The 57,671-nt window shown below is 36.0% G+C and carries 52 protein-coding genes, 1 pseudogene and 1 riboswitch (1 of these 54 running past the window's edge); of the genes and pseudogenes, 5 read left to right on the forward strand and 48 right to left on the reverse strand.

The window, feature by feature from the left end; genetic code table 11:
* On the reverse strand, positions 1–632 hold the 5' portion of the coding sequence (locus ACK3CR_RS02050) for a TatD family hydrolase (protein WP_488974655.1). It extends 136 nt beyond the left edge of the window; only the first 632 of its 768 coding nucleotides appear in the window; it begins with the start codon at positions 630–632; the stop codon falls past the left edge of the window.
* A 1,052-nt stretch (positions 633–1,684) separates the two neighbouring features.
* Between ACK3CR_RS02050 and ACK3CR_RS02055 the strand changes: the two genes are divergently transcribed.
* Entirely contained in the window at positions 1,685–2,530 is an 846-nt protein-coding gene (locus tag ACK3CR_RS02055; protein WP_488974656.1) for a DMT family transporter, read from the forward strand.
* 253 nt (positions 2,531–2,783) lie between these two features.
* On the opposite strand, the gene ACK3CR_RS02060 is transcribed toward ACK3CR_RS02055, so the two are convergent.
* The 8 genes from ACK3CR_RS02060 to ACK3CR_RS02095 all read right to left on the reverse strand — a co-directional run bounded on the left by ACK3CR_RS02060 (position 2,784) and on the right by ACK3CR_RS02095 (position 10,853).
* Positions 2,784–2,948 (reverse strand): hypothetical protein, encoded by a 165-nt coding sequence (locus tag ACK3CR_RS02060; RefSeq protein WP_488974657.1) that lies wholly within the window; start codon positions 2,946–2,948, stop codon positions 2,784–2,786.
* Between the two features lie 515 nt (positions 2,949–3,463).
* Entirely contained in the window at positions 3,464–4,684 is a 1,221-nt protein-coding gene (locus tag ACK3CR_RS02065; protein ID WP_488974658.1) for an aspartate aminotransferase family protein, read from the reverse strand.
* 147 nt (positions 4,685–4,831) lie between these two features.
* On the reverse strand, positions 4,832–5,746 hold the full coding sequence (locus ACK3CR_RS02070; RefSeq protein WP_488974659.1) for a D-alanine--D-alanine ligase: 915 nt from the start codon (positions 5,744–5,746) through the stop codon (positions 4,832–4,834).
* Positions 5,743–7,200, reverse strand: a complete 1,458-nt coding sequence (pdxR, locus tag ACK3CR_RS02075) for a MocR-like pyridoxine biosynthesis transcription factor PdxR (RefSeq protein WP_488974660.1) — start codon at positions 7,198–7,200, stop codon at positions 5,743–5,745. The genes ACK3CR_RS02070 and pdxR overlap by 4 nt, the downstream gene beginning before the upstream one ends.
* A gap of 419 nt (positions 7,201–7,619) precedes the next feature.
* Positions 7,620–7,997: an SLAP domain-containing protein gene (locus ACK3CR_RS02080; RefSeq protein WP_243509402.1), complete on the reverse strand. Its 378-nt coding sequence runs from the start codon at positions 7,995–7,997 to the stop codon at positions 7,620–7,622.
* Between the two features lie 414 nt (positions 7,998–8,411).
* Positions 8,412–9,209 (reverse strand): endonuclease/exonuclease/phosphatase family protein, encoded by a 798-nt coding sequence (locus ACK3CR_RS02085; RefSeq protein ID WP_243509398.1) that lies wholly within the window; start codon positions 9,207–9,209, stop codon positions 8,412–8,414.
* Positions 9,210–9,393: 184 nt separating this feature from the next.
* Positions 9,394–9,891 carry a PTS sugar transporter subunit IIA gene (locus ACK3CR_RS02090; protein WP_243509394.1) on the reverse strand — a complete coding sequence of 166 codons (498 nt, stop codon included), beginning with the start codon at positions 9,889–9,891 and terminating at the stop codon, positions 9,394–9,396.
* Between the two features lie 185 nt (positions 9,892–10,076).
* A complete protein-coding gene (locus ACK3CR_RS02095; protein WP_243509391.1) occupies positions 10,077–10,853 on the reverse strand; it encodes a MurR/RpiR family transcriptional regulator in 777 nt (258 codons plus the stop codon).
* Between the two features lie 750 nt (positions 10,854–11,603).
* On the opposite strand from ACK3CR_RS02095, the gene ACK3CR_RS02100 reads away from it, so the two are divergent.
* The gene (locus tag ACK3CR_RS02100; protein WP_488974661.1) at positions 11,604–13,205 is read left to right on the forward strand and encodes an alpha-glucoside-specific PTS transporter subunit IIBC; all 1,602 of its coding nucleotides are present in this window, start codon (positions 11,604–11,606) and stop codon (positions 13,203–13,205) included.
* A gap of 88 nt (positions 13,206–13,293) precedes the next feature.
* Here ACK3CR_RS02100 and ACK3CR_RS02105 read toward each other — a convergent pair whose 3' ends face one another.
* The 12 genes from ACK3CR_RS02105 to hpaI are packed head-to-tail and all read right to left on the reverse strand — an operon-like array spanning position 13,294 to position 25,152.
* On the reverse strand, positions 13,294–13,677 hold the full coding sequence (locus ACK3CR_RS02105) for a 5-carboxymethyl-2-hydroxymuconate Delta-isomerase (RefSeq protein WP_243509385.1): 384 nt from the start codon (positions 13,675–13,677) through the stop codon (positions 13,294–13,296).
* A gap of 27 nt (positions 13,678–13,704) precedes the next feature.
* On the reverse strand, positions 13,705–14,502 hold the full coding sequence (locus tag ACK3CR_RS02110; protein WP_328123673.1) for a fumarylacetoacetate hydrolase family protein: 798 nt from the start codon (positions 14,500–14,502) through the stop codon (positions 13,705–13,707).
* A complete protein-coding gene (locus tag ACK3CR_RS02115) occupies positions 14,499–15,284 on the reverse strand; it encodes a fumarylacetoacetate hydrolase family protein (RefSeq protein WP_488974662.1) in 786 nt (261 codons plus the stop codon). The genes ACK3CR_RS02110 and ACK3CR_RS02115 overlap by 4 nt, the downstream gene beginning before the upstream one ends.
* Before the next feature lie 38 nt (positions 15,285–15,322).
* Positions 15,323–16,870: a solute symporter family protein gene (locus tag ACK3CR_RS02120; RefSeq protein WP_488974663.1), complete on the reverse strand. Its 1,548-nt coding sequence runs from the start codon at positions 16,868–16,870 to the stop codon at positions 15,323–15,325.
* The gene (locus ACK3CR_RS02125) at positions 16,860–17,210 is read right to left on the reverse strand and encodes a DUF485 domain-containing protein (RefSeq protein ID WP_430238510.1); all 351 of its coding nucleotides are present in this window, start codon (positions 17,208–17,210) and stop codon (positions 16,860–16,862) included. The genes ACK3CR_RS02120 and ACK3CR_RS02125 overlap by 11 nt, the downstream gene beginning before the upstream one ends.
* A gap of 39 nt (positions 17,211–17,249) precedes the next feature.
* Positions 17,250–18,689 carry an aldehyde dehydrogenase family protein gene (locus tag ACK3CR_RS02130; protein WP_328123675.1) on the reverse strand — a complete coding sequence of 480 codons (1,440 nt, stop codon included), beginning with the start codon at positions 18,687–18,689 and terminating at the stop codon, positions 17,250–17,252.
* Between the two features lie 31 nt (positions 18,690–18,720).
* The gene (locus tag ACK3CR_RS02135; RefSeq protein ID WP_488974664.1) at positions 18,721–19,617 is read right to left on the reverse strand and encodes a cytidyltransferase; all 897 of its coding nucleotides are present in this window, start codon (positions 19,615–19,617) and stop codon (positions 18,721–18,723) included.
* A gap of 17 nt (positions 19,618–19,634) precedes the next feature.
* Positions 19,635–20,108 (reverse strand): flavin reductase family protein, encoded by a 474-nt coding sequence (locus tag ACK3CR_RS02140; protein ID WP_243509364.1) that lies wholly within the window; start codon positions 20,106–20,108, stop codon positions 19,635–19,637.
* Positions 20,109–20,123: 15 nt separating this feature from the next.
* Positions 20,124–21,107, reverse strand: coding sequence for a 3,4-dihydroxyphenylacetate 2,3-dioxygenase (hpaD, locus tag ACK3CR_RS02145; RefSeq protein WP_243509361.1), 984 nt, complete (start codon positions 21,105–21,107; stop codon positions 20,124–20,126).
* A 22-nt stretch (positions 21,108–21,129) separates the two neighbouring features.
* Positions 21,130–22,602: a 4-hydroxyphenylacetate 3-monooxygenase, oxygenase component gene (hpaB, locus tag ACK3CR_RS02150; protein ID WP_488974665.1), complete on the reverse strand. Its 1,473-nt coding sequence runs from the start codon at positions 22,600–22,602 to the stop codon at positions 21,130–21,132.
* A gap of 55 nt (positions 22,603–22,657) precedes the next feature.
* Positions 22,658–24,172 carry a 5-carboxymethyl-2-hydroxymuconate semialdehyde dehydrogenase gene (hpaE, locus tag ACK3CR_RS02155; protein WP_243509355.1) on the reverse strand — a complete coding sequence of 505 codons (1,515 nt, stop codon included), beginning with the start codon at positions 24,170–24,172 and terminating at the stop codon, positions 22,658–22,660.
* Positions 24,173–24,222: 50 nt separating this feature from the next.
* Positions 24,223–25,152: a 2,4-dihydroxyhept-2-ene-1,7-dioic acid aldolase gene (gene hpaI / locus ACK3CR_RS02160; RefSeq protein ID WP_488974666.1), complete on the reverse strand. Its 930-nt coding sequence runs from the start codon at positions 25,150–25,152 to the stop codon at positions 24,223–24,225.
* A gap of 198 nt (positions 25,153–25,350) precedes the next feature.
* On the opposite strand from hpaI, the gene ACK3CR_RS02165 reads away from it, so the two are divergent.
* Complete coding sequence (locus ACK3CR_RS02165; protein WP_328123676.1) at positions 25,351–26,220, forward strand: LysR family transcriptional regulator; 870 nt, start codon at positions 25,351–25,353, stop codon at positions 26,218–26,220.
* Positions 26,221–26,298: 78 nt separating this feature from the next.
* Here ACK3CR_RS02165 and ACK3CR_RS02170 read toward each other — a convergent pair whose 3' ends face one another.
* From ACK3CR_RS02170 to ACK3CR_RS02290, 25 genes and pseudogenes are all read right to left on the reverse strand, one after another.
* Complete coding sequence (locus ACK3CR_RS02170) at positions 26,299–27,432, reverse strand: class II histone deacetylase (protein ID WP_488974667.1); 1,134 nt, start codon at positions 27,430–27,432, stop codon at positions 26,299–26,301.
* Between the two features lie 192 nt (positions 27,433–27,624).
* Positions 27,625–29,004 carry an aminotransferase family protein gene (locus tag ACK3CR_RS02175; RefSeq protein WP_243509343.1) on the reverse strand — a complete coding sequence of 460 codons (1,380 nt, stop codon included), beginning with the start codon at positions 29,002–29,004 and terminating at the stop codon, positions 27,625–27,627.
* 44 nt (positions 29,005–29,048) lie between these two features.
* Positions 29,049–30,437, reverse strand: coding sequence for an APC family permease (locus tag ACK3CR_RS02180; protein ID WP_488974668.1), 1,389 nt, complete (start codon positions 30,435–30,437; stop codon positions 29,049–29,051).
* Between the two features lie 130 nt (positions 30,438–30,567).
* On the reverse strand, positions 30,568–32,037 hold the full coding sequence (locus tag ACK3CR_RS02185; RefSeq protein WP_488974669.1) for an aldehyde dehydrogenase family protein: 1,470 nt from the start codon (positions 32,035–32,037) through the stop codon (positions 30,568–30,570).
* 247 nt (positions 32,038–32,284) lie between these two features.
* Positions 32,285–33,091, reverse strand: a complete 807-nt coding sequence (locus ACK3CR_RS02190) for a helix-turn-helix domain-containing protein (RefSeq protein WP_488974670.1) — start codon at positions 33,089–33,091, stop codon at positions 32,285–32,287.
* A gap of 307 nt (positions 33,092–33,398) precedes the next feature.
* Positions 33,399–33,890, reverse strand: coding sequence for a helix-turn-helix domain-containing protein (locus tag ACK3CR_RS02195; RefSeq protein ID WP_488974671.1), 492 nt, complete (start codon positions 33,888–33,890; stop codon positions 33,399–33,401).
* A gap of 173 nt (positions 33,891–34,063) precedes the next feature.
* Complete coding sequence (locus ACK3CR_RS02200) at positions 34,064–34,234, reverse strand: hypothetical protein (RefSeq protein WP_488974672.1); 171 nt, start codon at positions 34,232–34,234, stop codon at positions 34,064–34,066.
* Positions 34,235–34,356: 122 nt separating this feature from the next.
* Positions 34,357–34,920 (reverse strand): GNAT family N-acetyltransferase, encoded by a 564-nt coding sequence (locus tag ACK3CR_RS02205; protein WP_430238496.1) that lies wholly within the window; start codon positions 34,918–34,920, stop codon positions 34,357–34,359.
* Between the two features lie 229 nt (positions 34,921–35,149).
* Positions 35,150–36,370 (reverse strand): NO-inducible flavohemoprotein, encoded by a 1,221-nt coding sequence (hmpA, locus tag ACK3CR_RS02210; protein ID WP_243509328.1) that lies wholly within the window; start codon positions 36,368–36,370, stop codon positions 35,150–35,152.
* Between the two features lie 381 nt (positions 36,371–36,751).
* The gene (locus tag ACK3CR_RS02215; RefSeq protein ID WP_243509325.1) at positions 36,752–37,495 is read right to left on the reverse strand and encodes an SDR family NAD(P)-dependent oxidoreductase; all 744 of its coding nucleotides are present in this window, start codon (positions 37,493–37,495) and stop codon (positions 36,752–36,754) included.
* 390 nt (positions 37,496–37,885) lie between these two features.
* The gene (locus ACK3CR_RS02220; protein WP_488974673.1) at positions 37,886–38,689 is read right to left on the reverse strand and encodes a nucleotidyltransferase; all 804 of its coding nucleotides are present in this window, start codon (positions 38,687–38,689) and stop codon (positions 37,886–37,888) included.
* A 166-nt stretch (positions 38,690–38,855) separates the two neighbouring features.
* Entirely contained in the window at positions 38,856–39,383 is a 528-nt protein-coding gene (locus tag ACK3CR_RS02225) for a GNAT family N-acetyltransferase (RefSeq protein WP_243509320.1), read from the reverse strand.
* Positions 39,384–39,389: 6 nt separating this feature from the next.
* Positions 39,390–41,291: an endonuclease MutS2 gene (locus ACK3CR_RS02230; RefSeq protein WP_243509318.1), complete on the reverse strand. Its 1,902-nt coding sequence runs from the start codon at positions 41,289–41,291 to the stop codon at positions 39,390–39,392.
* A gap of 468 nt (positions 41,292–41,759) precedes the next feature.
* On the reverse strand, positions 41,760–42,755 hold the full coding sequence (locus ACK3CR_RS02235; RefSeq protein ID WP_488974674.1) for a glycerophosphodiester phosphodiesterase family protein: 996 nt from the start codon (positions 42,753–42,755) through the stop codon (positions 41,760–41,762).
* Between the two features lie 186 nt (positions 42,756–42,941).
* Positions 42,942–43,448 carry a GrpB family protein gene (locus ACK3CR_RS02240; protein WP_488974675.1) on the reverse strand — a complete coding sequence of 169 codons (507 nt, stop codon included), beginning with the start codon at positions 43,446–43,448 and terminating at the stop codon, positions 42,942–42,944.
* Positions 43,449–43,749: 301 nt separating this feature from the next.
* Positions 43,750–44,517, reverse strand: coding sequence for a 3-oxoacyl-ACP reductase (locus ACK3CR_RS02245; RefSeq protein ID WP_243509311.1), 768 nt, complete (start codon positions 44,515–44,517; stop codon positions 43,750–43,752).
* Between the two features lie 14 nt (positions 44,518–44,531).
* Positions 44,532–45,995, reverse strand: coding sequence for an acyl-CoA reductase (locus tag ACK3CR_RS02250; RefSeq protein ID WP_488974676.1), 1,464 nt, complete (start codon positions 45,993–45,995; stop codon positions 44,532–44,534).
* Entirely contained in the window at positions 45,995–47,134 is a 1,140-nt protein-coding gene (locus tag ACK3CR_RS02255) for a LuxE/PaaK family acyltransferase (RefSeq protein ID WP_243509306.1), read from the reverse strand. The genes ACK3CR_RS02250 and ACK3CR_RS02255 overlap by 1 nt, the downstream gene beginning before the upstream one ends.
* Positions 47,131–48,456 (reverse strand): solute carrier family 23 protein, encoded by a 1,326-nt coding sequence (locus tag ACK3CR_RS02260; protein ID WP_488974677.1) that lies wholly within the window; start codon positions 48,454–48,456, stop codon positions 47,131–47,133. Before ACK3CR_RS02260 ends, ACK3CR_RS02255 begins: the two co-directional genes overlap by 4 nt.
* Before the next feature lie 235 nt (positions 48,457–48,691).
* Positions 48,692–48,800, reverse strand: a riboswitch (TPP riboswitch).
* 95 nt (positions 48,801–48,895) lie between these two features.
* Entirely contained in the window at positions 48,896–49,909 is a 1,014-nt protein-coding gene (gene allD / locus ACK3CR_RS02265; RefSeq protein WP_488974678.1) for an ureidoglycolate dehydrogenase, read from the reverse strand.
* Positions 49,910–50,306: 397 nt separating this feature from the next.
* Positions 50,307–50,657 carry a hypothetical protein gene (locus ACK3CR_RS02270; RefSeq protein ID WP_430238481.1) on the reverse strand — a complete coding sequence of 117 codons (351 nt, stop codon included), beginning with the start codon at positions 50,655–50,657 and terminating at the stop codon, positions 50,307–50,309.
* Positions 50,658–50,833: 176 nt separating this feature from the next.
* Positions 50,834–51,652 carry an alpha/beta fold hydrolase gene (locus ACK3CR_RS02275; protein ID WP_480380608.1) on the reverse strand — a complete coding sequence of 273 codons (819 nt, stop codon included), beginning with the start codon at positions 51,650–51,652 and terminating at the stop codon, positions 50,834–50,836.
* Between the two features lie 115 nt (positions 51,653–51,767).
* A pseudogene (locus ACK3CR_RS02280) lies at positions 51,768–52,145 on the reverse strand (branched-chain amino acid transport system II carrier protein); the annotation flags it as partial.
* Positions 52,112–52,573 (reverse strand): helix-turn-helix domain-containing protein, encoded by a 462-nt coding sequence (locus ACK3CR_RS02285; RefSeq protein WP_480380607.1) that lies wholly within the window; start codon positions 52,571–52,573, stop codon positions 52,112–52,114. The pseudogene ACK3CR_RS02280 and the gene ACK3CR_RS02285, both read right to left, overlap by 34 nt.
* Positions 52,574–52,717: 144 nt before the next feature.
* The gene (locus tag ACK3CR_RS02290) at positions 52,718–53,332 is read right to left on the reverse strand and encodes a TetR/AcrR family transcriptional regulator (RefSeq protein ID WP_243509288.1); all 615 of its coding nucleotides are present in this window, start codon (positions 53,330–53,332) and stop codon (positions 52,718–52,720) included.
* A 193-nt stretch (positions 53,333–53,525) separates the two neighbouring features.
* On the opposite strand from ACK3CR_RS02290, the gene ACK3CR_RS02295 reads away from it, so the two are divergent.
* Both ACK3CR_RS02295 and ACK3CR_RS02300 read left to right on the forward strand, forming a co-directional pair.
* Entirely contained in the window at positions 53,526–54,263 is a 738-nt protein-coding gene (locus tag ACK3CR_RS02295; protein WP_488974679.1) for an SDR family NAD(P)-dependent oxidoreductase, read from the forward strand.
* Between the two features lie 129 nt (positions 54,264–54,392).
* The gene (locus ACK3CR_RS02300; protein WP_243509281.1) at positions 54,393–55,163 is read left to right on the forward strand and encodes an SDR family NAD(P)-dependent oxidoreductase; all 771 of its coding nucleotides are present in this window, start codon (positions 54,393–54,395) and stop codon (positions 55,161–55,163) included.
* Positions 55,164–55,286: 123 nt separating this feature from the next.
* Here the strand turns inward: ACK3CR_RS02300 and ACK3CR_RS02305 are convergent, their stop codons facing one another.
* Positions 55,287–56,408, reverse strand: a complete 1,122-nt coding sequence (locus ACK3CR_RS02305) for a M42 family metallopeptidase (protein ID WP_243509279.1) — start codon at positions 56,406–56,408, stop codon at positions 55,287–55,289.
* Positions 56,409–56,429: 21 nt separating this feature from the next.
* Positions 56,430–57,644, reverse strand: coding sequence for a M20 family metallopeptidase (locus tag ACK3CR_RS02310; RefSeq protein WP_243520840.1), 1,215 nt, complete (start codon positions 57,642–57,644; stop codon positions 56,430–56,432).
* Positions 57,645–57,671: the final 27 nt, after the last annotated feature.

Genomic DNA, 57,671 nt, shown 5'->3' on the forward strand with positions numbered 1-57,671 from the left:
AAACGTTCTTCAAAAGGCCATGGACCGTCCGTCTCAAGAAGAAGCTGCGAAAGCGGCAGACGCTTCACTAACTCTTGATCTCGTTTCCGATAGCACACTTCAGGCGTTACCGAGACATAATAACCTGCATTTATAATGTGTTGTGTTGTCTGTTCATCGCCTTTAAACCAGTGAAAATGCGCTTTCTTAATCTTATGTGCTTGAAGATGGTGGTAAACAAGCGGAGCGCCCGTATGAACAGCATGCAAAAGAAGAGGAAGGTGATACATTTTAGCCGTTTGGACCATCTCTAAAAATAGCGCTTCGTATTGCTCTTTAACATACGGATGAAAGGCATCTTCACGGTATTGTGGCATCCCAACTTCACCTATAGCTGAGAAATGAGACGTTTCATGATTAATTAAATCATGCCACTCATGAAGATCACGAGAAGATGGAAGTGGATGCTCTGGATGAAAGCCAGCGGCTGCAATAATGAAGTTCGGATAGCGGCTTTTTAATTCTAATGTACGATAACTCGAAGCTAAATCTGTTGAAACAGCTACAACGCCCGTAATTCCATAATCTTGCCAGCGTTTAATTCGTTCTAGAATATTGGAATATTCAGTAAGGTGCAGGTGCGCATCAATCATCTAAAATCATCCTTTATGTAAGAGTTATCATTTATTATAAAGAAATCATATGCCTTCGAAAAGAATTCTTGTTTAGAAACGATAACACCGTATGCAATGATGATTCATCGAAAATATAAAGAATTCTTATTTATGATTGATTCTGTGCGTAAACTCACAATGAATGATATGAAAGTCAGTCATCTAAAATCGCATGAAATTCATAAGCATTTTATTTTCTTTCATCTCAAAACGTTAAGTTAACTTAGTATATGAGACTAAAAATCGCTCTTTTACTCAACTTCCTATAATATATATTATGTAAACTAGAAAATTGAAGAAAGAGAAGAGTCTTTATTTCTCCATCCCCTGTGCTCACGTTTCTCAGAGAAGTTTTTCTTTTGGGTTTTTAGATGTAAGCTCCAACTCTTTATGCTGACATCGTCATTTATTTTAAACTTTCACGCCGCTTTTAACAAATCTTAATTCATATTGACTCTTAAATCTTCATGTTTGGTTGCCATTAAATGTACAGAAAAACAGATGTTATAGTGACTATGAATGAATTAAGCGCGTTTCAATCATTTTTACATTTCATTCGAACTTTGTTGCTTGATAAGCTTCCGGAACGTTTATACTCCGCTGGTTCATTAAAATTCTAGGATTAGCTTAAAAATGATTAAATTGCAAATCTCATTTGTCTCAGAATATTAAATTTGCTTTGTATATATATAAGAATGAGCAAATTTAAGTATTAAGAAATCCCGCTTCTCTAAAAGAAGTTATCTGATGTTTGAATTCATAGGAACAAATTGACTTAGAGCTGCAAATGATTTTGGTGTTAGAAAAAGATGAAAAAGAGCGCCTCTTCCCCCTTTATCCGCTCGTTATGGAGCTTTTATGGAGAATGCGTACCATTCAAGAATTGCGTCTTTCTTTAAAATGCCACTAACTTTGTTCTAGATGTTAATCAACTAGATTCGATTATTTTCTATATAATTTAAATATTGAAAAATATATTACGTGAGGTATAATTTATTGATATGAAAATTACTTAAAGGGGATTAATTAAAATGTTATGGTTTCTAGCTGCTTTGGGAACGGCTCTATGCTTCGGGGTGAATAATACTTTATTTAAATGGGGTGCTCAACAGCATTTAAATAAAGTTTGCATTCAACTTTTCTTTTATTGGATGTCTTTTGTTCTTATCTTGTCATTTACGTTTATTGCAGGCAATTTCAAGTTTCATCTGTTACCTATTTTAACAGGTGCTCTAATCGGGATTTTAAATGCTAATGGGAATATCCAAATGTCAAAAGCATTTGAAAAAGGACCTGCTAGTATTACTTCTACCATTATTGCTATGAATACAGTAATTGTGGTCATAGCTACATCTATTTTATTTCCTCAATCCATACCTTTAACAAACTGGATTGGAATCTTCGTTATTATATTTGCTGCTATTATTATTCAGTACCAACCCAAAAAAGTCACTATGGTGGACTATAAAATATGGATTTTAAGTTGTTGTTTAGCTCTTATATCTATAGGTACGGTTGGCGTAATTATGAAATATGGTACATACGAGCACTATAGTTTTATGGAAATGCTTGTCTCAATGTATGGAGGCGGAGCTGTTTATTTAAGTTTCTTAGCTCGCAAAGAGTTAAAGAAATCACTTACCCATAAGATTGAAATGAAAATCGGGATATTAGTTGGTGTATTAAGTACTATCGGATATAGTTGTTATTTGTTTGCTTTGAAAGAAGGTCCATCTAGTGTAGTTTATCCGATCATTAGTTTAAATTGTGTTGTTGTATTAATTGGAAGCTTAATTATTTTTAAAGAAAAACTTAAAAGGTATCAATTAGTCGGGATTATTCTCACTCTATGCGGAGTTATATTAACAAAAATATAAGGGATTATATACTGAAAAGCCTCTATCTAATTAAGAGGCTCTCTTTATATCTATAAAGTTAACTGAAGCTCAGTGGATCTAAACTTTAATTAATAGAATTTTAAGGGTAAAAATATATTTTTACCCCCTCTTCTCTACTTTAAATTATCTTCACTTTATTTTCCATCATTTCTTTATAATAACCTTGATTAGTTCTGATTATTATTATGTACAGCAAAATAAAACTGAAATATATACTTATCGCTTTTCATTTTTAAGGAATACCATTCCCCTGAAGGCGCTCTACATATGTTGGATCTATAGGGTTATTTCCTCCCCACTGTACATATCCACTACCATGTTCTTGTGTATTAAAATATAGAAATACAGTTATTGTTAAGCTTGTGATACCTAGTAAAGGAATTACAAATTTCTTCATACCTTTCTCCTTTGTAAATATGATCATCAGTTATTAAACTATTCTTTCATAATATCGTATAAATTGCCAAGGTTTGTGTGCACAAAAGAAGATCCCGCTTATTCCACATCTAAAAGAGCAATCTCCGTTCTATGATAGCATGGAGATGGTAAGGATCAAACCTAAATTGAGCACCAGCATTGGTGACATACAAATACTCCTTTAATTATTACTAAGAATTTTGGCCTTATCATAAGATTATTACCCTATACCTTCTCCTGTTTGAACTATCTCTATAAAGTATCTATAAGCTAGTCATTGCCTTCAGATTCCTTGAACAGCAAAAAAACAATCCCTTTATTTACCGCTGAGTAAAAAATGAAGTTGGTTTTTGATTTTTACTTATTTTATTTAATTATATTTTTTAGAATAGTTAACTTTTAGAACACTGTATTATCAAAAAGTAGATTATAATACACTACGTTACTTAGCCTAAGACCTAATCAAAGCGGTATTTATTTTGAATTAACTATATATCACAATCCGCTTGTCAAGGCTACTGATTTTGGGATACAGGAAATAAACTGACTGATAAATTCATCAATTTCTGCTTTTGTAATGATATAAGGAGGAAGTAAACGAATAGTATCTCCGTTTGTAACGTCCACTAGCATCCCCTTATTCAGTAATTCTAGTTGCAATTTTGTTGCGTTTTTATGAGTGTTGTTAATACTAATCCCAAACATCATGCCACAATAGCGTACTTCCCTAATAAAAGAAGAATGTTCATCTTGGATTTTTTGAAGTTTTTCATTCAAATATAAGGACATTTCATAAGATTTTTGCATTAAACCATCATCAATTAATGTTTTTAATACCGCTAATCCTAAAGACGTACCAAGTGGAGAATGTGCGAATGTTGTTCCATGGTCACCTGGTGAGAATATATCATAAAGTCGTGATCCTACTATTATCCCGCCTAATGGTGTACCGCCACCCGCCGCTTTACCAAATTGAATAATATCAGGAGTAATATCAAAATGTTGATAAGCAAACAATTTTCCAGTTCTTCCTATACCACTTTGCACCTCGTCAACAATAAATAACATGTTATACTGTCTACAAAGCGCTTCGACCCCTTTTAAATACTCCTCTGACAAAGGATATATCCCACCACTTCCTAATACCGGCTCGAGCATAAGAGCAAGCGGCTTTTGTTTGAGTATCGTTCTTTCTAGTTCCTTTAAATTCTCTCGTTCTACTTCGTATACAGGAATCGTTGTATGCGGAAAATTCTGATATACATTTTCTTGTCTTGTAAAGTGAAGAGCACCTAATGTACGTCCATGAAAACTTTCTTTGAGTACAACCACTCCACCCTGTTGTTGATTTGTTAGATGTCTATACTTGTGGATTAGTTTTAAGGTTGCCTCGGTAGCTTCCGCGCCAGAGTTTGTGTAATAGACTTTCCCATCTTTTAAAGAATAATCAACTAATTTTTTAGCATATTCAATAGCAACTGGGTTTGAAAAATGAAAAGGAAGATGTAAACACTTTTCAACTTGTTCAAAGGTGGCTTTTATAATATTAGGATGATTGTAGCCTAATATATTCACTCCTACACCTGAGAATAAATCAAGATATTCTTTACCGTTGACATCATAAAGCTTACAACCTTTTCCCTTTTCTATAGCAATTGGCATACGGAGATACGTAGACATTAAATATTCTTTATCTAATTGAAACCAATTGGTCATAAATGATCCCCCTTAGGTGCCGTCATATTCATATAAATACACAATTTTAGGACAACTTTTTGGATTGACAGCACCCTCATCTTCTATAATTTTAGCTTATTAGTACTTTTAATCTTCTACGGAAACATGAGTGCATGTAATATGTTGTTAGAAACCTTCGCTTCTCCTAACTTGCAAGGAGGTGTCAATAATGATATCCAATAGCTTGTTATAGTGAATTCCTGCCGCATGAGCACTTTTAGGAAGTAAACTATTTTTGGTCATTCCAGGCAATGTATTTACTTCCATAACATATGGAATTCCATCTTTGATAATCATATCAACTCTAGCATAAACACTACATTTCAATGCTTTATAGCAAGCCATTGCAGCTTCAGCTACGCGATCATGGATTGTAGGTGGAAGTTCTATAACCTCCTCAATCGTAGCACTATCATGATACTTCGTATGATAATCAAAAAACTCAACTGTATGTTGAATTGAAATGATGGGTAAGAGCTTTCCGTCCAAAATAGAACATGTAATTTCTTCGCCTTTTATATATTTTTCAATTACTACTTCAAAATCCCATTTGAATACTTCTTCAAGAGAGGAAAGTAAAGAACTCTGATCGTTTACGATTTTTACTCCTATACTGGAACCGCCTAAATTTGGTTTTACCACTAATGGATATCCCATTTTATCTATTTCATCTAATTGAAGATTTTTTATATCGGAAAGATGAATCCAATCTGGTGTTTGAATACTCTCATAACGAATCATTTTTTTCGCTATATGTTTATCCATACAAATTCCGCTGGATAACATCCCACTTCCGGTATATGGGACGTCAAGGATTTCTAGAGTACCTTGAACCATGCCGTCCTCTCCATATTTACCATGAAGGGCTAATAGGGCGATATCAAGGTCTTTTATATTTTCAATAAGATCTTTTTTGTTATTTAATTCAATAGGTACAACTTCGTATTTACTCTTATCCAAATGTGCAATCATTTCTTCCCCTGTCATGAGGGACACTTGTTTTTCAGAAGACACTCCTCCCATAATAACGCCAACTCTCATTTTTCCAACTCCCTATTTTTATTTTTCAATGTATCACCAATTATCCTAATTCCCTGGATAATATCTTCTTCGTTCAACCTAGAAAATCCCAATCGAAACGTATTACTTCCTCTTCCATCCGTGTAAAAAACATCTCCAGGAGAAAAAACTACTCCCTTTTCATAGCATTTTTTCAAAAGGGTCCGCGCATTAATTTCTTTTTCTAACTCTATAAAAAGGTGAAGTCCCCCATCCCCAGTTATTCTTTTTAATGGGATGTATTGATTACAAGCACGGAGAGCTAGTTCGTATTTTCTCTTATAAACAGATTTGGCCTTTTTTAAATACTTCTCAAAATAGCCATCATGCAAATATTGAAAAAGCACTGCTTGATCTAGTGTGGAGGTGTGAATAGTCCTTGCTCTTTTCATACTTTCCAGCCAGTGAATTAATTCTTTATCTGCTAAAACCCAACCGACACGTAAGCCAGGAAAAAGAATTTTTGAAAAGCTACTGATATAAATAACGTTGTTTCCAGATCCAGCGAAAGTCAGTAAAGGCGCTAGATGGGAACCTGAGTAACGTAACTCCTCATTAAAACCATCTTCTATAATAGGAATTTGATACTTTGAAAAGAGTTTCATGATTTCGGTTCTTTTTTCAGAGGAGGTCACAATCCCGGTCGGATTATGATAGGACGGAATTAAATATGCAAAATCAAAATCCGCTTGAGATAATCTTTTCTCAACTTGATCAATATCAATACCATCATCCTTCATATCTATCCCGTGGACCTCAAGTCCATGCAATCGAAAAAGCTTTAATGCGGTATGATGAGTAGGATTTTCACATATAATACGTCCTGATTTTTTAGTTAAGGAAGACAATAAGATATCCAGCCCCTCAGTGAAGCCATTTGTAATAAGAATATCCTTATTGGAAATATCTATCCCTTTCATTTCCATATAGTGTAGAAGGTAATTTATTAGGGGTTTATAACCTTTTGCATATCCATAGTTCAAAACAATATCTCCTTCAATTGACATCCGAGTGAGAAAAGCCCTTTTAAAGTTTTCAACATCAAAAAGCTTTTCGTCTGGGGCAATGCTATTGAATGAAATCATGCCTTTTTCCCAGCGAACACCATGTTTCATTAAATCCAATTTATCCGCTAGCAAGGTAGCGGTATTGAGCTTTTCTTTCCAGTCTAGTTTGATAGATGGTGTTTTGGATACATCGACTTTCCCTACAAAATTTCCTTTTCCCTTTATTGCATAGATGAGGCCTTCTTGTTCTAGGTCCGCGTAAGCAGTGAGAACAGTATTTCTACTGATTGATAATAATTTACTAAGTTCTCGGGTAGATGGAAGCTTCTGGTCCTCCAATAGATGTCCTTTCATAATCATTTTTTTAAAGTAATCCTTTAATTGAATATAAACCGGACGATTATCCGTAAGCTTAAAATCATTAAACACTTCCTTTTCCCCCTTGCTATCATTTTTACATAAGTAACCACTACCTCAAAAGGTCCACCACATATGTATTTTCTTTAACTAGCGGTATGGTTTTATTACCCATTCATATCCTTCAAATATGGATAATATTAGGGTTTCAAATTCACTTCATCTTACTCATTTTCTTCTAGCGGTATTTCGCGTTATAAAGTTTCCTGTTTCCACACTTCTTTATGCAACCAAAAATACTATGGACAAGCTCACGATTTTAGGTAGAGATCGTATTTGCACGTAAACTAGCAGTGTGGAATCCCCATAAACAAAAAGGATACTGTTAATCAGCATCCCTTTTGTTTATGTTAGGTTATAGTACCCTCTTGATACCCCTCTATCTTTTTGAGAAAAAAGTCTATGCAAAAAGAAAGATTTTCAAAGCGGCTTTAAAGTATTTCTAATTGCCCATTTTCAAAAGCAATCTGCGGTGTATAACTATCCTTTGGAAATATAAAGGTCCAAGGCATGCTCACTTGAGGTGGAATAGTAAGCGCAGGTATAATGAACACCTTGTCTGCGATAACTTCTCCCTCTATGCTGTAAAGTAACCTTTCGTTCGTAAAAGTTAAAAGACGATCCGTACGATTATGGACCAATACAGTCACTAGTAGAGCTTCCTTATGGTTAATTGCTTCTCGTATCGGAGAGCAAAGAATGTCGGAGTCTTTTAGATGTTTTGTTTCATTAAAGAGCCTTTCAATATTTCGTCGGTCCTGATCAGCTAATGCTTTATCCCAAGACGCTTCAAATTGTAATTGTTGCATAATTAAAACCACCTTTTAAAGGTTAAGTGTAACATAAATGGAAAAAAGACTGAATTAAACTAATTTGTCTCGTTAGTTGTAAAATTCCTCGTTTTAACTCCTTATTTACCTCTATATTATAATTTTACTATATTGACGAGTAATATCGATTTATTTTTATGGAATGATGAAAACTTCTCCACCGATAATGTGGTAAAGAACAAAAAAAGCTTAAAAATTATTTAAGCTTTTCCATATGAACCTTAAAGATTCACAAAACACTCTTCATTAAATTTATCTTTCTCCCTTTTGTATGGATAAGGGTTTTCATTACTTAAATATGATCTTTTTAATTGTTTTTGCTTTAGAATACTTAACTTTTAGAACATTGTATTAACAAAAATTGGTGATAAAATAAACATCATTATACGGGAGTTATAATTTAACTATTTTCGTTTCCACCCCAAAATGGTCAGATACAACTAATTTGTTCTTATTATTAAAAATCACATTTGAATAGGCTACCTGAACAGGCTTATTTGTTAGAATTAAATCAATTCTTAAGTCTTCCTTGTTGTCGCTCCAACCCATAATTTTACCTTTCACTGTAATTCCTTCATCCTTCTTCTCTGCAAGATGGTATGTGTCATAAAGACCGTGAGTTAGTAAATATTCATAGCCTTCTCCTTTAAGAAAAGCATTGTTGTTAAAGTCTCCCATTAGAAAGAATGTTTCATCCTTATTTACATGTTGAAGAAGGTGATCTGCTTGACTTTTAAATGGTTCCTCTTCATCATGCCACCACCCCATATGACACGAGTAAAAGGAAATAGGTTTGGTATTGTATGTAATTGTAGTACCGACAATTTTTCGTGTTTTCCAATAGTTAACTACGTCTGTTCCCTTAGAAACAAAAAATGAATGTTTCTCTATCATGGGATGCTTCGTTAGGATAGCCACTCCTTCTTCGTATGTTTCATAAGCCATATGAGCAAGATCCCAAACAAACGAGTATTCAGTACTACCTAACGTTTTAAGTTCCTGTAACAATACGAGTGCAAAATTGTTTTCTCTAATATTGTCGTATATATATGGCTTATCAATAGATTGACTTACCTCTTGTAGGGAAATAACATCATATGATTTTTCGTGAATGATTTGAGCTAAATACTTTATTTTCTCTATTTGATTTTCCTCCTGCCAAGAATGACAGTTTAAAGTTAAGATTTTCATTTATTTTATACCTCCGATTGACTTTAGGTATTCGATTAAAGCGCGCGTTAAATGAAAAGGATCTCCTCTTGTAGCAATTAAAAAGGAGGAGTTTCTCCCCCTTTTTTAAAAGATTTACACCCTATCTATTAAAACAAAATGTATTTGATATTTGGTTTTTAGCCATTTGACTATTTAGAATAAGTTATTTTAAATTACACTTTAAAATTAACTCTTGTCGTGACACCTCTGAAGTAGAGACTTGTTCCATATCATCTAATTTTTCCGAGGTATTTGTAATAATAATAGGAGTAACAATCTCTTTATTTTTACTTTCTAAGAAATGAATATCAAAGGTTGATAATACATCGCCTACTTTTACAGATTGTCCTTCTTTTACAAATGTTTCAAACCCTTCTCCCTTAAGGTCAACAGTCTCTAATCCAACGTGAATTAGAATTTCTACCCCTCTTGCAGACTTAATCCCTATCGCATGTTTAGTAGGGAAAACTTGAACGATTTCACCCTCAACTGGGGACACAAGCTTTCCTTCCTTTGGGATAATCGCTATCCCATCTCCCATCATTTTATTTGAGAAAACAGGATCAGGCACTTCCGCTAATGAAATAACTTCTCCAGTAAGAGGCGAATAGATTTCTTCTGTTTGAGTTTTTACTTTCTTTTGAAATAAATTTTTAAACATTTATGTCAGCTCCTATGTTTTAGAATAGTTCTTTGATACATGTAGTGAAAGACGATTCATTCGTTCCAAAAAATATATGTATAGTACTTAAATAATGATAATCACTATATAGAAAATAGATTGTAATTTGAAAAGTCATACTCCTTATCATATAGAATAGGAATACTTCTTTTTGTTATAGCTTATTAGGATTCTTCATTTTGCGACACTTCAATATGTTGTCGATACTCAACATACTTTCGAAACAATGTTTCCCCAACAATAAAAAGGGTAGAAAAGGTCGGAACTGTAGTGCCATCACTTAACTTAGTTTCTGAGCAATTAGCATATAAGTTATAAGGAGTCATTCTGGCTAACACGTTATTTCTTAAATTTGTTATAGAAATGAAGGGAATTCCTTTTGAAACGATCGATCGCACTGTAGGAACCATTATTGGTGTATCACCTGATAAGGAGATAATAATGATAACATCTCGAACCGTTACATCTCGGATGATCATCTCAAACTCTGAATGAACTCGTATAACATGTAAATAGCGCTGCATAGCACGAAACATTCTTTGCAGTTCATATGCGCAATTTAACTGTAAATCCCCAGTACCATAAACAAAGATTCGCTCAGATTGCTCTATTAGCTCACATATCTCATGAAAATTTTTGGTTTTCGTATATTTTAGAGTTTCTTGTATATCTGTGCTCAATACTTCCGTACTGCTTACTTGCTCACTCGGTCCTTCTTGGTCTTCCCATTTTAAAAAAACCCGAAATTCACTATAACCACTAAAACCTAGTTTTTGGGCTAAGCGGAGAATGGATGAACGAGAAACATTGCATTTATCTGCTAAACTGTTGATTCCTAACTCATAGCATGAACTTTTATGATTTAGAACGTATTTTAAGATATGAAAATCATTTTCATGTAATTGATTATAATATTTGTTAATTAACTCTTCTAACTTCATTATTTTTATGCCCTCCCCAGTTTTTTATATTCTATCACATTCTTTAATACGTAAAGGAGAGGACGCAAAACCAAAAGAACGAGAAGTTTTTGTGATTTTTATATCTTTCTATTTATCTATATTCATTAATGGAAACAGGAATAGAATCTTTGTTTTATAAGGACTTCACCCCTTGTAATAATCATTAAAGTTTTCTTCATATGTCTTTTGTTCAATATTGTTTCCGCTTACATTATCTTTATAGCATATGTGAAAAACAGCAACAATAAATCACAAGCATTATGGTCCTAATCACAGTTTTTGTTCTTTTTCTCATCTCTTAGGAATTTTCCCACCAACAATAGATTTACTGAGTGAACTCTAAAATTCGAAAGACATCAAAAGACCATTCATAGTTAATTGAATTATAAAATCAACTGCGTATATTATCGATTTAAAATACTTAGCAGAATGAGAGTTTTTCCTTCTTAACGTCTTTCTCCATACTACTTCTCTACATTCATTTGTGAACAAGAGAAAATTCCCATCCTCTGTGAAAAATCACAATAATAGTGATTGTGACCAATTTGCTTTCGAATTATTGCTGAAAGGAAAATATCTGTGTGAAAATAAGGAAAACGTTCCCTACTATGGAGGAGGAAATCATATGTGATCAAAATATCATTGAGAAAGCAAGACCTTGCCTGTTTCCTATGATTTTTTAAGTATCAAGGAATTATTTTCGTTATATAAATGAGGAGGTTTTATTTTATGATGAAAGCGGTTCAACGCTTCGGCGGAGCAATGTATGTACCCGTTATGCTTTTTTCGTTTGCAGGTATAGTAGTAGGGCTAACTATTTTACTTCAAAACCCTCAGATAATGGGTAATCTTGCAGATCCTGATGGTCTTTTGTATAAATTTAGTTATATCATTCAAGAAGGTGGATGGACAGTATTTAGACAAATGCCAATTTTATTTGCAATCGGAATTCCAATTGCCTTAGCAAAAACAGCTCAAGCCAGAGCCTGCATGGAATCACTTGTTGTATATTTAACATTTAATTATTTTGTAAGCGCTATCTTAACTCTTTGGGGAAACAAATTCCGTGTGGATATGAATGCTGATATTGGCGGTGTAAGTGGACTAACGGAAATAGCCGGTATTAAAACATTAGATACAAGTATTATAGGATCCATTTTAGTCAGTTGTATTGTTGTTTATATTCATAATCGTTATTTTGATAAAAAACTACCCGATTTTCTAGGGATTTTTCAAGGTTCGACTTATGTTTTTTTTATCTCATTTTTTGTCATGCTTCCGCTTGCATTTATTGTTACGTTTATTTGGCCTATTATTCAGGGAGGCATCGCATCCTTACAAGGTATTCTCGTTTCTTCAGGCGTTTTTGGAGTAGGCTTGTACACGTTCTTGGAGCGAGCTTTAATTCCAACTGGCTTACATCACTTTGTGTATACTCCATTTATTTATGGACCGGCTATAGTAAACGGTGGGATTAACACGTATTGGATCGAACATCTAAATCAATATGCTTCTAGTGCGTTATCATTGAAAGAACTTTTCCCTCAAGGAGGATTCGCTCTTCATGGAAATTCAAAAATATTTGGTGTTTTGGGAATTGCGTTGGCTATCTATGCAACTGCAAAACGAGAGAAAAAGAAGGTAGTCGCTGGATTACTAATACCAGCTACCTTAACGGCTGTTGTTGCTGGTATAACAGAACCTATTGAATTTACTTTCCTCTTCATTTCTCCACTTTTATTTATTGTACATGCTCTTTTAGCGGGGATAATGGCAGCGACTATGTACGCCTTTGGTATTGTTGGAAACATGGGCGGGGGAATGATCGAAATGGCAACTCAAAATTGGATACCACTCTTTCATAATCATTGGACGACCTATGTAAAACAATGGATGATTGGTCTTTCCTTTACCGCTATTTACTTCTTTATTTTCCGTTACTTAATTGTAAAGCTGAATGTGGCAACACCAGGTCGTGAAAAAGAAAATGGAACCGATGCCAAGCTCTATACGAAGAAAGATTATAAAGCCCAAAAACAGCATGGTTCAAATAAGGATGCAGCCCCTACAGATGCTTATTCTAATCAAGCTTTGCTTGTACTCGAGGCGCTAGGTGGAGCGGATAATATTTTAGATGTGTCAAATTGTGCAACCCGCTTGCGTGTTAGCGTTATTGATGAAACAAAAGTACAAACAGACGCTGATTTTCGCGCCAGTGGTGCCCATGGTGTTGTTCGAAAAGGAACCGCTATTCAAGTCATTATAGGCCTTTCTGTTCCCCAAGTAAGAGAGAGAGTTGAGCGATTTATTACCAAAGCTAATGCTCAATAAGTTTTTCTATATTTATACTATATTTATAAACGTGAAAAAAGCCGTACCACTTTTGATACGGCTTTTTTGCTTATGCTTTAAATTACGATTATTTAAAGCGTTCATGTATATTATTTTGTTTGTACGTTCCCCCTTCACTAAACTCCATTAATTCCATTGAAAGAGCTAAGTATCTCTTTTTAAACAAACAAGAGAAATGCTCCTTCATCACTTCAAAAAGTTCATTACATACTTTATCTTTCTCCACTGGAGAACGCCCAGCTCCAATCTTTAAAGTAGCATGTACAAATGCATCATCTTCTTTTCCATCAGCTATACGATAATGTCTAAGTTCCACTGCTCTTGAACGAATTCCTCCTACAGGAAAGGTACCGTTTTGCGCTATGAGCGTGCTATTCACTTTCTCAAGTAATGTTAGAATATCTATTTCTTCGTTTATATTATCTGTGTACTCCACAATAAAATGAGGCATTTTTTCCCTCCTCTAAATAAACCACTATCAGTTATGATTTACAGTACTTTCTGTAACATTTATTTTACTCTTTCTATTAAATTTAGAATCACCAACAATCACATTTTCTAATCTTCCAAGTCCCTCAATTTCTGTCACTACTTTATCTCCTGCTTTAACTCCTTTAAGGCCTTCCGGGGTACCTGTTAAGATAATATCTCCCTTATCTAAAGTCATAAAGCTGCTTAAGTATTCAATCAATGCCGGAATGTCAAAAATCATATCTTTCGTTGTTCCTTCTTGGGTAAGTTGATCGTTGATATAAGTACGTATTTGTAGATTCATTGGATCTTTGATATCTTCCTTATCAGTCAGCCATGGTCCAATAGGCGTACATGTATCGCGATTTTTCACCCGTAAGTTCGGACGATAATAGTTTTCAAGATAATCGCGAATCGCATAATCGTTAGCAATAGTGTACCCTTCCACGTAATCATAGGCATCGTCACGCTTTACATTTCTAGTTCTTCGACCGATTACGACTGCAAGTTCACATTCGTAATGCATATAGTCAACATCGTCCGGACGATGTGTTTCCGCTTTATGTCCTACAAATGTGTTAGGACCTTTTAAAAAGACAAGCGGTTCCTCTGGAGCATTAAACGCAAGTTCCTTGGCATGGTCCGCATAATTGAGACCTAAAGCAAAAACGGTTCGAGGTTGAACAGGTGGCAACCAAATAACCTCGTCTTCTGACAAGAGCCGTCCATCATTTAGACGTAGTAAACCGTGTTCTTCAACAGCATCATGTATCCCGCCACTATAAGCTATACGAGCTCTCTTCATACTTTCCCTCCTAACTTCACTTCATCCTCAGCAACAATTTGATTTTCTAAAAAACCTACTTGATCAATTTCAATTCGAACATGGTCCCCTTTTTTAGCTATTGGGGCGTTTTCAGGAATCCCTACAAGAAGGACATCACCTTTAGCTAATGTCATAAATTCGGTTACATCCGCTATTAACTTTTGGATTGGACGAATGAGATTACTTGTTGTATTTTCTTGTTTTAATTCACCATTAATATATACTCTTATCCCTAAATTATCTGGGTTTTCAACTTCACACTTCTCCACAATCCAAGGACCAACAGGACAAAAACCGTCGCGAGCTTTTTGCTTTATTGCTGGTCTGTATACACTTTCATGAGGAACACTCACATCGTTTACAATTGTAAATCCTTCTACATAATTTAAAGCTTCGTTCATTGAGACCTTTGTTGCCTGTTTTCCTATGACAATTCCAAGTGATGCGCCCATTTCTAGTTCATCTATGTCTACGGGGCATGGAATAGGCATGCAGTGTCCACTCACTGTATTAGCGGGTTTAATATACATTATCGGAGCTTTTGGAGGTTCTTTATAAGGAGCCTCATGTATAGCGTCCCCTAATGAGTTTAGGGCACCTTTATAATTTAATAATGTTCCATAAATTGTGCCACTTATGGGAGCATCAAGAACTAATTCTTTTGTTTTATGAAATATAGCACTAGTTCCTGTATAGCTTGGATCTATTGCTGTTTCTTCCTTATACAAAATTCCATGTCTTTTCATCTGTACATTACTCATCTTGTCACTCCTCACATAAAGTATCTTATAGCTTGTTTCTAATGATCATTTACGCCTTTCACATCATTTCCTGTATTTGATTTCACTAGAATTTCATCAAAATCCCCTGTTTCCCGTCTTGTAGAAAGTACGGTACCTAGGTAAGAGCCTAAGAACCCAAGTGGAATAGATACAATTCCTGGAGAGGTTAAGGGAAATAAAGGTTCTCCAACAAATAGAGCAGCTCCTTTTATTGGACTCCATATACTTGGGCTTAATGAAACAAAAAGAAGTGTGCCTATCAATCCAACAAGAATTCCGGTGAGTGCACCAGTTATATTGAAGCGCTTCCAATATACTGTAAACAAAATAACAGGCAAATTAGAGCTAGCTCCTACTGTTAAAGCAAGCGAAGCTAAAAAAGCCACATTCATATTTTGAACAAATAAAGCTAGGATAATAGAAAGAACGGTAATGACAACAGAAGCAATACGAGCCATCTTCATTTGTTGACCTTGTGTTGCCTTTCCATTTTTTAAAATTTCATTATAAAAATCATGTGAAAAAGCGGTGGCTCCCGTAATAACAATACCTGCCACTACTGCTAATATCGTCGCAAATGCAACAGCCGAGATGATAGCAAATAACGTTTCTCCTCCAAGCATTTCTGCTAATAAAGGAGCTGCCATATTTCCAGCTGAGTTTGCTGCCATAATTGTATCAACTCCTACAAATCTAGCAGCGGCAAATCCTAAGAAGATAACCATAATATAAAAGAGACCTATAATCCAAATAGAATAGACAACAGACTTTCTAGCCACTTTTGCATCTGGAACAGTCAAAAATCTGCTTAATACATGAGGTAAACCAGCTGTTCCAAGAACTAACCCAAGCGTTAGTGAAATAGCATCAAGCCCATTTGTATACTTTGCCCCAGGATTTAAATAGGCTTCTTTAAGTGGTGTGGCCGTTTTCATTTCTTGGAATACACGAATAAAATTAAAGTCAAACTTACTCATGACAAGAATAAAGATAAAAATCGTCCCGCCCAAAAGAAGAAAAGCTTTGATAATTTGCACCCAACTTGTAGCGGTCATACCTCCGAAGAGAACAAAGGTAAGCATAACAATCCCGACGATAATGACAGAAAGTTCATAGTTGATATCTAATAAAAGTTTAAACAACGCTCCAGCCGCTACTAGCTGAGCTAACATATAGAAGATAGATATAGTCAGTGCATTAAAAGCGGTGACTGCTCTTATTTTTTTAGAGCGAAAGCGCTCTGCAATCATGTCAGCTAGTGTATACTTTCCTAAATTGCGCAGCGGTTCTGCAACAAGCAACAATACAACAAGATAAGAAACAAGAGCTCCGTACATCAGAAAAAGGCCGTCATAACCAAAAAGAGCAATGGCTCCAATTAAACCTAGAAAAGAAGAAGCAGACATAAAGTCTCCTGCAATGGCAAAACCATTTTGCCACCCTTTTAATCCCCCTCCAGCTGTATAAAAAGAACGAGCATCTTTCGTCTTTCGAGCTGTGTAAAAGGTAATTAAGAGCGTGATGAAAACAACTAAGAGAAAAAGTGCGATAACTTTACTGTCCATCTCGCCCCATCTCCTTCTCTTCGGTTTCTAGCACATCTTTTGCGATTTGGTCGAATTCGGCTGCTTTCTTCATATATAAATGACAAACTCCCCATGTCATGAAAAACTGGGCAAAGGCAAAAGCCCAGCCCCATGAGAAAGGATCAATGAGCGGTTTTGTTAGAATATCAGAGTAAAAAGCTAATACTGGAAGTAGTAACGAGAATACTAAGAAAAAGAGGGTAGTGAACAACGTAAATCTCTTTTTAGATTTTATTAATTTTTGAAAAGGAGATGAAACTACCATTCTTTTATAATTAAGCGAAACAGGGGTTTCAGCTGTTTCTTTCTTCAATTCCATCTTAACTTCCTCCCTTAATCTACTTTCCATTTTCATCAACTAGTCTTGATTAAAAATAACGAGCTTTAATTCCAGCATTTCTTCCATTGCATATTTTATTCCTTCTCTTCCCGTACCGCTTTCTTTCACTCCTCCGTAAGGCATATGGTCCACACGAAATGTAGGGATATCATTAATAAGAACGCCCCCAACATGAAGGTTATCAGCCATCTTTAAAGCTGTATGAATGTTCTCTGTATAAACCCCAGCCTGTAAACCGTATTTAGAGTGGTTGACTTCTCCTGCTGCTTCTTCCATTGAAGCTACCTTATTGATCACAACAATTGGTGCAAAGACTTCTTCACAAGAAACTTTTAAAGATGATTTGGCATTTAAAATAATCGTTGGGAGTAAGGCATTTCCTTTAGTTTTCCCCCCAAATCTGATTTCTGCACCTTGTTCCTTAGCCTCTTTTAACCAGGTTAATGTACGTTTTATATCCCTCTTAGAAATAAGGGCTGAGACATCTGTTTCTTCATCTAAGGGATTTCCAACCTTTAACTTTTCTGTTTCTTTTACGAATTCTTCAACAAACTCTTCATAAATGTTCTCATGAACGTAGATGCGTTGAAGCGAAATACAAACTTGTCCTTGAAAAGAAAAGGCACCTTTGACACAACGAGAGACCGCTTTTTTAATTGGGATCCCTTGATCAATAATAACGGCCGAATTTGAACCTAGTTCAAGCGTCACACGCTTTAGGCCTGCCTTATTGCGGATACCAAGTCCAACGCTAGGACTTCCTGTAAAAGTTAGAGCAGCAATCCGCTGATCCTCTACTAATTGATCACCAACTGTTTTACCGCTACCTGTTATAATGTTTAGAGCGCCTGCTGGGAGACCTGCTTCATGAAACAAATCTGCTAAGAAATAGGAGGAAAGAGGAGTCTGTGATGCAGGCTTGAGCACAACCGTATTTCCAGTAGCAATTGCGGGTCCTACCTTATGAGCTACTAAGTTCATCGGAAAGTTAAAAGGGGTAATAGCTCCAATAATGCCGATAGGCTTCTTTACCGTATAGGCAGTTCGATTCTGTCCTCCTGGAGCTGCGTCAAGGGGTAGGGTTTCCCCGTAAATCCGTTTTGCTTCCTCAGCTGCAAATTTATACGTATGGATGGTTCTCTTTACTTCTTCCCGTGCTGCCGTAATCGGTTTTGCTGCTTCATTTGCAATAATTGTTGCCGCTTCTTCTTGGCGTTCTTTAAGCAACTGAACGAATTTTTCTAGAATATCTGCTCGTTCATATGCTGGCATTGCCGCCATTTTCTCTCTTGCACGATGGGCAGCTTCTATTGCCATCTCAATTTCCTTTTCGCTTGCTACAGGAATTTCAGCAATTACTTCATCAGAATAAGGAGATGTTAAAAGCCTATATTCCTCTGCTTTTTGCCAGACTCCGTTAATATATAAATCTCTTTTTAGTTTAGTTTGCGTTGCCACGTCTAAGCCCCTTTCTTAAGGTTGTTTTGGATTAAATAACAAGCTCATCCCTTTGTATATATTCGTTCATATCATTCCATTTGTTTGGCTCTCCTTTTATAAAATCAAGCCAACTTATGGTTACGGATTTAAAATTCTCTTTGCCATCACATTTTTTCATTTGAATTAATAAAGAAGCTCCGTTTTTGTTTATAAACATTTGATGGCAGACTCCTTCATAAGATGAACCATTAACTTCTACTTTCAATTTATATACCCCTGGCTTAGGCAGTCTGTACTCTCTATCAATATGAATTTCCATGAAAATGTTATTTTGTCCAACATGAGAATAGTAGATAGGTGTTCCTTGAACTTGGTAAGGACGCCCAAGGTAGCTTGGTATATCGCTCACATGTCCGTGTGCAAGCAACCCTCTAATAGCTGTTGAACTAATTTTTTCATAGTGATGCTTCACTTTTGAAATCACGGTCACCTCAAATTCACCTTCGCCATGCTCTGCCATTGTTTCCATATTTCCTTTTCCTTTAGCTCCATAGCAGTAATCAAATCCTGCTACAACATGCTTACATTTAAAATTACATATATATTGCTCTACAAATTCTTTAGGAGAGAGAGCAGAAAAGTCTGGAGTAAACTCGACAATAAATAACTTCTCCACTCCTAATTCTTTAAAACCTTCTTCTTTTGCTTTTAGTGGCGTTAAATATTTCATTGGCTTCTTTTCTGGAAACAAAATGTCTTTTGGATGGGGGAAAAAGGTCATAACGCCAAATTTCAATCTCTTTTGCTTTGCTATCTGTTTGGCCTTCTCTAAAATGGCTCGGTGACCGACATGTATCCCGTCAAAGAAACCAAGTGCTAACACACAAGATTCCCGATTATAAACCGTTGATTTTTCCATTGGGTAGCGAAGATGAATGGTTTCCATTCTGCTCTCTCTCCTTTTTAAGTTAGCTGTAGGGTCGCTAGTCTACTATACTTCCCTTCATAAAAAGCAAGTGGTTTTCCATCACGCAAGATAACATCCTCAACTTCTCCGATAAATAGTGTATGATCGCCTGCTACTTGGCTTCCATATACCGTACAAATAATGTTTGCTAAAGACTCTTTTATAACCGAATTTCCATTTCTCTTCTCAAAGGAAACGTTCTCTTTATCACTTGATTGGCCTGCGAACAACATGGACACTTCCTGCTGTTCTTCAGATAGAATGTTCACGGAAAAACGCCCTGACGTTTTAATTTTGGAGAGCATTTTTGCTTTTTCATCTATCGAAATCAAAATGAGAGGTGGGTTAAGCGAAACAGACATAAAGGCATTTGCTGTCATCCCATGAACTTCTCCATCTATATCGGTTGTAATAACTGTAACGCCTGTAGCAAATTTCCCCATCGCATTTCGAAATGTACGATTATCCATTACAAATCCTCCCTCTTAGATCACAAACTCTGGTTTTCGTTGTGCTAGGTTTGGTTGTTTTGTTGAGATTTCTTCATTTGTTTCAATATCTAGAAAAGGTGACGTTTCATTAAACCAGCTATCTGGTGCTTTTGCTCCCCAGAATGTTTGGCGTCTAGGATCATTTAAATCCCAACGCACAGGTTCAAAGTCGTTATCGCTTGTCAAATAGTCTCCATTGTAGAGTTCAATACGATAGCCGTCTGGGTCTCTTAAGTAAAGGAAGAATGCATTGGATAAACCATGACGTGCTGGTCCTCTTTCGATATTTTCTGCATATCCTAGTGAAGCAAGAACATCACAACAATGAATCAAAGCTAGCGGATCTGGAAGCCAATAAGCAAAGTGATGAAGTCTTGGACCTTCTCCATTCATAAATGCCTGATCGTGCACAGTTTGCTTACGATGTAACCAAGCCGCCCAAATGCGATTTTCTTCTGTTGTTGTGTATTCTGAACAAGCAAAGCCCAGTTCGTTTATGAAGAAATCATACGCTTTCTCAACATCTGGAACGGCGCAGTTTACATGATCAATACGCTGTATACGAGCACCACTGTATAAATCATAGCGCTGGATTAATCGTTCCGCTTTTTCAATTTCGCAAAAGAATTCAAGTGGAATTCCTGAAACATCATGCACATGTAATGCTCTTCCAAGGGCATGTTGTTTCCCTTTTTCTACCCATTTTGTTTTTAAACCTTTTGATTTAAAGAGCTCTTCAATACGCTCTAAATCTTCCTCTTTCTCGACCTTATATCCAAGTGCTTGTACCCCTAGCTTTTCAGATTTCTTCAACACTAAACTGTGATGAGTATGTTCTTCAAGCCCTCTCAAATATACACAATCATCTTTCATTTCTGTTTCAATCATCCCTAGAGCTTTCACATAGAAATCTTTAGAACGATTTAAATCTTTCACGTTAAGTACAGTTCTTGCAATTCGAATAATATTAAAGTTCATCTCCTTCATCCCCCTCTTCCCCTTATTTACTTTCCACAACTTCTTCTGAGCGATTTAGAAATTCTTTTACACGATCTACATACTCTTGCTTGTCATATCCGTTATAAAGGGCACTTGCCATTCGAACGGGATCACCAAAGAAGAAACGCTCGTAAAGTGTTTGACGTGAACCAAATGCGCTTATACATATATCCCATGCAAGACGATACAATTTCACTCGGTTGTAAGCGTCTCCATTTGCGGATTGAAGATATTTATCAAGATCTGAGCGAATAGGGGAATGAAAATCTGCTTCATTCGGAATGGCCATTAAACCGCTCGCTCCCATTAACTGCATAATTTCAGTAAAGCGAGGATACAATTTTGGGAAATAGTGACGCGCGACATTTAAAGGTGCAAACTCTGGTGTCATTGTGCCCCATTGATCCATTTTGGCATTAGCTTCTGAAGCTGTTACATATGATTTCATTGTCTCGAGTCCAATAATCACTTCTGAAATTTTTTCTTGAATATGCTGATACTGTCCAATATTGATTGTTTCTGCCATAAGTTGAAGAGTGCCAAGAATAAACTCTGTTTTCGCAATATTTTTAGAGACAACTTGGTGGGTCATATGAACAACAGCATTGCTGGCATTATAAGCTTCATTACACGTTTCTACGTCTCCTAAAGAAAATACGCGATCCCAAGGTACGACTACATCATCAAACACAACAATCGTATCCATTTCTTCAAAACGCGAACCTAATGGATGATCAAAATTTGATTTACCGTAATCAAAAGATTCACGACAAATGAATTTTAACCCAGGTATATTATTAGGAATGGAAAAGGCATAGGCATAGGGATTTTCTTCTTCTGATTGTTTCAATAATGTAGAAGGGAAAACCATAATTTCATCAGTAATTCCACCTTGGGTAGCCAGTAAACGAGCTCCTTTAATTATGACCCCTTCTGACGTTTTTTCTTTAATTCGCGCTGCAATGAACGGATCAGGAAGTTGAGCAGTGTTCACTCCTCTATTCACTTGAGGATTAATTAAAGTATGTGTTAGAGATAAATCATGTTCCCGGCAATATTCAAGGTAATTTTCCATGTTTCTCGCATACATTTCGTCTTGTTTTCCAAACATAGCGGCAGCGGCTCCATAGGCCATCATGCCAACATTAATGTAGTCTGGAGAACGTCCCATCATTCCATTATTGTATCTCGCCCATTCTTGCATCATTTTACGTCGTATTTCTAAATCTTCTTTTGTTTTTGGCTGCATAAACGAAGTTCCAATTCGATTTCCTGTCGTTGGTGAAATATACGTCATATAGTCTTTTTTATCCTGATCATGCTGCATATCATACAGCGCCGCCTGTGTTTTCATCACCCCTTTAAAAGCTGGATGCTCAGATACATTTCCTGTTACTTGTTCTCCATCAATCCATACGTTTGCTTTTGCCTTATCAACACGTTCGATATATTGTTTTCCGGTTTTAGCTGGCATCTCTTTTTCCCCTTTCACTCATCTTTGTTAGTTCCCTTTATCATGTTAATGTTTATCACTTTCCAAATTGAGGGATATGATGATTACCAATAGCTACATGAATAACTTTTGGTTCAGTATAAAATTCAAAAATAGCGTAATGTCCTCCCTCGCGACCAATCCCACTATCTTTCGTTCCTCCAAATGGAATACGAAGATCACGAACATTTTGGGCATTAATCCAAAGCATGCCTGCTTCAACTGCTTGTGCAACTCTGTGCGCTCTTTTAATATCGTTTGTCCATACGTATCCAGCTAGACCGTATCTTGTGTCGTTGGCTAGAGAAACGACTTCTTCCTCTGTTTCGAATTCAATAACAGCCATAACAGGTCCGAAAATCTCATCCTGACATACTTTCATATCATTTGTTGCATTTAATAGAAGGGTTGGTGGAACAAAGTTACCTTCTTTTACTTCTTCTGGTACAGTTCCTTGAACAACTTCACAACCTTCCTCTTTCGCAATCTCAATATAGCGTTTTACTTTATTGAAGTGATTTTTTTCAATTAAAGGTCCAAGTTGTGTAGAAGGATCCATCGGGTCGCCAATTTTAATATTTACTACACGTTCTTTTAAGGCTTTCACAAATTTATCTTTTATATTTTTGTGAAGAAATACGCGTGAATTCGCTGTGCAACGTTCACCGTTAAAAGAAAAGATTCCCCAAACAGCTGCATCAAGTGCCTGCTCAAAGTTTGCATCATCAAATACAATCAGAGGAGACTTACCTCCAAGTTCCATGGATGTTTTCTTTAATGTATCCGCTGAATTTCTTATAATGGTTGAACCTGTTGTCGTTTCTCCTGTAAACGATATAGCTTTTATATCCTGATGAGCAACAAGAGCAGCGCCAGCACTCTCCCCAAATCCATGTACGACGTTAAAAACGCCTTCTGGTAACCCGGCTTTATGAATGATTTTGGCTAACTTATCTGCTGTTAGCGGAGATAACTCTGCAGGTTTTAGAATAACGGTGTTTCCTGTTGCGAGAGCTGGTGCTACTTTCCAAGTTTCGAGCATAAATGGAGCATTCCATGGTGTAATCAGTCCAACAGGTCCAAGCGGTTTATATAATGTATAATTAATAAACTCGTCATCTACCGGGTATGATTCTCCATGTAATTTTGTTTGAACTAAGCGGGCATAGAAGCGAAAATTTTCTGCAGCACGAGCTGTCATTTTCTTTGTTTGACTAATAGGAAGACCTGTGTCCATAGATTCTAAGAAAGCAATCTCTTCAATATCTTCATCAATTAAATCTGCAATTCTATTAATATACTCCATTCGATTTTGGACTTTCATCTTTCCCCATGAACCTTCAAAGGCTTCTTTAGCCGCTGCTACCGCTTTATTTATATCTTCTTCTTGGCCGGATGAAACAGTGTTAATAACTTGATTTGTAAATGGATTTGTATTCTCAAATGTTTCTTTAGAGCTTGTTTCTACGAATTCACCATTAATATAGAGTTTGATACGCTCAACATGTACATCTTTCATTCCTGTCGTAGTAATAGCTGTCTCGTTTCTCATCTTTTCACATCCTTTATATCATTTCATTGTTTCCTTTCAATTCATTTATTTTACTTCGCTGTGACTTTATCAAGTTCAACATAGTGCTGTAGGACTTCGCGAATCTCATCTTGAAGTTCCTGTGTAGGCAAATCCATTGGTAAGCGAAGGATAGGTTTAATACGGCCCATCATCCCTAGCGCTGCTTTTAGTGGAGCTGGGTTCGTATCTTTAAAAAGAACATCATTTAATGGCATTAACTCATAGTGGAGGTTTGCAGCTCGTTCTACATCGCCTTCTTTCCATGCATCATAAACTTCTGCCACTTTTTTAGGTTCAACATTTGCTGTAGCACTGATATAACCAGCTCCGCCAATTGCAAGCATTGGATAGCAAAGTAATTCAATACCTGAGTAAAGAAGAAAATCTCTTCCGCACTCTAATAACACACGGTTAACATGCTCAAAATCTTTGTTTGATTCTTTAACGCCAATAATATTAGGGCAATCTTCATTTAATTTGGCTAGTGTCTTTACTTCCAAATTCACTGAGGTTCTTCCCGGAATGTTGTAGACGATAATCGGAAGGTTCGGTACTGTATCTGCCACTTTTTTAAAATGCTTGTAAAGAGCATGTTGAGATGGTTTGTTGTAATAAGGAACAATAATAAGTACCCCGTCTACTCCCTCAATCTCACTTGCTCTTTTTGTTAAATAAAGCGTTTCTTCATGATTTGTAGATCCTGTTCCAGGTACAAAAGGAACCCGCCCATTAATAGCTTTAGCAGCTCGTTCTATCACTTGAATTCGTTCCTCGATTGTTAAAGAGCTAGGTTCTCCTGTCGTTCCAGTCACAGAAATACCATGGCTTCCACTTTCAATATGCCAATTGATAAGAGATTCTAGCGTCTCAAAATCAACGGAACCATCTTCATTAAATGGAGTAATAATAGGAGCAATTGATCCTCTTAATTTTTGTTTTGATTGTTCGAATTTTGACATCAGTTTTTCTCCTTCTTTCCTGAATTTTTTAAGCAATTACTCTTACACTTATAAAATAACTAAAAATTAAAAATATTTAGAATTTTATATTGGTATCGCTTACAAAAATAATGTATCATAATGTCAGATATATGAAAATTACTTAAAAAATTGGTTTTCTATACGAAAAAAGTATACCGTAACAGGGAGGATAAGCTTATGGACTTAAGACAGCTCCGCTACTTTACTGCTATTGCTGAGGAAAAACAAATCACAAGGGCCGCCAAGAAACTACATATGGCGCAGCCCCCTCTTAGTCATCAGTTAAAATTGCTTGAACAAGAATTAGGTGTTTTACTATTAGAACGTAACGGAAAAGAAATGGAGCTTACAGAAGCCGGAAAAACATTGTATAAACGCGGCAAAGATCTTATTGAAAAACTAGAAGAAATCAATGTAGAAGTTCAAGAAACAGGAGAAGGACTTAGAGGGATATTGGCTTTTGGGACTGTAAAGACCTGCTTTTCTTATTTATCAGAAAGAATCCGTCTATTTAGAGAGCAATATCCTTTAGTAACATATAGAGTCCTTGAAGGAGATTCCTATGAACTTACCAAATACCTGCAAGAAAGAAAGATTGAATTTGCAGTTGTTCGCTTACCGGTAGATATGGAGAATTTTTCTTTTCTGCCTTTACCAACAGAAAATTTTGTAGCCATTGTTCCCGAAGATTTAGAGGTTCATTCATCCATTTCATTAAAAGAGATTGCCAAAATGCCGCTTATGTTATTACACCGTATAGATGGAACAGGGTTATATGAACTTGTAATTGAGGCCTTTATGAAGAACAATTTAAAACCTAATATTGTATGTGAATGTGCAGATGCTGCTATCCTTTTATCCCTTGTAAAATCAGGATCCGGCATTACCTTACTTCCTGAATCAACCTTATCTTCTTTTCCTTTAAACGGGTTGAAAATCATTAAAGTTAACGACTGTGTCATTGAATCAAAAGCAGCTGTGATTTGGCTAAAAGATCGTTACATCTCTAAAAGTGCCAAACGTCTCATTGAAACGTTTAATGTTTAGTGGCAAAGAACCTTAAATCCATCAAAAAGCACTGGGATTACCTATTAGCCCCAGTGCTTTTACCATTGTAACTTTACATTATACTCGAGATAAATTTTCAAACTTCCAAAATGGAGATTGGACCTCTATTACTTGTTGGATAGCTTGCTTTTGGTGAGGTGCTAAAATATTTGTAGGAAGTCCTTTTATTGTTTCATAATACGGATCTTCTTTTACTTTACTTTGTAACCCACTTATCCCTTCTATAATCTTTAGCGTGCAAATTGGCACATATGCTGCACTATATCCTCCTTCATGACATAGAACTAAACGTCCCTCACAAAGGCGCTTGGCTAATTCTTTTATGGCAACAGCCATATCTTTAAAGCCCTCTGCTGTTACCATCATTTGGGCTAGAGGATCAAAGGCGCTTGCATCTTGACCAGCGGCTACAAGGATAATCTCCGGTTTAAATTGTTCTGCTATCGGACTGATAATCTTCTCTATAGCATACAAATATCCCGCATTTCCTGTTCCAGCAGGTAGGGGAATATTAACATTAAAACCTGATCCGCTATCTTCCCCAACATGCTCAGCATAACCTCTATTAGACGGAAAATTATATTCTTGATGAAGGGAGATTGTTAATACGTCTGGATCATTATAAAATGAACTCTCCGTCCCATTCCCATGATGAACATCCCAATCTATAATTAAAACTCTCTTCAAATTATATTCTTTTTTCGCATAATGTGCGGCAATTGCTACATTATTAAAAAGACAAAATCCAATCCCTTTATCCCTTTCAGCGTGGTGTCCTGGTGGTCTTGTGAGAGCATATACATTTTGAACTTCACCTTTCATTACTGCATCAACCCCTGAAATAATGCCTCCAGCAGATAATAGTGCTATCTCATAAGAACCTCTCCCTACAATTGCTAATTCTCCTGCATCCCCTCCCTCAGTACGACTTAAGTATTCTACTCGATCAATATAAGAACGAGCATGATTCCATTCTACTTCTTTCCTCGTAGCGGCACGAGGCTTTAAAACATGCAGTTCTTCTATAAATCTACTTTTCTCTAAAAGATTCTTCACTCTCCGCTTACTTTTCGGGCTTTCCCCGTGTTCATCAGCCTCAATCCATCCACCTGGTGGCAAAAAAAGCGCTCCATTTCCTGTATCATGCCAGAAATAGCTTTCATCACAAATAAAACCTGTTTTTTTCTCCATTCTTATTCCTCCTATATCTCTTAAAGAAGTGGTATACACTCACTTCTCCGTTCGTATTTTTTAACTTTAATTTAGATCTATCATATATAACGTAAGATGAAGTTGTTTTTTCACCCTTTTCCCTCCCTTATTACAAGTAAAGGGAAGCTTAGAAATTCTAGCTTCCCCCTGATGCTGTGTTTATTCAGAAACTCAAATTTGTTCTTCAAATCTTTTAAGCGCTTGATCCATTCTGCTAATGATTTTTTCCACCTGTTCACTCGTAATAATAAGCGGTGGTGCAAGAGCTACTGTGTTTGTCCCTTTCCAATCAAAATAACGTAGCTGTAATCCTAGATCCATACAAATATCTGTGTATTGGGCTGCCGCGTGTTGAGATGGGTCAAATGGAATACCACTCTCAGGGTCTCTAAATAGCTCTAGCCCTGCTAAAAGGCCAAGCCCTCTTACCTTTGTTACATGTTTATGATTTCTTTCTAAATATTGAAGTCCTCTTAATAACTCCTCCCCACGCATTCGACTATTTTCCACAATGTTGTCCCTATCAATCATTTCAATCGTTTTTAATCCGACTGCACAAGCAACAGGATGACCGCTATATGTGAATCCGTGAAACATCATCTCATCAGATTGCACAAACGCTTCCCTAACATGCTCTCTCATAATTACGGCTCCAAGATGAGCATATCCACTTGAAATCCCTTTTGCTACACAAAGAAAATCTGGTACTACGTTCCAATGATCTACACCAAACATTTTTCCAGTACGTCCAAATCCGCAGATTACTTCGTCGGCAATCATTAAGATACCATGTTCATCACAAAGTTTACGTACTGCTTGAATATATCCTTTAGGAGGAAATCTTACTCCTCCTGCTCCTTGAATTGGTTCAATAATCACAGCAGCAATGGTATCTGCTCCCTCTGCTTCTATCGTTCCTCTAATAGAGCGTGTATAGTTTGGATCCGTCTTATCTCCAAGTTCGGCTTCTACTGCATGAGCTGCAGCTTTAAGAAAGTTTGGAGCATTGGAAGTTGTAAACTTTTGAAATCCTTCGATCCCAGTAGCACTTGTAGCGCCTACTGTAACTCCGTGGAATGATTGATCTAGAGAAATAATCTTTGTACGCTCTGGCTGTCCTTTCACTTTCCAATAGAAACGAGCTAACTTAAAAGCTGTATCATTAGATTCTGATCCTCCTGATGTAAAAAAACAAACATTCAAGTCCCCAGGCGCCATTGAAGCCACTTTTTGAGCTAAAAGAATGGCTGGTTCGTTTGATTGTCCACTAAATGAAGAGCTATAAGAAAGTTTTAGCATCTGTTGTTTAGCCGCTTCAGCTAACTCCTCATTTCCATATCCTAAATTTACATTCCAAAGCATAGACACACCATCGATTCGTTCTTTACCTTGTAAATCTTTAAGATATACTCCATGCCCCTCCGAAAAAATAGTAGGGGGACCTGATAGATAATGTGCTTTTGGGGGAGTTGTTGGGTGCAAATAATGTTTCTTATCAATCTCTGCTAATTCGGCATGTGTAAAAGTAGAACCTTTAGATAATTTTTGCATACGTATTCCTCCTAAATTATATTAATCATAAAAAATTTTCTCTATCACTTATAATTTCCGTTAAGTGTTTCTTCCTCTTTATTAGATAAGAATTCTTTAAATTCTTTTGAGGATGAGGAACGAATAATAAGATAAATAAAACCTAGACCTAACCACAAAAGGCCTACTGTTTTTCCAGCTGTCGAAAGGCCCCATAAAATATAGAAACACACGATGGTTCCTAGTGATGGAATGATTAAATATTTCACTACATTTCTTTGCTTATTTTTTATATAGTAATGGTTAATCACACATATATTGACAAAGGCAAAACCTAATAATCCACCAAATGCGACAAGATCTGAGACCAATTGCATATTTAGCGATAGAGCTCCTATGATGCCAGCTATAGACATTAAAAGAATGTTATTAACCGGTGTTTTGTATTTTGGATGGATATACCCAAAAAACTTCTTTGGCATGACATTATCACGCCCCATTCCTAAAAGTAAGCGACTTGAAGCTGATTGACTCGCCAATGCACTCGCTACGCCAGAAGCTATAATCATTGCTGTAATAAAGGTCTGAAGAAATAGACTACCAATAGTATCGAGTATATTGAAAAAGGCTGTATCCGGGTTTTTAATCACTGTATAATGCCCTACTATAATCACAGCTAAATAGGTTACTGAAACATAAAATATAGTTTGAATAACGCATGTGAACATGATAGCTAGCCCAATTTTATTCCCGCCTACATTTGTTTCTTCTGCTAATGTTGTAATCGCATCAAATCCAAGATAAGCAACGATCACGATAGCAGATCCGCTAATAATAGCACCAATAGAGAAATGACTAGGATCATAGATCGCCTCAAACTGAATAAGAGATATGTTTCCTGTTACAATATAATGCCCTGCACTTATAGCAAAAACTAAAACAGCTAAAATCATCAAGAGGACTAATACTGTATTTACTTTAGCAGCAACTTCAATACCAATTATATTTACTACTGTAATAGGAACAGCAAAGATAAGGACCCATGCCCACACCGCAATACTTGGTACAAGAGCATGTGCAAAATTAGAACTAATAAGAAAGGTAAGCATCGGAATTAAAAGATAATCAAGTAGCATTCCCCATCCTGCAATAAAACCTATTTTAGGATGAAGCGCATGCTGTGCATACGTATAAGTAGAACCAGCTACAGGATATGCCTCTACCATCTTTCCAAAACTGTAGGCTGTAAATAACATAGCAACAAATCCAATGATATAAGAAAGCACTGAATGCCCTTCGGAAACGACTGTTATAATTCCAAATAAGGACATCGCTGCTACTGGAGCCATGAACCCTAGCCCGAAGATTACTAAATCTCTTAACTTTAGTGTTCGCTTAAGTTCAATTTTATTTGGACGAAAGGCTATGTCATGTACTGATTTCTCTGTCTCCAATCTTCTCCCCCTTTCCAAATAGCCAATAAAAAAATCGAGTTCTCACTACATCTCTTTTTCTAACAATATAAAACTTCCGTCATTCTTTCCTAATAGAGTTAGGGGAAGAATGAAGTGTTCATGTAGACATTTAGCCACCATACCAGTTCATTGCTCGCTCATTTAAATCCACCCAAACATGTTTTGTCTGAGTATACATTTCTAGAGCTTGTACCCCTAATTCGCGTCCAAATCCACTTTGTTTTGTTCCGCCAAATGGGGCTCCACTATCCAGAAAGCTATACGCATTCACCCAAACTGTCCCGGCTTTAATTCCGCGTGCCATGCGATGTGCACGTTTTAAGTCATTTGTCCAAACTCCAGATGCTAATCCATAAATGGTTTCATTTGCTTTTTGAAGGGCATCTGCTTCGTCACTAAATCGGATAATGGAAGCTACTGGTCCAAAAATCTCTTCTTTAGCAATCGTCATTTGGTTCGTAACATTTTCGAAAACAGTTGGTGTGAAGTAGTATCCATCTCCAGCTCTTGTAAAGCGTTCTCCCCCCGTTACTAGATTGGCGCCTTCTTCTATTCCTATTGATACATACTTTTCAATTTGTTCCAGCTGTTTATTTGAAACTTGAGGACCCATTTGGGTTGTTGTATCAAGTTGATTTCCAACACGTATAGATTGGGCTTTTTTTGCGAAGCGTTCTATAAACTCATCATAAATTGAATTTTGGACAAAGATTCTAGATCCAGCTGCACATACTTGTCCTTGGCCGAAATAGATTCCGAAAGAAGCCATATTTATCGCATCTTCTAGGTTTGCATCATCGAATATAATATTCGGTGATTTTCCACCAAGCTCTAGTGAAACAGGTTTTAAATGTTTACTTGCTGATTGCATAATAAGTTGGCCTGTATGAGTCGAACCTGTAAAAGCAATCTTATCAATTCCAGGATGAGAAACTAGAGAATTACCTGCTGTATGACCAAATCCTGGCACTACATTAATAACTCCATCTGGAAGACCTTCCTCTTGGAATATCTTCACTAACTCCAAAATGCTAACTGGCGTTTGCTCTGCCGGTTTTATGACAATTGTATTACCCGCTGCAAGAGCAGGAGCGACTTTCCACATTGTAAGCATGAGCGGGAAATTCCATGGAACGATTGCTCCGATCACTCCTAAAGGTTCTCTTAATGTATAATTAAATCGGTTCATTGGAGAGGCCAATGTTTCTCCACTTAGCTTATTCGTCATACCCGCATAAAACTCTAAAACATCAATTGTCGCTGGTATCTCAATCAATTTAGTTTCATTAATTGGTAACCCATTATCTGCTGATTCTACTTCAGCAAGAAACTCTGCTTTTTCCCTCATTTTTAAGGCAACTTTATATAATAAGCGTCCCCGTTCACTTGGGTCCATTCGTGCCCAAGGCCCATTTTCAAATGCTTGCCGAGCTGATTTAACAGCATATTCTACATCTTCTGTTCCTGCCTCTGCTACAAGAGCATGCACTTCCCCAGTCCCAGGATTAATAGATTCAAAGCTTCTGCCTGAGACGGAATCAACCCATTTTCCATCAATAAACATCTTATAATGTTTCATATCCCAATATCCTTTCTACTGTAGTCTATAGAGTAACTCTCTGCTAACCTTGCTCTAAGCAATTCCTTATCCATGTGGTTTAGCTTATAAGTCCCTTCCAGTAATTAAAGATTATCAAGACACAGCCTAAATTTATTGGATAAATCGGAACAATCAGAATATTTTTGATAATAATATAAAAAAAGCATTCTTTATAAGCAAAGAATGCTTTTTTGCATAACTCTATTTATCAGAATCAGACTCCTTCTTATCTCTTTCTAGTAAGCTTATATGGGGTTATATATCCAAAATCCCTAAATTCATTAATGAGATGGGACTGATCATAATATCCATTCTCGTAAATAACATCATTTACTGTGTAATGGTGATTATTCAACAGCATATTTAATGAACATTGAAACCTGATAATTTTACTAAACAGTTTTGGAGAAATACCAATGTGAGTTTCAAATTGTTTACGTAAATATCTCGTTGAATAGCCTACTTCATTCGCTAATTGATTCATAGATATATTGCCCCTCGTCGAGTAAAGAAAATGTATAGCTTGTTCCACAGGGGACGATGTATGAAAATCAAGCAAGATATTTCTCAACGTTTTATTAAATATATCTATCCTCTTTATAAAATAATCTTCTTTTACAATTCTTTCTACAATTGTATTATCCATTGAAATAAGCTCAATTAAAGGAAGTTCTTGATCATGCAGTTCCTTTAAAGTATAGTCCATTTTTTGAATATGATAGAGATATGGAATTCTAATACCGAAGTAAGTCGTATTTGGGATCAGATTTATACACTTACTTTTACTAACATTTCCACAAACTTTTGCACCTGGTAAGCGTTCATCACAGCTAATTAAAATATCAATACATCCATCTGGCACAACCGTAACTTTCTCTTTTATATCTCTCACTTTAAATTGATAGAAAATGAGAATAGGCTCATTTTTTAAACCTTTTTCCCTATGTTCCACATAATACTCTGTGTAAGATTTAAATTCAGGTTGGGACGGTAAATAGCTATTATTTTTTACGTTAGGTAAACAAATCACCATGTATATCTCCTTTAAATATTTAATGGGATATTAATCATAAATGTTTATGTAACTTCTTATATCTTCATAATATACAGTTCATTCCTTAATCCTTGATAAACATCAACCACTCCAAAGAAAACGCTTACATTAAAACGCCTATTATTTCAACTCTAGAATGAATCTCATATAAAATTGAAATAACAATGTTGTATATGTATCTCTTATACCTATCTCCAACTTTGTTGTATCTATTATATATATTCTGCTAAATAGACTCAAGAATTTGTCAGAATATTCTTTCTTATAAGTCCGTATCTTACCTATGCTACATAACCAATGCTTTTCCCTTCGTAATGGTGTCCATTAGCTTTCTTGGACTGTAATAGCTAAATTTTTTATATTCATTAATTAAATGCGCTTGATCATAATATCCACTTTCCTCAATTATATCCCATATTGAATAATTGTTATCGTTCATAAGCATAGACAGAGAGCATTGAAAACGAGCAATTTGTGAAAATAACTTAGGAGAAATTCCGATATCTTGTTCAAGTTGTTTACGTACATATCTTGTTGAGAATCCTAACCTCTGAGCTAAATCGTTCATTGTGATATTTCCTTTACTTAAATGTATGTTATATAAGGCATTCATCACAATTGGAGAATAACGATCTTCATTTAAAAATAAGGTACCTATTGTTTCTTGAAATCGCTGTATTCTCCCTTCAAATGAAGGGAGAATAGCTAATTGATGTGCAGGATCGTCTAATGACAATATATCCTTTATTGGCATTTCACACTCAACTATATCTTTCATAGAACAATTCCATTTTAAAGATTCTCTTCCTAGAGGAAATCTCACGCCGAAATATTCTGCCCCTGGAGTAAGTTGGATTTCCTTACTTCTAAGAACACTTCCGCAAATTTTTCCATAAGGGGTTTGAGGAATACAAGTAAACAGAATATCTATACTTCCATCAGGAATTACTATCATTGAGCTAGAAATAGAATGGCATTTGAATTGATAATACAAAATTGATAATACAAATAAGACTTGTTTCTTTTTTGATCAAACTCTCTCTTTTCTATATAATAAGCTGTCTTCATTTTAAACTCGGGTTGTAAAGGAATCTGAAAACACCATTTTTTCCTGTTACTCATATTACACCCCCTCTTTCTCTGTTCCTCATCTATCTTAGAGCTATAGTAGATAGTAACATTATGAGAGCAAGTAGGGTTTAAATCTTCTTTTTTGTTAACTTACTTTACACGATATATTTTAATCATGTACTAAATATGATTGATATATCATTTGTGCGTTTTTTCCAAATCATGTGGTCACTTCCATCCCCCCAGTAATCCTTCAACAAATAATGGGGTTCTCCTAGTTTTTTCTTCCATATTTTCTGTGCATTGACGTATCCGCTATCCAAACAAAATTCTTTAATTTCCCGATTCTGCAAAGTAAGAATCATTACATTGAAGAGTAGGGTTCCTATACCCATTCCTTGATAATTAGGATGAACAAATACCGTTCCTATCTCATTCAATTCTTTTAATTCACCATTTGTACAACGATTAATCAGATCACTAGCAGGACCATATTCAATAGTACCAATAACTTGATTATGCTTTTTATCTAGAGCTATTAAAAAATATCGGTCCTTTCCACAGCTATCAAAATCACATTTTAAATATCTTTTCTTGTCTTTAATTTCATTTTCCATATCCTCAAGTAACGCTGATAAACCTTCTTTGGCAAATGTATCTTGAATGACGGTTTTAAAAAAATGATGAATTTCCTCATTTTCTTCCATTCGTGGTCTCCTAATTTCAACCTTATTCACTTAAAATCACTCCTTACGATTCTAAAATCCCCTTTTCAATTCAACCGTCATACTTTTTATTTGGTCAGTCCCATAACAGCTACATAGTTAGCTATGCTCTTTACGATTTTACTGTTCTAGCAGCCTATAAATACAATATATCGAAAAAAACTTTCTTTGTTTATGGCCTCTTGCTTAGAAATAATGAAAAAGCTCAAAAAATAATTTGAGCTTTCTTCAGGTTGATTGATTATTCTTCTTCGAAAAGTGCTACAGGACTAAATGCTTCATAATGAATATTTTCTTTTGATACACCCCATTTTACTAATATGTTCAGAATAGATTCCATAAATGGAATGGATCCACACAAGTAAAATAAGGATTCTTTCGAAGGAACAGTAGATGTTAATACTTCTAAATCAATGATTCCTTCTTTATCAAAATCATGACCCATCCGGTCCTCTTCATTAGGAGAGCTATAACAAATAAATGATGTGACGTTTTCTTGATTATCAGCTAATTCCGCTACATGTTCTTTAAAGGCATGTGTTTTACTATTCATGGTTCCATGAATAAAAGTCACTTGACGTGTAGATTGTGTTTCAACTAAAGTATTCAACATGCTGAGTACAGGCGTAATCCCAATCCCTCCACTTATCAACACAATGGGTAATTTACTATGATCAAGAACAAAATCTCCTGCTGGAGCGGAAAATTCTAATTGTTCACCAACCTTTACTTGATTATGTAAATAGTTTGAGACAATACCGTCTGGACTATCATCATGAGCATCTTCGCGTTTTACACTGATTCGATAATACGGTTTTCCTGGAGATTCTGAAAGACTGTAGTGACGAATATGAGTATACTTTTCACCTGGTATCGTTGCTTTTAACGTCAAATACTGTCCAGCTTTATAAGAAGCAATCGCTTTTCCATCAGCGGGTTTTAAATAAAATGATGTGATACTATCGCTTTCTTCAACTTTCTTATCTACGTAAAAACTTCGATATCCATTCCATCCACCAGGCTGACTCTTTGTTTCTTCTTCAAGATTCTTCTCAAGGTTAATGAAGGCATCCGCAATATATCCATACGCCTTTCCCCATGCTTCAATAATGTCATCAGAAGCAGCAGCTCCTAAAACATCCTTTACTGCTTGAAGTAAAGTCTCACCCACAACGGGATACTGCTCTTCTTTCACCCCTATAGCACGGTGTTTTTGAGAAATTCTTTCGATTACAGGTTTGATAGCATCTAAGTTTGTAATGTGTTCCCCTGCAGCATAAACCGCATATCCTAACGCTTCCTGTTGAATTCCACGTTTCTGATTTGTTTGATTAAACATATTGTACAGATCAGGCGCTTTTGCAAATAGTAACTCGTAAAATCTTTTGCCAATTTCTTTACTATGTTCTTTTAAAACCGGTACTGTTGATTGCACAATCTCAATTGTTTTAGGGTCAAGCATCTCGTTTCATCCACCTTTTATAATTTATTGAGATAAACTATAGCGTTTATACGATGTAAGTTGGACATATGTACCAATTGATATTATGTACAAGAACTGTTATACATATCCATACTAAAAGGACATTCTGCCTCTTTATATCCAGATTATGGTAGTGAATTAAATAGATAATAGGCAACTCTTTACGCTCTCTTACTTTAATAACCGGTTGTCACTGTCATATAACTTAAATAGCCTTCTATCATCCAAATGACAGAAGGCTATTTAAAGTGAGATAACTTGTTCACCCGCATATTTATTATTTATCAGACTTTTAACAAGTCCACTATTATATATTTAAAAATTTGCGATAATAAAAAGAATCGAGTTATTATAAAAGGCTTATTTAGCTGTGTATCCACCGTCAACAAGAAGTGTTGTCCCTGTTACAAAGTCATTTTCAGCTAAGAAAATAACAGCATGTGCAATTTCTTTTGGTTCACCTAGTCGACCAATAGGATGTTTGGCTACTAGACCGTCATAGTACTCACCCATTGCTTCTTTGTTCACTAGTCCAGATTCGATAAATCCAGGAGCTACAGCATTAACTCGAATATTACGATCTGCATATTCTAATGCAACAGACTTTGTTATTAAATTAACAGCGCCTTTACTTGCAGCATATGGAATAGAAGTTGGTTCACCAACTGTCCCCAAAATAGAAGAAGTGTTAATAATAGAACCGCCACCCGTTTTAAGCATTTCACGAAGAGCATATTTAATCCCGTAAAAGACACCATCTTGGTTCACAGAAATCACTCTCTTGTATTCTTCATCCGTTAATTCGTGAGTAGGTGTTTGAACACCAACCCCAGCGTTGTTAAAGATAATGTCTAACCCTCCAAAATGTTTGACGGTTTCAGAAACAAGATTTTCAACTGATTGCTCATCAGCCACATTAACTGTGATAAATAAAACATCCTTATATGTTTTTTTTAACCCTTTTTCGACGCTTACTCCAGCTTCATTATTGTAATCTCCAATAACGACTTTTGCTCCTTTTTCTAGAAAAGCTTTAGCAGTAGCTAATCCGATACCAGAAGCACCACCTGTTACAATTGCAACTTTGCCATCTAAGTTTGTCATAATCTAATTCCCCCTTGAAGTAATAAAAAGGATTAACACGCTCTTCGTATTTTTTCTTATCTTCTCATTTTTATACTCCTACCCTGAGAACCAAAACAAAATAGATGATATAACCTCTGCTACCATTTTTGAAAAGCGCTAGAGAAGCTACATAATCACTTTCCCCACCGCTTCTGGTGCCAATTTTCACTTTATTACCACAATCAAATTAGTTGATTTGTCTAGTCTTTGATCCCTTACTTTTATTTAACATATAAAAGTAAACATTGAAGAATTAGATAATGAGAATCTAAGAAAGTTAGGTTCCATTGCTTTTCCGAGAAAAATACTAAAAATATAATAAATATAAAAAGCTCCCTGTTAGTAAACAGAGAGCTTTTTATATTTAAGTTATTCATTTAAGTGAATGTAAAGCTTTTTAATAAAACCTTGATCTATATCGACCGTGTAAAAAGTACCTAAATTATGATACAGCTTTTCTACCACTTTCAAGGCGTTATGATAAGCTGTTTTCAATTCACACTCTCTTAGTTTTGCAGTTATTGAAGCATAGTCATGATAAGATTCAACACTTATATCCATTTCCAAGTTTTTGGTGCTATTTAACCAACGTTCTACCGTTTTTTCCTTTACTCTTATGAGTTGTAATATATATTTTTGCACTTGTGTTAAAATCTCTAAAGAACGTGCTAACTCTCTTCTTTTCATTACATTTAGACCCATCAGCCAAGCGTTTACAACGTTATTAAAAGCAAAACTTACGTTTTTATCTGTCATTCTTTCTGGACCAGATCCACCTAATCCTTCAAGCAAAGGCCGTAATTGTTCTGTAGAATCGTAAATATACATCGACTCAGGGTTTGGGAAAACTCCAGTAGATTTAAAACTTTTGATTATTTCCATTTTTGATTCAGGGAGAAAATGAAATTCTCCCCGAATCATATTTGAAAATATGACTACCTCTGTTCCATACTCATTGTAAAATATCAAATCAGCAGCATTTACTTCAGAGATCCAATGTCTTGAGTTAAAATGATTTATATCATGATTTCCAATAAATATATAAAACTCAATATCTGAATACTGATCTCCTTCCCCTTTAGTAAAAGACCCATACATCATACAAGCTGAGACTGATTCATCTTCGATACATTTATTTTTAACGTTTTGAATGATTTTCTTTTGAATTAGCAAATTCAACACTCCCTATCTTATATTTTCATTTTTAGATAAGGAAGTTATCAAATACTGGACAGCATGAGCAACACATATAACGTGCTCCTTCCGTTTTTAATTAATAGAAGTATAACATACCTTGTAAGTGACTCCGTTATTACACGAGTAAGAGATATGTTTCATCTTATTCAAAAAATGCTTGAGAATATTGAACAACCCCCTGTGTGTTTTTAAGAGCATCCTTAGTTAACTCCATGGCCATAAAGACTTCGTCCGGGACTTCGAATGGTGATTTTATATTCCATAAACTTGCTGGTTTGAATCCGAATTTTGGATAATAATCTTGATGACCTAATACAATAACAGACTGATAACCAAGCTCTTTTGCTTTTCTTAATGTATGAGTAATTAATGAACTTCCGATTCCCTTTTTCTGATGATTTGGGGATACAGAAACTGGGGCAAGAGCCAGAGAATCTACAGCCCTATCATCATTTACGATTTTAATTTTAGATAACATAATATGTCCTACAATTTCGTTATCTACTGCCACTAATGAAAGTTCAGGAATAAATGCATCAGATGCTCTCATCCGATGTACAAGTTCATGTTCTTTCTGATCGCTAAACTCCGCATTTGAAAATGCTTGTTTTACAAGTTCTTCTGTTTTTTGATACTCTTCCTGACTTTCTTGTCTAATCATTATCGCCATTTCATCTCACCCTTTACGTTTTCTTATCTCTTTTTGAATTTTACGAAGCGCCTTTTTGGAACCACGTTCTATATCATGCTGCGTTTTTCGGGTAGTATAATCAATAAACAATGTCTCTAAATCATAGCCATCTGGATATAGTTCTTTTGCTGATATCTCTAGGGAAATCCGTTTAACATTTACTTCCATAAATTCTTTATCGTAGAACACTACAACATTATAGAAATTATCCATTTCTTTATAGATAATCCCAAAGTCATTATAGTCTAATAATTTTACACGATCACCTTTTTTATATTCATTCTTTTCTTCCGTCTTTTCTTTACTAATCTTAGGTTTTCTTATTTTATTATCGTCTACCCGTTCTAAATGGTACCCTTTGTTCTCCATATAGTACTTTGCTCTTTGTAGCACATTTTCTCGTACATTCATTTTCCTAGAAATCCAAAGTGCATTACTTTCTCCTGATTTTCCTATTAATAATTGATACATTGGTTCTAATGTATCGCTATTAAATTGCATGGCTGCATTCATAAAATCGCTGTGCATTTCGGAGAAACGTTTGATTTCGCCATAATGAGTTGTCGCTACTGTGATACATCCCATTTGGTAAAATTCCTCTAAAATTGAAATCGCGAGTGCAGCTCCTTCATTCGGCTCTGTACCACTTCCTATTTCATCAAATAGTAAAAGGGTATTATTGTTGGCTGCTCTCATAATCTCTGATACATTTTTCATATGAGATGAAAATGTACTTAGCGCATTTTCCATACTTTGATTGTCTCCAATATCAACAAAGATGTTTTCAAATACGGCTATTTCCGTTTCCTTGTTTGAAATAATGTGAAAGCCTGACATAGCTGCTAATGTGACTAATCCTATGGTTTTTAGCACAATGGTTTTCCCGCCAGCATTAGGACCCGTAATAATCAAGCTACGATAATCTTTCCCTATCTCAAAATGAAGTGGCACAGCTTCTCTTGTTAAAAGGGGATGTTTACAATCAACTAATTTGATATATCCATAATCATTTAACTTCGGTTCTATCCCTCCGACATGCTTACTGAACTTTGCCTTCGCAAACACCATATCATATTGACTAATAAGCTCCATATTGATCTTAATTTCATGAATGTTCTCTAAAAGCATTCCTGATAACGTAGCTAATATTTGATACTCTTCTATTGCCTCTTCAGCTTTTAGACTTGAGAGTTCTCCATTTAACTTTGTAATAGTATTTGGCTCGATAAAGACAGTAGAACCTTTAGAAGAAACCTCGATTACTGTTCCTGGAATCTGATTTTTATAGGAAGCTTTAATAGGAATTGTATACCGATCATCTTTTTTACTAATAAAGAACTCTTGAATATACTTTTTATATGAACTGCTATTGAGAAATTTATTTAAGCGTTCCTTTATTTTTTCTTCAGCCGCTGCCATGTTATTGCGTATTCGTTTTAGCTCTTTACTTGCAGCTGAATCTACACGATTTCCCTTAATTGAAAAATTAATTTCTTCCTCAATACTTTTATATTCAGTCATTGAATTGGCGTAAGATGTTAATAGGGGCGCGAAAAACTCTTTATTCATCATAAATTTTTTCATTTTTCTACACCCTCTTAAAAAGTCTGATACACTTACCAACTCACTTGGATCAAGCATCATCCCTTTTTCAAGATTTTGGATTGTATGATCGATATTAGATATACCTAAAAACGGCACGTGCCCCTCTGCATCTAAAATTGCTCGTGCTTCTGTTGTTTCATTTAAGCGATTTTTAACTACTTTTATATTTGTACTCGGCTTTAATTTATCCAGTAATTGTTTACCTAATCCACTTACACAATAAGATCTAACAATCTGTTTTAATTCGTTATATTGTAACTTTTCATAAGTCGTGTGATTCATTTTTCATTCTCCTCACTGTGATTTATTCATTTCACAAGCGAAGATACCTACTCATTAGATTTCAATGAGGTTTCAAACATAAAAGAATATTATTTACTACTTATCTAAACACAAAAAAGCTGCGGGGATACCGCAGCTTTTTACATTACAAGGCAAGTGTAATATACATAAGGAAATAAGCCATTAAAATAGAGCTATTCCCTTACTATTACATGCTTTATAAAGTACTGTAGGTATCTTCATAGGTTTTGAAATAAATCCATAGCAAAATACAGGCACATTTTGTACCTCATTCACTTCTGCTATCGTATTTATTTCATTTAACTTTTCCTATTTAGAACCTACCGCACTCACAAAAAGCACCTCTCATTAATTTATTGGAATTTTCATTGAAATCTAATTTAGTATTTTTATCATACTATGGATGGTTAAAAAAGTAAAGTTGAAATAAATTTTTGTTCTTAGAAATTACTCTTTATTTTTCTTATAGTAATCCCCTATTTTATCTATACGGTTGGTCCATATGCCCCCTGAATAATCGTTTGGAAGCCTTTTTAAATCTTGGATAAAATCAAAACCAGTTGAAAATTCACTTCCATTTCCACCAACAATAATGGTACGAGTATTTACGTCATCCATTCGATTTAAAAAGCGGTTTGGCCATCCCCAGAGGATGGGAGCAATTTTTTCTGGTATATGTAATTCTGTATTTTCACAGGCATTTGGTACATTCCCTGTCCATCCTGTTGCTATATATGGAATAAGACAAGCTTTCATCGTTGCTTTGGACATAACTTTTAAATTTGGCATTTCCTTTTTCAATGAATCAATCGGTTCGTCTCCCCCATAAACCGTTATATTTTCCAAGCGCTTCTTAGAAAATTGGGATAAATACTGGGCTAGTTTTCTTCCTTCCTCTGGATCATTACTTTTTACATGAATAAGAAACGCTTGATGAGGAAAATGTTCCATTACTTCATTCAGGGAAGGCATAAGGTTAACTCCTTGACCTCGAAAAGGATATGTTTTTCCTCCATCAGCCGTATATCCGTATCCAATATCTAATTTTTTCAACTCAGCCATTGTATAATCTCTTGTAACGCCCCTTCCATTTGTTCGGCAATCTAGTGTCCAATCATGAAATACGGCAAATTGATTGTCTTTTGTGATATGCACGTCAAGTTCAACCATATCAGCTCCATCCTCAAAAGCGGCTTCCATAGATGGAATGGTATTTTCTAAAAATTGGTGTTCCGGTTTGTAAATCCTTTCGGCTGTACATGTATCATTTTGAATATCTTTCATAGTAAATGTTTGTGCAACACCTCGATGAGCAAGTAAAAAGGGTTGACTCTCTCTTTTCTGAGCTAGTAAAGAACTATTATTAAAGTAAATAAAAGCTATGATCACCCCGAAAATAAGCCATGTAGTTCTACGTTTAAAAGCTTTTTTTAAAAACTTCATAGTCTCCTCCAATTAGTCAATATACCTTGTTATCCATTCAGAATCATATAAAAGAACATGATTAAATTCAATAATTCAAGGATTATAATTTCCTATTAAAATAATTATGAATGCTTCATCATATTAGGAATTATCGGTAGTAAAAGATACCTCGCCTTTTTTATATGAACACCAAGAGATAAGGAGTTATTTTCCCTTATTCTTGTAATCATTCGTTTTCACGAGATCTGTTAAGAACCTCGCTTTAGCTTCTCTATACTCTTCCATACTTTCACCGTTAAATTCTTGTTTAATTTGATCGTATTGTTGTCTCAAATTTTCATTTTCCCTTAAAACCTCGGTGATTTTCCAACATATATCGAGAGATGAGTTTCTTACTGTTAATTGGATACCTAAAGGAGGGTTTCTGGTGTCATCCTTAAACGAAATAAATGTATCAGATGACACACTTCCCTCATTGATATTATAGTGTTTTACTAGAACCTCTTTTGATGAATTAAAATGCTCTTGATTCACTATTACTTGAATATCTACATCCCCTTTAGTAAGACTTCCGGGTACGGATGTACTTCCTACATGATAAATCTCCGCATGGGGAAATAATGACTGTAACTTTGTTTTTTCTTCTAAGAATAACGGTTCAACTGCTTGACGAAATACATGTTCTGCTTGAAAGTAAACTTTCTCTTCCATAATAAACCCCTTTGACTAGAAGTATAGTGAATTTTTGTTTCTAAAGAACTTTACGAACCTAATTGAATGTTGCCTAATGAATGCTGTTTCTCAACTTCATACTTCAGGTTAATATTCATCACCCCTCGAATTGTAAGCGTTTTCTTATTGTTGGTAAATTTACATAGACCATTCTAGGGAAGTGAATAAGCCATAGACTCTTTATTAATAAAGAGTCTATGGCTTTTTTCTCTTTTATTCATTTTAATTTTAGATCATGTTTTTATATATGTGATTATTTGTAATGTTAGTAAAGCATCTCTTAATGCATTACTAACCCACCATCGACATTTAAGCATTGACCCGTAATAAAAGAGGCCAAATCAGAAGCTAAAAATAATACGCTTCCAGCAATATCTTTAGGCTGGGCCAAGCGGTGCAAAGGTGTCAATTGAATAATTTTGTTTCTGATATCTTCCTTTGTTTCATGGCTTGAATCAGTTGGATAAGTCAGACCTGGCGCAACGGCATTAACAGTAATACCAAAACTGCCTAATTCCTTGGCGAGGTTTCGGGTATAACCAAGCAATGACATCTTCGCTGTTGTATAGTCGTGATAAGGAACAATTGGAAAATGAATTAAATTACTAACCATATTAATCATTCTTCCTGACATTTGATTTTTCATATGAGGCATTACAGCCTTACATATATTATAAGCGCCATGTACGCTTCCTTCCCATTGTTTGTTGTAATCTTCCCATTCCATCTCCCACGCTGTTTTTCTCGTTTTAGGGTTAAAGGTATAGTGACTTAATGCATTGTTTACAACTACATCAATGGCACCAAAGGAATCAACAATGGATTCGATCATTTCATTTACTTGATTGCTATCTGTCACATCTGCCCTAATCGCAACGGATTGACCGCCCATTTCCTCAATTTCCCTAACAACTTTACCCGCTAGGTTCTCATTGTTCAAATAATTAATAACAACAATTGATCCTGCGGCACCAAACTGTCTGGCCATCTCAGCTCCAATCCCCCTGCTTGCTCCTGTAATTAATACTATTTTCTGCTTTAAATTCATTGTTACTCCACCTTCTATTCAACATCTGGATCAAAACGTTCTAAGTGCTCTTCTACATTCCGTTCAATATCTGTCATTCTTACAAGATCAAGGAGATTAAATCCTCCATCATGGTGCCAACCTGGCTTTGCTTGATTCATTTCTCCAACTGGAGTAATCCTATTTACCCCTAATTCTCCTAGGCGGCCGGCTAGTTGGAATAACCTCGACGGAGCTACTGCAAGCCCACATGACTGTAGATATTGTTGATACGGCTTAATAATATGAACTGCCTGTTCAATTGATTCTACTACCGAGTATACGTGAATAGAGCGATTCAAGGGAGAACCTTCAAATCCGAGTTCTTTATGATAAATAACAGTCCAAGATGTACCCCTTTCGCTTGAAAGAACTGTTACATTATCTTGTTGCAGGGACTCTAGCTCAAAGCGGCTTCTTAACCGTTGAATAGACATGGCCTCTTCATCTGTTAGCTTCGCTCGCGGTCTTTTTTTATGATAACGTTCAAGTTCTGCACCTAACATTTGAGCGAATTGTTTTGCACTGATTCCTCCTCCTTCTTCCACAAAAACGGTTTGTGGAGATAGACAGCTTTGTTGGTCATAGACACTGATGTCCTCCGCTACTTTTTGAATGGTTTGATAGTACAAATCGGGAGTCAAAGCTTCTTTGCCAATTAAAGAGAAGCTAATTTTATGCCCATAGCTTAAGAACTTCTTATGAGGGGGAACCTTGCTTCTCAATTTTTCAACAGTATTATTCGTTCCGTAGACAACCACAGCGTCGCTAGTTTCAATGGTCGTCACTTCTAATTCGTTTGTTCCCCCTTTCCACGGGAGTATTGCAATCGTTTCGGCAAGTCTTTCATCAACCTCCGCTAATGACTCTGTAAATAAAACAGGGAACAGAGGTTCAGCCATTGAGACTTTTCCGATCGCACTTGATTTCACCATAAGCCCCATAATTAAACTCCAAATTTGAACTCCTGGAACATTCCCAGAGAAAACATGAAAAATAGTACGTGGTCCAAAAGCTTTGCTCATACTGCCAGATTTTCGAGGGCGAAATTCATCTAACATTGCAGGCTGATCGAACTCCTCATCAAGAAAGCGCAGTAATTCTTTTTTTCGAAAGGTACGCATATATCTTTTTAATTGCAACCGAACCATCTCTTGATCATAACCCGTTATAAGGGGAATGACTCTTTCTGCTAACTTACGAAGCGGATAGTCTGGATTCAGCCATTTTTGAACGGCCATATCAATTTTGTTGACAATATCAGTAATAGGCATAGCAGCTAAATACTGGTCACGATTGAGTTGCACTTGATGAATGATTCGCTCTAACACATCCACTGTAATAACAGGAATTTTTAATGTGAAAGTAATGTCACTACTTTCAATTGTTTTCAACTGGAATTCGTTTAATTTAATGGAATTAGGTACACGAAATGCATTCAATTCTTTTATATTTTTCACTACCTTACCGCACCACCTGAATTTGACTGTATTAACTGATCAACGGCAATAGAACAGCCTCTTGCCTCTGAATCTTTTATTCTTCCAAGAAGAACGAAGCCATTTTCCGTTTGATACCCCAAATCTTCTGTTAAAAGGGCTAGACACGAATTCCAATTAGCAAGATCGTAATGTGCAATAACCCCTTTCTCTCCCTGTTGGACAGGTTCTAGCGTTTCCGTATTTAAAATAACGGTTTTTATCCAGGGAGCTGCCGCTTTGTCATGGATAACAGACCTATTTAAATAGCTACTTAGAATTGTTTGATCATAGATTTGAGAACTAAGCTCTGTCATTCCATACATATTGATGCATTTATCACGACCAATTTGAAAATACGTCTGAAACTCAGTGTACAACTGCTCCATATCCACTTCCCGTGACTGGCCTTTAAAGCCTCCTGTATCAAAGATTCGGCTTTTTTCTGGTAACCGGAACTGAATTTGCTTTTCCTTTAAGTAATCAAGTATATGAACATAAGCAAAGCTTGCTCCCATTAGCATTACAGGCTCTCTTTGCTCCTCGCATCTTTTTAATTGGGAAACGAGCCTTTCGAAATTAAGTCCCTCTTCACTGAAAAAGAATTCACTATTCTCGGTTCCAAAATAGGACACAGCATTTGATAAGTATCTTGATAATGAAGAATTTTGGTTAAGATCTTCTGCTGGTGAAAGGACAAAAATAGTCATTTTCTCATAATCTGGCATAACAAACTGCTTAAACGGTCCTTTCATAGAAGCATCCCACATAGTAAGATCAGGATGATAATTCTTCCCTTTTGCCTCAGGATTCGTTGTCCCGCTTGTCATAAAAACAGCTTCTGCTTCCTCAATTGGTTCACAAGATAACGTTAATTCCTTATACCCCTGAATCGGCATTGGGGGAATATCTATCCATCTCTTCACTGTTAGGGGCGTTCTTTTTCTCGCCTGACAAAATTTCTTATAAGCCTTATTATGCTTAAACTGATATTGAAACAATTTTAGTGCCAGCTCGTTATATGTCGCTTCAGCAATATCAGGATTCGTTTGCTTTTCCTGCGTATTACTTTCAATGAACTGTAAGATTTCATAAGTAATCATTTGTGAATCTTCTCTCATTCTAAATGCCCTCTTTTCAGTCTATTAGGTATAGTGATAAGTATTAGTTGTAAAAAGATAGTAGTGAATGCTCCAATTAATAAACTATTAGAAAGCATTGTACCTAAGATTCCATCCATATTACCGGAATAGTGAGGTAATGAAAGTGCAAGCACTATGGATAACCCGATGATAAGATAATTTTTGTCCGTATTTTCTGCCTTAGTAAGAATAGAAATCCCCGTAGACACAAGGGTAGCGGCAGCAGGCAAAAAGATTCCTCCTACAACAGGAGAGGGTGTTAAAGCAAGTAATGCCCCGATTTTTGGAAAGAATCCAAACAGTAGGAAAATACACCCTGCCACCATAACCGGATATCTCGAACTTACTCCTGTCAATCTTAGCAATCCGACATTTTGAGCATACGCAGTAGTAGGAAATCCTCCGATAAGAGAAGATAGGAATGAACCAGCCGCTTCGCCTGCAAATCCATTGCGAATTCTTTTTTTGTTAATTTCAGTATTCAGCATTTCACCTGAAGCCTGGTATACCCCCATTGCTTCAATAATGGCTACAATATATACGACAAAAAAAGTTAAAAAGGGTTCCCATTGAAACGTTAAATGTCCATATGGAAGGAACTGTGGAATTCCAAACCATGGTTTACTTTCAATCAGAGAGAAATCAGCTTTTCCAAGCATAACGGCAAGGATGTCTCCAACAACTAATGCAATTAAAAAGGAAAAAGATTTCCATAATCCTTTGCCAAAAAGAGATAAACTTAACACAATGAGGGACGTTGTGATTGATAATGTTAATGTTGATGGACTTGCAAATGATTCATCCCCAGGCGCCCCTCCCAAGAATTCAGATAGAGTGAACTCTGCTAAAGATATTCCAACAAGAAAAATGACCGTACCTGAAATAACAGGGGTAAATAGTGACTTTAAACGGCCGATAATGCCTGTAATAGATAAAATAAACACAATAATTGCACTTAGAAAAATACCGCCGCTCGCAGCAGCTAGGCCGTTCGCTTTACCAGCCGCAATCATAACCGAATCAAAAGCAGCAGATGGACCTTGAACAATAGGTAATCTTACTAGCTTAGTAGCCTGAATGAATGTCACTAAACCAGCTACAATGAATATAGCACTTACGATATTTGCCGATTGTGAAAGGGGTAAACCAATCATTGCAGCAACAAAGATTGGGTCTAGCCAAACGTTTGAAACACAAACATGCTGCAATCCATAGAGAAATGTTTTTGAAGACGACAATTTCTCATCCAATGCTAGCTTTTCTTCATAATGATTAGTAGTATCTTTTGCTTCTTCCTTCATAGTTGTCTCCTTACGCCATAGTGTTTACAATTCTGATCTAGGATGCCATAAAAACGAATATTTTGTTTTATTACATAAATTCCCCCTTCTGCTTTATTTCAGTTAATCTGTTCAAGTGCCTATTTTTTTAGGATTTTTAAAATGGGTTGGTTCTAAAAGCACTCCAAACGAAAATAGAGCATAATAAAAACCAGGCCCACTTTTGGACCTGGTATAGTATAGTAATAAAGAATAATGTTTATCTTAGCTACTTTCCTACGCTGGTATAATCCAGATCAGGTCCAAAGGGTTAAAAAACATCAGTTTTTCTCTCAGCCCCGTTTCGGGCACCCCTAGTAGAATTGTATATTTATTTATCGACTCTAATGATAACTTTAAAATCTAGATAAGTAAAGACTGATATAATGGTGGAAAACTTTACATTCTAATAAATTAGCCTCTATTCTTTTGATAAATAATGATAGACAGTTTCAGTCACAGGAACTCCTTCTTTCAGTCTCATTTCCTCTTTTACTTGCTCAGGCTCTCCTGGTACCATGACCTTTGAAAATCCTTCAGCAGGTGTTATTTCATGAAGTTCTTTTATCATTTGATCCATATTGGCTAGAAATGTATCATGATCCGTGAAAATAGTCGGGTTAATGGCACATAAGAAATGTCCAAGTTTGCGTTTCTTTGAGTAGTCACCATACATTGCAGTAATATGAGGGCCAAATGCTGCTCCAGCAAGTAGTCCTGAAAGCACGTCCACTACCATAGCAAGTCCATAACCTTTAGGACCAGCAAATGGCAACAAGGCTTTGACTTCGTTTGGATCTGTAGTCGACTTTCCTTTCCCGTCCACTCCCCAATCAGAAGGAATAGAGGTACCAGCTTCGCGCGCATGAAGGACTTTTCCAAAGGCGACATTGCTTGTAGCCATGTCAAGAATCACTGGTTTATGTTCAAGCGCAGGAAACCCAAACGCGATTGGGTTTGTACCAAAAAAAGGCTTAGCTCCACCAAATGGCACTACTACTTTATCTGTATGAGTCATAACCATACCAATCATTTTATGTTGGGTAGCTTGCTGTACAAAATAAGACAATGCCCCGCAGTGACTGCTGTTAATGGCTGTTACCATCCCAATTCCGTTTTTATTTGCTAATTTCATAGCATGATTCATTGCTTCCTTAGCAACTACATGTCCCATTCCGTCATCACCATCAAAAACAGCAGCAGATGGAGCTGTATCTTTTATAGAAAATTGAGGATTAGGGTTTAGTCCTCCTTCGGTTAAGCGCTTAACATAATGTTCTGTTCTTAATACACCATGAGAACTAACTCCTCTTAAGTCTGCGTGAACCAAAATATCTGCTACTATAGCCGCATGATCTTGGCGAAGACCAGCCTTTGTTAACTTCTTTCCAACAAGTTCTTTTAATTGATAATCAGCAACAATTATATCCGTCATTTGGCTAAACTCCCCTTTTTAGCATTTTTGTCTTCTTTTTTAATCTTCATGACCTTTTTGAATTTTCCTTCTTAAATTAGCTTTTTCAAAGGAATGGGAGGGATAACTAGCGGTAAATATGCAAAAATTCCCCGTTTAGAGAATTAGATGAAAATAGACAAAACACGTCTATATAGGACTACGCAAGAAAGGGTAATGAAAGAGCAGATCATCTTATTACTAAATAAAAAAGAACCCATTTTGAAAATATATCATTCAAAATAGATTCCCACGTTTAAATTTATTATTAATAATTCCAAACTCCCTACTTTATAGAAAAGGATAATCATGCTATTCTCTTAGGCGATTCAATTGGTACTTTGAACAGGATCTTTTATAGATATATTCTATTTATTGTTTATCCAGGGAATACTCTACGGCAAGCTATATGTGCTGCATGTATTCCTCCTCCTGCATTTATGGCTGCGCCAAGCGGACCACCAACAAACGCTCCATAAGCAGCCGCTCCTACAGTTACCATAGCCACACATTCATCAAAATCTGCTTCAGGATGGGAGTTTCTAAACATTACGGCTAAACCATCAGCATTTTCGCTAATCTTTCCTCGAATATCATCCGTAATTCCGTTTAAAATATTTTCACTTTCCTCGAAAGTGTGACTCAATCCGTTTTCAAAACCATTTACAGCATTATTTACAGCGTCATTGACTGTACGACCTGCACTTCTAAGCTTATCTTCAAAAGACATATGATTGCTCCTCCTAAGGACTTGATTTATCAAATTCTTATATATCTTCTTCACTTATAAGAAATTATATTCGATTCTTAAAAATGGTTCTTGGCTATTTAAGTATCCTTCGATCTTTTGAATTTTTATAATAAAGAGCGGTATCAAAACCATTCGCTTTGATACCGCTTCTTATCTCATTCTATCCTTCTACTCATAAAACGAAGCACAGTCTCATTAAACTTTTCCACTTCATCTACAAATAATGCATGGCTGCTGTTTTCAAAGAAAACGGTCTTGGCGTTTGGGATATGCTCCCCCACCCATGCAGGACCTCTCCAATCAAATACACTATCTTTTTGAGCTACTAATACTAAAGATGGTAGGTTAATGTGAGGTAAAAAGTCTCGCCAATCATACCGGGTATGATCAGCCATAATAGCCACTCGAGCAGATATTGGCGTTTTTGCCATTTCAGTAAGCATCAATTCCTTTTCCTCTTTTGAAATCTCTGTCGAAATAATAGTGTTAATTTGATTTTGATCAAAATGAGCGGTATCTAATTGAACCTGTGCTTTCATGTATTGAAAGGAAGCATCATCATAGCAGATAGCATGAGCGTACTTCCAGTCAAGATCATAATACTGTCTTGGTGTTTGCTGAACAAATATCGCTTGTCTCAGCCGTTCGTTCCCGAATAACTCAAGGTAGCTCCAGATGACTGGACATCCAAGCGACCAGCCTAGCACTGTTACATCCTGAAGATTGAGCTGAACGAGAACATCGTAAAGGTCCCTCGCCAACCTTGGTACGTGATATCCGTGATCTGGCTTATCTGAATTGCCGTGTCCTCGAAGATCAATTGTGATAACGCGGACGTTCTTTGCTAAACATTCCATATTTCGTTGGAAAAAGTGTCCGGAAAATCCCCATCCGTGAATCATCACTAGGGGACGCCCTTCTCCGTGCTCCTCATAATATATGTTTGTTCCATCATTTGTTTGAACAGTGGGCATGATTATTCACTCTCCTTTTGGCCGCTTTTTAAAACTTATAGATACTAATAAAAACCTGTTCCAAAAGAAGATTTCCCTTGATATATTCTCATAAACATAGAATAACCGACTAACCTTATTTATTGAATTGAGTTTCACTAGGATGAGAGGTGTCCTTGCGTAATGTGTTAAATATATATCCGCCTACTCCTCCTAGAAGGGACGGAATCAACCAGCCTAATCCTATATCGTACATTGGAAAAAACTCAGTGAAAAGATGATGAATTACTTTGATTTGTATTCCAGCGGCATTTAAGCCGTCAAATAAACTCACAATAAAGGTAAAAATTAAACTTCCTTGATAGACTTCTCCTCTACCTTTAAATAATGGATGGAGAAAAGTTAAAAAGATTAAAGAAATAGCAAGTGGATACATTGTCATTAATACTGGCGTTGAGACTTGAATAAGCTGTGTTAAACCTATATTAGCGACAAGCGTACTAAAGATAGATAAACTTCTGCGTTATAAGTGTTTTTCACCATGTTCCAATCCGGAGCGTCCATAGCATTATTGGTGATAAGCAGGTTCTGCAATTCGTATCGATTCATCGCCGTCTTGCTAGTATCTTGTGCTAGTTCGAGATGTTGAATCTGATTTTTCATCTCTTTCATTTCTAAGTCCTGTACGCGAATATACTGTTCTAATTGTTTTATTCTATCCCTTAATTGTTGCTCCCCTTCATTTTCTACACCTGTAGAAAATGCTTTATTTGCCACAAACGCTTCCCATTCTTGTTGTAAAACCATACGAAATTTCCCTTGTTTAATAGATGGGAGCGTTTTTTTATCAATCCACCGATAAACGGTTTTAATATGACTTGCAAGATGATGTTTCTGTGCGCTTTCAAAGACTTGTTGAATCGTTAACATGTTTTGCTCCATCTTCTTTTCTCCTCGGAGGGTTAACTTTATTTTCATTATACTTTATAAAAAAAGAACAGCGATAAATTTAGATTTATCGCTGTTCTTTTTCCTTTTATTTAGATCTTTTATGCTGTAAAAAGATCCAAGCCGATTCATCATCCATTAGCTTCTATCTTCTCCTCCAATATACTCAAACGAGTAAATATGGGTTTTTGTTAAATCGATGACTTCTTTAATGAATTCCTCTTGGGTTTCTTTAAAGTTATTGTGAATCCAATTATGAAGGAGGCCGTAAAACCCATAAGCTGTATAACGTTTGAAATAATCCATATTAACTGGAATATTATTAATGGTTTCAAAAACGAATTGTTCTTTATAAATTTTTAAGATCGTCTGGGGAAAGCGAGTATGTAATCCTGGTAACGTATCCTCATAGTTAATTAATTCAAAGAAATTTCGGTTTTTATAAATATAAGAAACAATATTAAAAGATGGTTCATTTAGTTTAGTTGTATACACTTTCCGTCCGGGTATATGCGGGCTCCCTACTGAAGCTTCCAACCCTTGAAGCATAGAAAGTAGTAGATCTTCAGCTAATTCCAATTTGTCTAGGTAATGAATATAAAAGGTACTGCGGTTATAAGCGGCATAATCAACAATATTTTTAACGGTAACGGAATGATATCCCTTTTCTTTAATAAGCTCAATTAAAGCTTGCTTCAAATGTGTCTTTGTTCGATTTTGCCGTTGAGATGGTGCATTTTGCTCATAATTCACGAAAAAACCTCCCTCAAAATAGACAGATTCATGATAAGTGTCTAACTGCTAGACACTTAATGATATCTTAATGATTGTTAAATGTGAACAAAGGAGTACAATTAAATTGTGAACAAAACAGCACAGATATAAAATATATCTAGCTATTTCCCTTAAATTATGATAAAGGGAATTTATATTAGGAGGAATTAAGATGGGAAAATTACAAGATAAAGTAGCTGTCATCACTGGGGGAGCATCTGGAATTGGAGCAGCAACAGCACGTTTATTTGTTTCAGAAGGAGCAAAAGTAGTCCTTGTGGATTTAAATGACGAAAAAGGAAAAGCTTTTGAAGAGGAGTTGAAAGCGCTTAACGCCGAAGCTCTTTTTATAAAAACAGATATTACGAGCGAAGAAGAGGTTGCAAATCTCTTTAAGAAAACGGTTGAAACATTCGGTAAAGTAGATATCGTTTTCAACAATGCAGGGATAGGTCGTGTTCAACCTTCACATGAGTTAGAGTACTCAGAATGGCGAAAAACGGTCAATGTTGACTTAGATGGGGTCTTCTTAGTAGCTCGCGGGGCAATTCGTGAAATGTTAAAAACAGGCGGGGGGGCAATTGTTAATACAGCTTCTATGTATGGTTGGGTTGGATCACCTGGTTCAGCAGCTTATAATGCAGCAAAAGGTGGCGTAATTAACTTAACTCGTTCACTTGCGCTTGAATATGCAGAAAAAAATATTCGTGTCAACGCATTATGCCCTGGTTTTATTGATACACCAATTATACCAGAAGAAGATAAGCAAGCTTTAGCTGCAACAACACCGTTAAAACGTCTTGGTAAATCAGAAGAAATGGCGAAAGCCGTATTATTTATGGCTTCTGATGATTCTTCATTTATGACAGGTAACAGTTTAACTGTTGATGGTGGGTATACCGCTCAATAATAAAGATTTACGATTATGTTTTGCTTTACACTTAAAATTTAGAAACTAAAAATACTTTTGATTAAAAATGTTTAGGCTATATAAGAGTTCAGTGTAGAAAACTAGAATCTATCGGGGTGAGTGATTAAAATGACATTTCCAGTATTAGAAGGTAAAGTAGCTATTATAACAGGTGCAGCAATGGGGATGGGACTTGCGACTGCAAAACTTTTTGCTGAAGCAAAAGCAAAAGTAGTTATAGCAGATTTTAACGAAGAAAAAGGAAAAGCAGCCGTTTCTGAGATCGAAGCTAACGGAGGAACAGCTTATTTTGTAAAAGTTGATATTTCTAAATCTGATCAAGTGCAAGATATGGTGGCTAAAACAGTTGAGAAATATGGACGCCTTGATGTGGCTATTAACAATGCGGCCCTAACACCAGATAACGCTCCTGCCTCTGAGTTTGATGAGGATTATTGGAATAAACTAATTTCCATTGATCTTACGGGAACAGCCTTATGTATGAAATATGAATTACAACAAATGATTAAACAAGGCCAAGGCGGAAGTATTGTTAATATATCATCTGTAAGTGGTTTCCGTCCTCAGCCAAATAATATTGCTTATGTGGCGGCTAAACATGGAGTTGTAGGCATGACTAAAGTTGCTGCATTGGAAAACGGTGATAAAAATATTCGAGTGAACTCAGTAGCTCCAGGAGCGATTGATACACCTATGTTAAGAGGAGCATTAGAAGAAACTGGACAAACTGAAGAAGAATTTGCTCCTCAACTTAGTCTATTAGGTAGATTTGGTCAACCTAGAGAAATTGCACAAGCAAGCCTATGGTTAGCTTCAGATTTATCTTCTTATGTAACAGGTACAACGATTCACGTTGATGCTGGTTATACTAGCCGCTAAAGAATATAAATGAAAAAGCAATCTAAGCCTTTTTATTATTACAGTCTTCAGCTATGTATTGAGGAGTAGAAAGGGTGTGTAGTTTTTAATACTACACACCTTTTTTATTACGCAGAATGATAATTATATAAAACTTAAATCCTTCGTTCCATTATCAAGAACAATTCCTTTTACAATCTTTAGAACTCCTTCGGCATCATTTAAATTCACTAATTCTACTGGAGAGTGAGAATACCTACGTGGTGTCGAGACGATGCCTACAGGTACCCCTTTATTTGTTAAAGCTAAACTAGCAGCATCTGTTGTATAGAAATCTCCGAGTAATGTAAGAGTTTGTAATGAAATATTCGCTTTTTCTGCTTGCTTTTCAATCATTTCTCTTACTTTTGGATGGATATGGTTAAATATCATTGTTCCGCTAACACTATCTGCAATGGGACAAGCAGGACCTTTTCCGAGATAAACAGGAAGTGATCTTTCCGTATCGATATCTGGAGTATCACCTGCTGGTATTGTATCTAAAACAATCGCGTAATCAGGATTTATCACATTTCCAGCCGTAACCGCTCCCCTAAGCCCGACTTCCTCTTGGACGGTTATTACGCCATATAAAGTCCCTTCAAACTCTAACCCTTCTATTTCCTTAAATAATTCAATTAAAATTGCGCAGTGAATGCGATTATCTATGGATTTTGTTGAAATAAGATTTTTATCTGCCATTTCCATGAAATCACTTTGAAAAACAATAGGATCTCCAACCCTAATCCCTAGATGTTCTACTTCTTGTCTAGATGAAAGACCTACATCAATATAGCATTCACGAGTTGTTTTAACTTTTCTACTTTCTTCAGGTGTTTGCATGTGTCCAGCTTTTATCCCAATAATTCCCGGTATTTTCTTTGTTGTTATCCAAACTTTTCTCCCTAATAATAGCTGATCAGAAACTCCTCCTACTTTATCAAATATAATAAAGCCGTTTGGCAGAATATTTTTAACGCAGAAACCTACTTCATCAGAATGAGCAGAAATCATAAGTTTTGGTCCTTGTGCAACTCCATATTTAATAGCGATCACATTTCCATTGTGATCGACTTCTACTTTATCTGCATATGGGGTCAACTTTTCTTTTAAATATTTCACTACTTCTTGTTCTGTACCAGAAACTCCAACGATGCTTGTTAAATCCCGTAATGTTTCCTTGATTCTTTCTTTTAAATTTAGAGCGCTCCCTACCACTTTTTCCATTACTCAACATCTCCTTATAGTTTATAAACCTACTTCTTTTTGGAGTTCAGGGGTTACCAAGCCGTCTGATATATAATTCAAACATGCTGAAACAAATAATTGACCAATCATTAAAATAGCTCGTTCATCAACGTCAAACTTTGGATGATGATGGGGATAGGCCTTATCCCCTTTCTCATCTCTTCCCCCTACCCAGAAAAAGGTTCCTGGCACTTTTTGTAGATAGTAGGAGAAATCCTCCATCCCCATATGAGGCGGTTCATGCCCGACTTTTTCATCTCCAAAAAGTTTTTTTGCCAATTGTTCAATTCTTTTGGTTTCTTCTGGATGATTCCAAACAGATGGGTAACCTCTTTCATATTTATATTGAAATGAAGCTCCCGCACTTTCACAGGCAGCTGCTGTTATTTGTCCAATTGATTTCTCGATTAAATCTTGAACATCTTTATCAAAAGTTCGAACAGTTCCTTTCATTTTAGCTGTATCTGGGATAACATTATAAGCTTCTCCACCATTAAACGAACCAACTGTCACAACTGCAGGCTTTAGAGGATCAACTCGTCTGCTGACAATTTGCTGTAAATTCAATAAGATTTGACTTCCTACTACAAGTGGATCTACCGTTAAATGTGGCGTAGCTCCGTGCCCTCCTGCCCCATATATGTCTATTTCAAATGTATCCCCAGCAGCCATTAGATACCCTTCACCTACGCCAACAGTTCCAAACGGAAGGTGGGAAGCAACATGTGCTCCATAAACTACATCTACTCCACTAAGGCAGCCATCTTCAATCATTGCCTTCGCTCCGCCTGGGATCACCTCTTCAGCAAATTGGTGAATAAAAATAACATTTCCTTCAAGCTCATCCTTTACTTCACTTAACACTTTGGCTACCCCAAGTAATGCTGCTGTATGAATATCATGGCCACATGCATGCATAACTCCAGGAATGCGAGATTTGTAATCTACTCTTTTTTCATCTTGAATGGGTAGAGCATCGAAATCGGCACGAAATGCCACCGTTTTCCCAGGCTTTCCTCCTCTTAACCTCCCCACAACTCCCCTGCCCCCCACTTCTGTCCTAACTTCTAATCCTAACTGAGTTAGAAAATCAGCTACTTTTCTAGGTGTTTCCTTTTCTTGAAAGGAAAGTTCAGGATACATATGGAGGTCTCTGCGAAATGTTACTAACTCTGGATATATTTCTTGGAGTCTTGCAAACAATTTTTCCATCATCATAAATATTCTCCTTAGTATAGATTT

This window comes from Priestia sp. TRM10, from assembly GCF_057808375.1.

Bases quoted from the DNA above. Each gene is read 5' to 3' on its own strand.
- ACK3CR_RS02055 (WP_488974656.1), top strand. From the start codon at position 1,685: ATGTTATGGTTTCTAGCTGCTTTGGGAACGGCTCTATGCTTCGGGGTG.
- ACK3CR_RS02060 (WP_488974657.1), bottom strand. From the start codon at position 2,948: ATGAAGAAATTTGTAATTCCTTTACTAGGTATCACAAGCTTAACAATA.
- ACK3CR_RS02065 (WP_488974658.1), bottom strand. From the start codon at position 4,684: ATGACCAATTGGTTTCAATTAGATAAAGAATATTTAATGTCTACGTAT.
- ACK3CR_RS02070 (WP_488974659.1), bottom strand. From the start codon at position 5,746: ATGAGAGTTGGCGTTATTATGGGAGGAGTGTCTTCTGAAAAACAAGTG.
- ACK3CR_RS02080 (WP_243509402.1), bottom strand. From the start codon at position 7,997: ATGCAACAATTACAATTTGAAGCGTCTTGGGATAAAGCATTAGCTGAT.
- ACK3CR_RS02085 (WP_243509398.1), bottom strand. From the start codon at position 9,209: ATGAAAATCTTAACTTTAAACTGTCATTCTTGGCAGGAGGAAAATCAA.
- ACK3CR_RS02090 (WP_243509394.1), bottom strand. From the start codon at position 9,891: ATGTTTAAAAATTTATTTCAAAAGAAAGTAAAAACTCAAACAGAAGAA.
- ACK3CR_RS02095 (WP_243509391.1), bottom strand. From the start codon at position 10,853: ATGAAGTTAGAAGAGTTAATTAACAAATATTATAATCAATTACATGAA.
- ACK3CR_RS02100 (WP_488974661.1), top strand. From the start codon at position 11,604: ATGATGAAAGCGGTTCAACGCTTCGGCGGAGCAATGTATGTACCCGTT.
- ACK3CR_RS02105 (WP_243509385.1), bottom strand. From the start codon at position 13,677: ATGCCTCATTTTATTGTGGAGTACACAGATAATATAAACGAAGAAATA.
- ACK3CR_RS02110 (WP_328123673.1), bottom strand. From the start codon at position 14,502: ATGAAGAGAGCTCGTATAGCTTATAGTGGCGGGATACATGATGCTGTT.
- ACK3CR_RS02115 (WP_488974662.1), bottom strand. From the start codon at position 15,284: ATGAGTAATGTACAGATGAAAAGACATGGAATTTTGTATAAGGAAGAA.
- ACK3CR_RS02120 (WP_488974663.1), bottom strand. From the start codon at position 16,870: ATGGACAGTAAAGTTATCGCACTTTTTCTCTTAGTTGTTTTCATCACG.
- ACK3CR_RS02125 (WP_430238510.1), bottom strand. From the start codon at position 17,210: ATGGAATTGAAGAAAGAAACAGCTGAAACCCCTGTTTCGCTTAATTAT.
- ACK3CR_RS02135 (WP_488974664.1), bottom strand. From the start codon at position 19,617: ATGGAAACCATTCATCTTCGCTACCCAATGGAAAAATCAACGGTTTAT.
- ACK3CR_RS02140 (WP_243509364.1), bottom strand. From the start codon at position 20,108: ATGGATAATCGTACATTTCGAAATGCGATGGGGAAATTTGCTACAGGC.
- hpaD (WP_243509361.1), bottom strand. From the start codon at position 21,107: ATGAACTTTAATATTATTCGAATTGCAAGAACTGTACTTAACGTGAAA.
- hpaB (WP_488974665.1), bottom strand. From the start codon at position 22,602: ATGCCAGCTAAAACCGGAAAACAATATATCGAACGTGTTGATAAGGCA.
- hpaE (WP_243509355.1), bottom strand. From the start codon at position 24,172: ATGAGAAACGAGACAGCTATTACTACGACAGGAATGAAAGATGTACAT.
- hpaI (WP_488974666.1), bottom strand. From the start codon at position 25,152: ATGTCAAAATTCGAACAATCAAAACAAAAATTAAGAGGATCAATTGCT.
- ACK3CR_RS02165 (WP_328123676.1), top strand. From the start codon at position 25,351: ATGGACTTAAGACAGCTCCGCTACTTTACTGCTATTGCTGAGGAAAAA.
- ACK3CR_RS02170 (WP_488974667.1), bottom strand. From the start codon at position 27,432: ATGGAGAAAAAAACAGGTTTTATTTGTGATGAAAGCTATTTCTGGCAT.
- ACK3CR_RS02175 (WP_243509343.1), bottom strand. From the start codon at position 29,004: ATGCAAAAATTATCTAAAGGTTCTACTTTTACACATGCCGAATTAGCA.
- ACK3CR_RS02185 (WP_488974669.1), bottom strand. From the start codon at position 32,037: ATGAAACATTATAAGATGTTTATTGATGGAAAATGGGTTGATTCCGTC.
- ACK3CR_RS02190 (WP_488974670.1), bottom strand. From the start codon at position 33,091: ATGGTGATTTGTTTACCTAACGTAAAAAATAATAGCTATTTACCGTCC.
- ACK3CR_RS02195 (WP_488974671.1), bottom strand. From the start codon at position 33,890: ATGAAAGATATAGTTGAGTGTGAAATGCCAATAAAGGATATATTGTCA.
- ACK3CR_RS02200 (WP_488974672.1), bottom strand. From the start codon at position 34,234: ATGAGTAACAGGAAAAAATGGTGTTTTCAGATTCCTTTACAACCCGAG.
- hmpA (WP_243509328.1), bottom strand. From the start codon at position 36,370: ATGCTTGACCCTAAAACAATTGAGATTGTGCAATCAACAGTACCGGTT.
- ACK3CR_RS02215 (WP_243509325.1), bottom strand. From the start codon at position 37,495: ATGACAAACTTAGATGGCAAAGTTGCAATTGTAACAGGTGGTGCTTCT.
- ACK3CR_RS02225 (WP_243509320.1), bottom strand. From the start codon at position 39,383: ATGGCGATAATGATTAGACAAGAAAGTCAGGAAGAGTATCAAAAAACA.
- ACK3CR_RS02230 (WP_243509318.1), bottom strand. From the start codon at position 41,291: ATGAATCACACGACTTATGAAAAGTTACAATATAACGAATTAAAACAG.
- ACK3CR_RS02235 (WP_488974674.1), bottom strand. From the start codon at position 42,755: ATGAAGTTTTTAAAAAAAGCTTTTAAACGTAGAACTACATGGCTTATT.
- ACK3CR_RS02240 (WP_488974675.1), bottom strand. From the start codon at position 43,448: ATGGAAGAGAAAGTTTACTTTCAAGCAGAACATGTATTTCGTCAAGCA.
- ACK3CR_RS02245 (WP_243509311.1), bottom strand. From the start codon at position 44,517: ATGAATTTAAAGCAGAAAATAGTATTAATTACAGGAGCAAGCAGGGGG.
- ACK3CR_RS02255 (WP_243509306.1), bottom strand. From the start codon at position 47,134: ATGAGAGAAGATTCACAAATGATTACTTATGAAATCTTACAGTTCATT.
- ACK3CR_RS02260 (WP_488974677.1), bottom strand. From the start codon at position 48,456: ATGAAGGAAGAAGCAAAAGATACTACTAATCATTATGAAGAAAAGCTA.
- allD (WP_488974678.1), bottom strand. From the start codon at position 49,909: ATGACGGATATAATTGTTGCTGATTATCAATTAAAAGAACTTGTTGGA.
- ACK3CR_RS02270 (WP_430238481.1), bottom strand. From the start codon at position 50,657: ATGTCTTTTGAAGATAAGCTTAGAAGTGCAGGTCGTACAGTCAATGAC.
- ACK3CR_RS02275 (WP_480380608.1), bottom strand. From the start codon at position 51,652: ATGCCCACTGTTCAAACAAATGATGGAACAAACATATATTATGAGGAG.
- ACK3CR_RS02285 (WP_480380607.1), bottom strand. From the start codon at position 52,573: ATGGAGCAAAACATGTTAACGATTCAACAAGTCTTTGAAAGCGCACAG.
- ACK3CR_RS02295 (WP_488974679.1), top strand. From the start codon at position 53,526: ATGGGAAAATTACAAGATAAAGTAGCTGTCATCACTGGGGGAGCATCT.
- ACK3CR_RS02300 (WP_243509281.1), top strand. From the start codon at position 54,393: ATGACATTTCCAGTATTAGAAGGTAAAGTAGCTATTATAACAGGTGCA.
- ACK3CR_RS02305 (WP_243509279.1), bottom strand. From the start codon at position 56,408: ATGGAAAAAGTGGTAGGGAGCGCTCTAAATTTAAAAGAAAGAATCAAG.
- ACK3CR_RS02310 (WP_243520840.1), bottom strand. From the start codon at position 57,644: ATGATGGAAAAATTGTTTGCAAGACTCCAAGAAATATATCCAGAGTTA.